This is a genomic window from Saccharopolyspora thermophila (assembly GCF_014646075.1).
Lineage (GTDB): Bacteria > Actinomycetota > Actinomycetes > Mycobacteriales > Pseudonocardiaceae > Saccharopolyspora > Saccharopolyspora thermophila.
Genome location: NZ_BMMT01000002.1, coordinates 457,792 through 514,071, shown reverse-complemented (window position 1 = coordinate 514,071; position 56,280 = coordinate 457,792). Strand labels below are relative to the sequence as shown.

Genomic DNA, 56,280 nt, shown 5'->3' with positions numbered 1-56,280 from the left:
GCACGTCCCGGCGCAGCGGCGGGCGGAGGCCAACGCAGCGTTCAGCGCTGGCGGCTACCTGCCCGCCGGGGCGCTGCCGGTCGCCGTCGGGTACCTCGGCGACGCCGTCGGTCTCCCGCTCAGCATCACCCTTTTTTCGGCGCGTTCATGGTCGCGGTGGTGGTCGCAGGCGGCGTGGGCGTCCCCCGCCGCGCCCGCTGAAATACCGTGGTGGCATGACCGTCCTGCGTTCCGTGGTGCTGTTCGTGCTGGCCGCCATCGCCGAGATCGGCGGCGCCTGGCTGGTGTGGCAGGGGGTCCGGGAGCTCCGCGGCCTACTGTGGATCGGAGCCGGGGTGGTGGCGCTGGGCCTCTACGGGTTCGCCGCCACCCTCCAGCCCGATCCGCACTTCGGCCGCATCCTCGCCGCCTACGGCGGGGTCTTCGTCGCGGGCTCCCTGCTGTGGGGCGTGTTCGTCGACGGCTTCCGGCCGGACCGCTGGGACGTCATCGGGGCGCTGATCTGCCTGCTCGGCGTCGCGGTCATCATGTACGCCCCGCGCACCGGCTGACCGTCGGGAAGTGCGGCAGAAGTGCTTTGCGTGGCGGTGCGGGTGGCGGTGCGAGCTGAGTCCCACACCGCCAGCGGCTGACGCCGCTTGCGAAGCAGTACCTAGTCGGAGATGCCCAGGCGCAGGTGCTGACGGCCTCGTCGAGCAGCTGCGCGACGTGGTTGTCGTACAGGGAGTACACGACGCTGCGGCCGGAGCGGTTGCCGACCACCAGGCCCAGCGAGCGCAGCAGGCGCAGCTGGTGGGAGACCGCGGACTGCTCCATGCCGATGGCGTCGGCCAGTCCGGTCACCGCCATCGGCCGCTGCCGCAGCTCGCTGAGGGATCAGCAGGCGGGACGGGGTGGCGAGGGCCTGGAGCGTCTCCGCGACCGAGGCGGCCGACGTCGCGTCCCACCGCCCGCACCAAGGACTCGGTGCGCAGCCTGCTCGACCTCGCCCCGGAGACCGCGGTGCGGGTCCGCGACGGCGTCGAGGAAACCGTCAGCACCGAACAGCTGCAGGTCGGCGACGTGATCGTGGTCCGGTCCGGCGAGCGGATCGGCGCCGACGGCGAGGTGCTCGACGGCGGCAGCGACGTCGACCAGGCCACCATCACCGGCGAACCGCTGCCGGTCGCCAAGCAGCCCGGCGACGAGGTGTTCGCCGGGACCCTCAACGGCACCGGCGCGCTGCGGGTGCGGGTCACCAGCCCCCCGCGACGGACAGCCCGCGGACCTGGAGGCCGAGAACCACACCGCCGTGGTCGTCACCGTGGACGGCGCGCAGGCCGGGGTGCTCGGCATCGCCGACCGGCTGCGCCCGGACGCCGCCGAGGCGGCGCGGGAGCTGCGCGAACTCACCGGGGCGGAGCCGGTGCTGCTCACCGGCGACAACGAGCGCGCCGCCAAGGAGGTCGCCGCACAGGTCGGCATCACCGACATCCGCGGCGGACTGCTGCCGCCGGACAAGGTGGCGGCCGTGCGGGAGTCTGGGCAGCGCACCATGGTGCTCGGCGACGGCGTCAACGACGCCCCGGCGCTGGCCGCCGCGCACTGCGGTGTCGCGATGGGGCGCGCGGGCGCGGACCTGACGTTGCAGACCGCCGACGTGGTCGTGGTGCGCGACGAACTGGCGGCAGTGCCGAAGGTGGTGGAGCTGTCCCGGCGGGCGCGCCGCCTGGTGAAGCAGAACCTGGTGATCGCGGGCACCTTTATCACGGTCCTGGTGGTGTGGGGCCTGGTCGGCCACCTGCCGCTGCCGCTCGGCGTGGCCGGCCACGAGGGCTCCACCATCATCGTCGGCCTCAACGGGCTGCGGCTGCTCGGCGAAACGTGCCTGGCGGAGCCGCTGACCCGTGCGGTTATCGTGACCGCATGACGAGATGCGGCGGCGGAGCGTGGGATCCGGGTCGAGGCGTGCGTCGCGACCCGGACCTGCGGACCGTCCGGCCGGTGCGGCAGGTGCTGGTCGTCGCCGACAACGTCACGGCGATGACCCGCCTGCTCGACGTGGTGGACCTGTTCGAGGGCGACTTCCGCGTCGGGCTGGAGTTCGCCTGGAACAGCGCCGACCCCACCCCGAACGGGCTCGCCGACCTGTTCGCGGCCAAGGGCGTCTTCCCGCTGCCACCGGAGGAGATCGGCGACAGCCGGTTCGACCTCGCCATCACCGCTGGGCACAGTGGACTGTCGGGCATCAGGGCTCCGATTGTCTCGGTACCGCACGGAATTCGGTACACTAAAGTGGTACCGGAAGCCGGAAGCCGGAAGCCGGAAGCCGGAAGCCGGAAGCCGGAAGCCGGAAGCCGGAAGCCGGAAGCCGGAAGCCTTCGGCCTGTCGCGTGATCTGGTGGTGCACGACGGCGTCCCGATCCCCTCGGCGATCGTGCTGTCCCACCACGAGCAGTGGGCTCGGTTGCGGGCGGCGGCCCCCGAGGCCGCCGACGTCGCACACGTCATCGGCGATCCCTGCTACGACCGGCTGCGCGCCAGCGCCACGTGGCGGCTGCGCTACCGCCGCGCGCTCGGCGCCGACGACGGGGAGACCGTGCTCGCCATCAGCTCCACCTGGCGGGAGGAGTCGCTGCTGGGCGAGGTCTCCGAGCTGTACGAGCGGTTGCTCGCCGAACTGCCCGTCGACGAGTTCCGCCTCGTGGCGATCCTGCACCCGCACATCTGGTACCAGCACGGCCCGGACGCCGTGCACCGCTGGCTGGCGCCGCACGAGCGCTCCGGGCTGCTCGTCGTGCCGCCCGAGCGCGGGTGGCGGGCGGCCCTGGTGGCCGCTGACCAGTTGATCGGCGACCACGGCTCGGTGACCGCGTACGGCGCGGCCATCGGGCTGCCCACCTCGCTGGCCGCGTTCCCGGAGTCCCGGGTGGCTGCCGGGTCCGCGGTGGCGGTGCTCGGTTCCCTCGCCCCCCGGCTCGACCTGGCCCAGCCGCTGCTGCCGCAGTTGCAGAAGGCGGCGGCCGAGCACACCCCGGCGAAAGCCGCCGCCGTGCACGAGATGATCACCTCCTGCCCGGACGAGGCGGCGGACCGCCTGCGGGCGCTGTGCTACTCGATGCTGGAGCTGGACGAACCGCGCACCGAGCCCGGCGTGCCACCGGACACCACGGCCGGGCTCCCCGACGCACCGTGGCCCTGGCGCCCCACGGCCATGTACGTCACCGGATCAGTCCACAGCGGACGCAGCGTGGCGCTGGACCGGTACCCGGCGGAAATGCTGCGGCCCGAGCAGATCCCCTCGCGGAGCCACCTGGTGGTGGCGGCCGACCACCCGGGTCGACGGATGCGCGCGGTCGCGGACATCGCGGTGCTCACCGACGCCACCGCGTGGGGCCGTCATGCTCGAACCTGGTTGTCGGACGCTCTGTCCGCCCAACCGGGCCTGCAACTGGCAGCCGCGGTCGACGGGGGCACCTGCACCGTCCGGACGCGCAGCGGCGAGCAGGTGCGGCTCAGCGGAACCGGCGAGCCCGCGCTGCACGCCTCAGCGGTGTTCGAGTGGCTGGCCGCCGGTCGCGACCTCGCCGACCTCTCCCCCGGCCTGACCGTCAACGGCCACCTGGTGTCGGTCGATCTCCACTGAAATCGCCGCCCCCGCGCAGCAGCGCCCGCGCCCGGCGGTTCCCCAGCACAGTGAGGATCTCTGCGGCCTCCCGCCGCCGCGCGGCGGCACCCTGCTCGTCCCCGTTCCGCGCGCTGAGTTCGGCGAGCAGTTCCAGCGCAGCGGCCTGGTCGGCAGGCATCCGCGCCGCCCGGCACAGGTCGAGCGCCCTGCGCGCCCACATCGACGCGTCCACCTGTTCATGGCGCTGCAACAGTGCTTCAGCCAGCGACAACGCCACTTTCCCGCTGTTCGCCGCTTCTTCGAACTCGGAGAAGGTCTCGAACGCCTCGCGCAGGCGCGGCACTGCCTCCGCGGCACGCCCTGCGCGGGTGAGCACCCGTCCGGAATGCATGCGGTACAACGCCAACGGACGCCGCTGCCGCCCCGGCTCGAAACGGGTTTCGATGATCTCCTTGGAGCCTTCGAAACACGCGAGGGCCGCATCGAGATCGCCGCGCCGCTCGTGGATGAGCCCGCGCCACTCGGTCGCGCTCTGCTGGCCCCAGGCGTCGTCGTTCCGCTCCGCAATCTCGGCGGAACGGTCGAACTGCTGCTCCGCAGCGTCGTACTCGCCGACCGCGAAGTGCGCCGAGCCGTACTGGGAGTGCATGCGCACCAGGGCTCGCTCGTCACCGGCCGCTTCGGCGGCCCTGACCCCGACCTCCTGGATCTCCAGCAGGTCCGCGAAGTGGTTGCGGTCGTTGAGGAACGGGAACAGGGTCTCGCACAGCTGCCAGGCCCGGTCGGGCGCACCCACCTCGACGGCGATGCCCACCAGCGCGATCAGCGCCTCCCGCTCCGCCTCCAACTCGTCGAGCGCCCGCTGCACGGCCCCTTCGCCCCGGTGCGCGGCAACCACCGCCTCGTACCGGGTGCTGAGCCGACGGCGCTTAGACAGCACCACGTCCCGCGCCATCGCGAAGTCGTGGTAGTGCTCGACCAGCCGGCGAAGCGCCGACTGCGCATCGTCGTCAGAGGTCAGCTTCGACCGCGCGTGCTGCCGCAGCAGCGCATGCATGCCGTACCGCCCCGGCGCCGCCGGGACGACGAGGTGCGTCCGGCGCAGAGCCCGCAACAGGTCCTCTGCGTCGTGCACCCGTCGGTCGAGCAGTGCCGCGGCCGCAGCCACGGTGAACTCCGAGCCCGGGTGGCAGCCCAGCAACCGGTAGGCGTGCTGCTGGTCCGCCGACAACGCCCGGTAGCCGACCTCGAAGGCTCCGGCGACGGGGTTCTCCCCGTCGACTTCCAAGCGTCGCAACAGGTCCGGGGCCACACGATCCACATAGGACGAGATGGAGGTCCGGTCGCCGAGTTGCGTAGCCAACACCTGCAACGCCATCGGATGCCGCCCGCACGCCTCGCTCAACTTCCGCAGCGCGTGCTGCTCGGCCGCTGCCCCGTTGCCGAGTGCCTCCGTCAGCAGCTCGACAGCGGCGTCCTCCTCGAAAGGCGCGAGCGGCAGCGACCGGATGCCGCTCGCCAGGAACGTCAGCTCGCGGCGGCTCGTGACCAGCACAGCGCTGGTCGGTGAGGACGGCAGCAGCGCCCGCACCTGCGCGGCGGTCGCCGCGTCGTCGAGGACGACCAGGATTCGGCGGTACGCGGTGATCTCGCGGAACGCCGCACCGCGCTCCTCCTCCGTGGACGGCAGCGCCGGACCGCTCAACCCGAGTCGACCGAGGAACGTGCCGAGCACCTCTGCCGGGGTGCGGGCCCCCGCGGGATCGGAGCCGTGCAGGTCACCGACGAAGATGCCGCCTGGGAACTCCTCGCGCATCCGGTGCGCCCACCGCAGCGCGGTCAACGTCTTGCCAATGCCAGGCATGCCGCTGAGCACCACGACCAGCGGCGCCCCGGCCTGCTCCGCCTCCCGCCACAGCCGGTCGAGCTCGTGCAGCTCCGCGGTCCGGTTGGTGAAACCCAGGTGCCGCGGGTCGAGCGTGAGCATGTCCGGAACCGGTGGCTCGCGGTGGCCGCCGAACTGCATCAGGAGCTGGTCGATGCGACCGGCCTGGATCAGGTTGCCGTCCACGGAACCGCTGTTGCCGTTCTGCCACGCGTCCAACTCCGACCCCCAACACCGGCGCTGTCGATCTCCTCCTCCGGAGACCATACCGGGCGGAGCAACGGACGGTGCCGACATCACCACACGTCGTCAAGCCCCGCTCCCCGGGTGCGGTGGGGCGGGTGGCAGGGTTCCGGGTTGACGTGGGCGGAAGAGAGTTGTCGTGTCGTCGGAGCAGTGGGGTGTGTCCGAGGGCGTCGGCGTCACCGCGTTGATGGTCGCCGCGGCGGGCTCTGGAGAGCCGCCGGGAGGACCGGCTGATCGACGATCCGTACGCCGCGCCGCTGGCGGGGCCGCTATCCGGGTTCGACCCGGCCCGGCCGACCGCGTGGTTGGCCGAGGGGCTGCTCGTCTACCTGCCCGCGGCGGCCGAGGCCGCGCTGCTGCGGGGCGTTCACGACAACTCGGCGCCGGGGAGCCGGATCGCGGTGGAGGACCTGACCACCAACCGGTCGCTGCACCCCGCCCGCGATGACCGGGGGGTGCGCTCCTAGTCGGACAGTCCCGGCTCGGCACCGGACGGTTCGGGGGTGACGGGCGGTTCGGCGTCGGTGAAATCGAGTTCGGCGAAGCGGATCGGAAAGCCCGCACCGTCCGGGGACGCGCACATCGGGCCCGCCTCGGCCGGGACGTCCGGTGGGAAGTAGGCGATTCGCAGGACCGCCTTCGGCGTGCCGCCCTCCGCTGCGTAGCGGATGGTCACCGCGTCGTCGGCCCGCTCCATCTCGATGGTCACCGACTCGACCGGACCGCACACCGCCTCCAGCGGCAGCACGCTCCAGTCCGACACCTCGCGGGTGACCACCGCGCTGAGCATCTGCTCACCGTCGACGTACTCGATCCCGGCCTTGATCCAGTTGCTCTCGTCCAGCCGCAGCAGCAGCCCCGCCTGGTCGTGCTGCTCACGGTAGTCGCCGAAGAACCGGGTGGACAGCCTGAACCTGCCGCCCACCGGGCGTAACAGGGCGTGACCGGTGTCGCGCACGAAGCCGTGGTGCGTCGTCCGCCAGAAGTCGGTGCCGGAATCCGCGGTGACCGTCAGTCCCGCGTAGGACAGCCAGTTCACCGGCTGGTTCAACCAGCGCCAACCACCGAGCCCGAACAGCGTGATGCCCTCGGCCTGCTGCATGCCCACCCGTCTCCATGTGTCCGGCGCTAGGCCGGTTGTCGAAAGTGCTCAGCGGACGACGACCACCGGGCAGCGCGCGTGGTGCACCAGCTTCAGCGCCACCGATCCGACCAGCATGCCGGTGAAGGCGCCGTGGCCCTTGTCGCCCAGCACCAGCAGATCGGCCTGCTCGGACAGCCCGACGATCTCGTCGACCACATGCCCGCGGATGAGCCGGGAACGCAGGTCCACCTCGGGGAACTCGCCGCGCACCGCGTCCACCGCGGTGTCCAGCGCCGTGCGGGCCCGCTGCTCCAGCTCGCTGTCCGGGGTCGGCAGACGATATCCGAACTGCACCGGTTGGTGCCAGACCATGATCGCGTGCACGATCCCGCCGACCTGCCTGACGTGGTCGGCGGCCCAGCGCAGTGCTCGCACCGATTCGTCCGACCCGTCCACTCCGACTGCGACTGTCTGCGGCATGTGCGGACTCCTCTCTGCGAGCTCGCCAGGGATGCTAGGCGGGCCCCACCGTGGCCGCCACCGCCGTCGGTGTACCCCACGATCGGGTGAGGCGCCGGTCAGAGCTGGTTGACGGCCGTGATGCGGAGGACGGCCGCGCCCGCTTCGTCGGAGGCGGCGAGGTCGACCTCGGCGCTGATGCCCCAGTCGTGGTCTCCCTCCGGGTCGTCGAAGATCTGCCGCACCAGCCAGCGGTCGGGCTCCTCGGTGATCATCAGCAGCGCCGGGCCGCGCGCGTCCGGGCCGGTGCCGATCTCGTCGTGCTGGTCGAAGTACTCCTCCAGCGCGTCGGCCCACGCGTCGGCGTCCCACCCGCTGTCGGCATCCAGCGCGCCCAGCTCGTCGTAGCAGCGGCGGGCCGCCAGCTCCACGCGGCGGAACAGGGCGTTGCGCACCTGCACCCGGAAGGCCCGCTGGTTGCGGGTGATCCGCTCGGGCTCCTCGTCGACCGGGGCGGCCGTGGGTTCGGCACCCGGATGGCGCAGCTTCTCCCACTCGTCGAGCAGGCTGGAGTCGACCTGGCGGACCAGTTCGCCGAGCCACTCGATGATGTCGGTGAGCTCCTCGGTCTTGGCGTCATCGGGCACGGTGTGCCGCAGCGCCTTGTACACGTCGGCCAGGTAACGCAGCACCAGACCCTCGGAGCGGGCCAGCCCGTAGTGGTTGACGAACTCGACGAAGTTCATCGCCCGCTCGTACATGTCGCGGGCCACCGACTTCGGCGACAGCTCGTGCTCGCCGACCCACGGGTGGCCCTTGCGGTAGGTCTCGTAGGCGGCTTCCAGCAGGTCGGCCAGCGGACGGGGGTGGGTGATCTCCTCCAGCAGCTCCATCCGCTCGTCGTAGTCGATGCCGTCGGCCTTCATCTGCGCCACCGCCTCGCCGCGGGCCTTGAACTGCTGCTGCGCCAGCACCTGCCGCGGGTCGTCCAACGTGGACTCGATGACGGACAGCACGTCCAGCGGGTAGCTCGGCGACTCGGCGTCCAGCAGCTCGATGGCGGCCAGCGCGAACGGCGACAGCGGCTGGTTGAGTGCGAAGTCGAACTGCAGGTCCACGGTCAACCGCACCCGGCGGCCCTGCTCGTCGGGCTCGTCGAGCTGCTCGACCACCCCGGCGGCCCGCAGCGCGCGGTAGATCGCGATCGCGCGCAGGATGTGGCGTCGCTGCGCCGGCCGGTCCTCGTGGTTGTCGGTGAGCAGGTGCTTCATCGCGGCGAACGCATCGCCGGGGCGGTTGATGACGTTCAGCAGCATCGCGTGGTTGACCGCGAAGCTGGAGCGCAGCGGCTCGGGTTCGGCGGCAACCAGCTTGTCGAAGGTCCTCTCGCTCCAGGACACGAAGCCCTCGGGCGCCTTCTTGCGCACCAGCTTGCGCTTCTTCTTCGGGTCGTCCCCGGCCTTGGCCAGCGCCCGCTCGTTCTCGATCTCGTGCTCCGGCGCCTGCACCACCACGTATCCCGCGGTGTCGTAGCCGGCGCGGCCCGCGCGCCCGGCGATCTGGTGGAACTCGCGGGCCTTCAGGTGCCGGGTGCGGGTCCCGTCGAACTTGGTCAGCGCGGTGAGCAGCACGGTGCGGATCGGCACGTTGATGCCCACGCCGAGGGTGTCGGTGCCGCAGATGACCTTGAGCAGCCCGGCCTGCGCGAGCTGCTCGACCAGCCGACGGTACTTCGGCAGCATCCCGGCGTGGTGCACGCCGATGCCGTGCCGCACCAGCCGCGACAGGGTTTTGCCGAACCCGGCGGTGAACCGGAAGTCGCCGATCGCCTCGGCGATGCGGTCGCGCTGCTCGCGGGTGGCGACCTTGACGCTCATCAGCGCCTGCGCCTGCTCCAGCGCGGACGCCTGGTTGAAGTACACGACGTAGACCGGGGCCTGGTTCCCGGCCAGCAGTTCCTCGATGGTCTCGTGCAGCGGCGTCTTCGCGTAGCGGAAGGTCAGCGGGATCGGCCGCTCCGCCGAGGTGACGACCGCGGTCTCCCGGCCGGTGCGCCGGGTGAGGTCCTTCTGGAAGAAGCTGACGTCGCCGAGGGTGGCCGACATGAGCACGAACTGGGTGCGCGGCAGCTCCAGCAGCGGCACCTGCCAGGCCCAGCCCCGGTCGGGCTCGGAGTAGAAGTGGAACTCGTCCATCACGACCTGGTCGACATCGGCGCGGTCGCCGTCGCGCAGCGCGACGTTGGCCAGGATCTCGGCGGTGCAGCAGATGATCGGCGCGTCGGCGTTGACGCTGCTGTCGCCGGTCATCATGCCGACGTTGTCGGCGCCGAAGACGTCGACCAGGGCGAAGAACTTCTCCGACACCAGGGCCTTGATGGGCGCGGTGTAGAAGCTGCGCTTGCCGGCGGCCAGGGCGGTGAAGTGGGCGCCGGTGGCCACCAGGCTCTTGCCGGACCCGGTCGGGGTGCTCAGGATCAGGTTCGCCCCGGTCACCACCTCCATCAGCGCTTCCTCCTGCGCTGGGTAGAGCTCGATGCCCTGGTCGGTGGTCCAGGTGACGAACGCGTCGAGGATCGCGTCCGGGTCCGGGTCGCCGGTGCCGGGCGCGGGGAGCAGGTCGGTGAGCTTCATCGTGCCTCCGATCGTCCCTGGTCAGCTTCGGCGGTGGCCAGCCGGGGTGGCCCTGCGGGCGCGACGCGGTGGTCACCGGCGGCGACGCCTGCGGTGGGCGGCCACCACCGGCCCAGGCGCTGCGGGCCGACCACCTCTTCGACGGCAGACGCGTCGCGCGCGGTGCTCGACAATGAAGGCATGACGAACCGACACGTGCGCTTCGTGGGCGGGCCGCTGGACGGGCGCGTGCAGGGCCTGCGCGACTCGGAGGCGGTCGCCGGCCGCCTCCTGCGCCACATCTACCTGCACGACGGCCCGAAGATCGAGACCCACTACGAGCTCCACTACACGCCGGAGGCGGGGTGGGTCTACCACCTCTGCGGCCGCGGCCACGAACCGTAGCCGCCCCGGATCGCCGGATCAGACGCCGAGCACACCGCGCGTTTGTGGGATCCCGCCAAATCCGGCGGGCCGGCGGCTCGGGGTCCCAACAACCGGCGGGCCGCTCGCGCGGCCTGCGACGTGCCTCACAGTCGTGATCGGGTTCGGTCCCGGGGCACCGGCCTACCATCACAGCCATGGTGGCGCACTCGACGGCGAGCTGCGGCGGACCGGAACTCGTCCTGGCTGCGGAGTTCCCGGAACCGACCCGCGAGCAGTGGCGGGACCAGGTGCGGACGGTGCTGGCGCGGTCCGGGCTGCTCAGCGAGCAGGCCCCCGGCGAGGCGGTGGAGGACGTGCTCGCCACCACCACCTACGACGGCATCACCGTGCACCCCCTCTACACCGAGGGCCCGACGGAGTCCGGGCTGCCTGGGCTGGCGCCGTTCGTGCGCGGCAGCCGCCCGCAGGGCAGCGTCGCCGACGGCTGGGACGTGCGGCAGCGGCACGAGAACCCCGACGCCGCGGAGACCAACCGGGAGATCTTGGCGGACCTCCACAACGGCGTGTCGTCGCTGTGGCTGCGGCTCGGCGCCGGTGGGCTGGCCGTGGACGACCTCGCGGACGCCCTCGACGGTGTCCACCTCGACATGATCGGCGTGACCCTGGACGCCGGTGCGGATGCCGGCGTCGCGGCGGAGGCGCTGCTCGCGCTGGCCGCCGAGCAGGGGGTGCGCGGCAGCGCGCTGCGCGGCAACCTCGGCGCCGACCCGCTGGCCGAGCAGGCCAGGACCGGCCGCCCCGCGGACGCCGAGGTCGCGGTGTCGCTGGCGCGCCGCTGCGCCGCGGACTTCCCCGAACTCGGGGCGTTGGTCGTCGACGGGCTGCCCTACCACGAGGCGGGTGGCTCCGACGCGCAGGAGCTCGGCTGCTCGCTCGCCGCCGCCACCACCTACCTGCGGTGGCTGACCGAGGCCGGGCTGGACGTGGACACCGCGGCCCGGCTGCTGGAGTTCCGCTACGCCGCGACCGCCGACCAGTTCCTCACCATCGCCAAGCTGCGCGCCGCCCGCCGGCTGTGGGAGCAGGTGACCCGCTCCTGCGGCGTCGCCGAACCGGCGCGGGCGCAGGCGCAGCACGCGGTGACCTCGGCGGCGATGCTGACCCGCCGCGACCCGTGGGTGAACATGCTGCGCACCACCATCGCCACCTTCGCCGCGGGGATGGGCGGCGCGCAGGCGGTGACCACGCTGCCGTTCGACGCCGCCATCGGGCTGCCGGACTCCTTCGCCCGCCGCATCGCGCGCAACACCCAGTCGCTGCTGCTGGAGGAGTCGCACCTGGCGCAGGTGATCGACCCCGCGGGCGGCTCCTGGTACGTGGAAAGCCTGACCGACGAGCTGGCGCGGGCGGCGTGGCGCTGGTTCCAGCGCATCGAAGCGGCCGGGGGGCTGCCCGCCGCGCTGGAGTCCGGGCTGGTCGCCGACGAGCTCGCCGCCACCTGGGAGCGGCGCCGCGAGGCGATCGCGCACCGCCGCGACCCGATCACCGGTGTCAGCGAGTTCCCGAACCTCGACGAGCCGCCGCTGCAGCGCGTGCCGTTGCCGCAACGGCCCGGCGGGGGCCTGCCGGTGCACCGCTACGCCGAGGACTTCGAACGGCTCCGCGACGCCGCCGACGCGCACCTGGCCGCCACCGGCACCCGGCCCGCGGTGTTCCTCGCGACGCTGGGCTCGCTGGCCGCGCACCACGTGCGGGCCTCGTTCGCCCGGAACCTGTTCGCCGCGGGCGGCATCGCAAGCACCGACGCCGGGGCCACGGAGTCCACTGCGGACGTTCTCGCCGCCTACCGCGGGCAACCGGTGGTGTGCCTGTGCTCCAGCGACGAGCTCTACGCCGAACGCGCCGAGGAAACCGCCCGGGCGCTCAGGCAGGCCGGGGCCCGGCACGTGCTGCTGGCCGGGAAACCCGGCACGGCGCGGGCGGACGGGTTCGTCTTCGCCGGATGCGATGCGCTGGCCGTCCTCACCGACGTCCAGGACAGGTTGGGAGTGGGACGATGACGCAGATCCCGAACTTCGCCGAGATCCCCCTGGACACGGCCGCCGCCCCGGCCGATCAGCCGCAGCTGCAGCGGTGGCGGGCCGACGTGCTCGCGGCCACCGGCAAGGAGGCCGACGCCCTGGTGTGGGAGGCCCCGGAGGGCATCGGGATCCGGCCGCTGTACACCGCGGCCGACACCGAGGGGCTGGACTTCCTGCGCACCTACCCGGGGCTGGCGCCGTTCCTGCGTGGCCCGTACCCGACGATGTACGTCACCCAGCCGTGGACCATCCGGCAGTACGCGGGGTTCTCCACCGCCGAGGAGTCCAACGCCTTCTACCGGCGCAACCTCGCCGCCGGGCAGAAGGGCCTGTCGGTGGCCTTCGACCTGGCCACCCACCGCGGCTACGACTCCGACCACCCGCGCGTCGCCGGCGACGTCGGCATGGCCGGGGTGGCCATCGACTCGATCTACGACATGCGGCAGCTCTTCGACGGCATCCCGCTGGAGAAGATGAGCGTGTCGATGACCATGAACGGCGCGGTGCTGCCGGTGATGGCGCTCTACATCGTCGCCGCCGAGGAGCAGGGCGTCCCGCCGGAGAAGCTGGCCGGGACCATCCAGAACGACATCCTCAAGGAGTTCATGGTCCGCAACACCTACATCTACCCGCCTCAGCCGTCGATGCGGATCATCTCCGACATCTTCGCCTTCACCTCGCAGCGGATGCCGAAGTTCAACTCCATCTCGATCTCCGGCTACCACATCCAGGAGGCCGGGGCGACCGCCGACCTGGAGCTGGCCTACACGCTGGCCGACGGGGTGGAGTACCTGCGCGCCGGACTGCAGGCCGGGCTGGACATCGACTCCTTCGCCCCGCGCCTGTCGTTCTTCTGGGGTATCGGGATGAACTTCGCGATGGAGGTCGCGAAGCTGCGCGCCGCCCGCCTGCTGTGGGCGAAGCTGGTCAGGCAGTTTGGGCCGAAGAACCCGAAATCGCTGTCGCTGCGCACCCACTCGCAGACCTCCGGCTGGTCGCTGACCGCCCAGGACGTCTACAACAACGTGGTGCGCACCTGCGTGGAGGCAATGGCCGCCACCCAGGGCCACACCCAGTCGCTGCACACCAACGCGCTCGACGAGGCGCTGGCGCTGCCCACCGACTTCTCCGCGCGCATCGCCCGTAACACGCAGCTGGTGCTCCAGCAGGAGTCCGGCACCACGCGGGTGATCGACCCGTGGGGCGGCAGCTACTACCTGGAGCGGCTGACCCAGGACCTCGCCGAACGCGCCTGGGCGCACCTCACCGAGGTCGAGAACGCCGGTGGCATGGCGCAGGCCATCGACGCGGGCCTGCCGAAGCTGCGCATCGAGGAGGCCGCCGCCCGCACCCAGGCCCGCATCGACTCCGGCCGCCAGCCACTGATCGGTGTCAACAGGTACCGCTACGACGGCGACGAGCAGGTCGATGTGCTCAAAGTGGACAATGCCGTGGTCCGCGCGCAGCAGCTGGAGAAGCTGCGGCGGCTGCGCGAGGAACGCGACCCCCAGGCGTGCGAGGACGCGCTGCGTCGGCTCACCGCCGCGGCCGAGGCCGCGATGTCCGGCGAGCGACCGGACGACCTGGCGCACAACCTGCTGACCCTGGCGGTGGACGCGGCCCGCGCGAAGGCGACCGTCGGGGAGATTTCGGGCGCGCTGGAGAAGGTCTTCGGCCGTCACTCCGGGCAGATCCGTACCATCACCGGCGTGTACCGGGAGGAGTCGGGGCCGTCGGAGCGGCTGGCTGAAGTTCGCCGCCAGGTTGAGGAGTTCGCCGAGGCCGAGGGCCGCCGACCGCGCATTCTGGTCGCCAAGATGGGCCAGGACGGCCACGACCGCGGGCAGAAGGTGATCGCCACCGCCTTCGCCGATCTCGGTTTCGACGTCGACGTGGGGCCGCTGTTCCAGACCCCGGCCGAGGTGGCCCGGCAGGCCGCCGAGTCCGACGTGCACATCGTCGGGGTCTCCAGCCTCGCCGCCGGGCACCTCACGCTGGTGCCCGCGCTGCGCGACGAACTGGCCGAACTGGGGCGCGAGGACATCATGATCGTCGTCGGCGGCGTCATCCCGCCCTCCGACTTCGACGCCCTGCGGCAGGCGGGGGCGAGCGCGATCTTCCCGCCCGGCACCGTGATCGCCGACGCCGCGCTGGGCCTGCTCGACGAACTCCGCACCCGGCTGGAGCACTGAGAGACTGTCCTGTGCAGCGGCGCAGCCGCTTGGCAGAACGAGTTCGACAGACAGGTCTGGTCATGCCCCGCACCATCGACGTCCAGGACTACGCCGAGGGCGTGCTCGCCGGCTCCCGCACCAAGCTGGCGCAGGCGATCACGCTCGTGGAGTCGACCCGCGCCGACCACCGCGCGCGGGCGCAGGAACTGCTCGTCGAGCTGCTGCCGCACAGCGGCGGCGCGCACCGGGTCGGCATCACCGGGGTGCCCGGGGTCGGCAAGTCGACGTTCATCGAGTCGCTGGGCTCGATGCTGACCGCCGCCGGGCACCGCGTGGCGGTGCTCGCGGTCGACCCGTCGTCGACGCGCAGTGGCGGCAGCATCCTGGGCGACAAGACGCGGATGGGGCGGCTGGCGACCGATCCGGCGGCGTTCGTGCGACCGTCGCCGTCGGCCGGCACGCTCGGCGGCGTCGCGCGCGCGACCCGCGAGACGATCGTGCTGATGGAGGCGGCCGGGTTCGACGTGGTGCTGGTGGAGACCGTCGGCGTCGGTCAGTCCGAGGTGGCCGTGGCGGGCATGGTGGACTGCTTCCTGCTGCTCACCCTCGCCCGCACCGGCGACCAGCTGCAGGGCATCAAGAAGGGCGTGCTGGAGCTGGCCGACGTCATCGCGGTCAACAAGGCCGACGGCGATCACGAGGCCGAGGCGCGCAAGGCGGCCCGCGAGCTGCGCGGCGCGCTGCGCCTGCTCACCCCGCTCAGCGCGAACTGGACTCCCCCGGTGCTGACCTGCAGCGGCCTGACCGGAACCGGCCTGGACGCGGTGTGGGAGCAGGTCGTGCGGCACCGGGCGGTACTGGAGGACACCGGCGAGTTGACCGAGAAGCGCAGCCGCCAGCAGGTCGAGTGGACCTGGGCGCTGGTCCGCGACCAGCTGATGTCGGAGCTGACCCGCCACCCGGCGGTGCGGGCGATCGTCGACGACGTGGAGGCCGCGGTGCGCGCCGGGGAGCTCACCGCCAGCCTCGCCGCCGACCGGCTGCTCGACGCCTTCCGGAAGTCCTGACCATTTCAGAGAGTCTCGGAGAGCCATGCGGATCAGTGTTGACAGCACCTCGGACGTCCCGCCCTACGAGCAGGTGCGGTCGGCCATCGCCGAGCAGATCAACAGCGGCGAGCTGCCGGTGGGGGCGAAGCTGCCGACGGTCCGCGCGCTGGCGGCCGACCTGGGCATCGCGGTGAACACCGCGGCCCGGGCGTACCGGGAGCTGGAGCAGGCGGGGCTGCTGGAAACCCGTGGCCGGGCGGGCACGTTCGTCAGCGACGCGGGCGACCAGGCGGCGGCGCGGGCCGCCGAAGCGGCGGCGACGTACGCGCAGATCACCCGGGCCCTGGGCATCCGCCGCGAGGACGCGCTGGCGATCGTGCGCGCCGCACTGGAGGCGTGATCCCGTTGTTTTTCGGGCTACAGCGGCGGCTGCAACCCTGGCAGGATCGCCGCCCCGGGCGGCTCGGTGCTTGCTGAGAGGGGCGCTGCGGAGCGCTAGGCGAGGTTGGTGCCCTCGAGAAAGTCGGGGACGTCGAAGGACAGTAGGGGTTCGCCGAAGAGCGCTCCGGCGCCGATCTCACAGCCGATCTCCCGCCAGACCGCCGCCTGCTCCTCGGAGTCGACCCCGCTGACGCACACCGCCGCGCCGCATGCGTGCACCAGCGGCACCAGGCTGCGGATCGCCTGCACCTCGGGCACTTCCGGGGATTCCGCGGTGCGCACGATGTCGACCAGTGCGTCGTCCAGGCGCACCACGTCGGCCGGCAGGTCGCGCAGCAGCCGCAGTTCCTCGGGCGAGCCGTGGAAGCCGTGCAGGGACGTCCCGATGCCGCGGTTGGCGAGATAGCGGACGTTGTCGCGGGCTTCCTCGTTGTCGCCGCCGACCGCCGCCACCGGCAGGCACAGCCGCAGCCACTGCGGATCGACGTCCCCCGCGTCGAGCGCGCGGTGGATCATCGCGGCCAGGTCGGGATCCTGGCCCTGGTTGCGGCTCAGCATGAGCGTCAACCGCACCCGGTGCCCGGACTCGTGCCACTCGCGCAGTTGCTGCCAGGCCGTCTGGAACATCCAGTCCCGCAGCGACAACGTCACCCCGGACCGCTCGGCCAGCCGCAGGACCTCGGTGTGCTCGAAGGTGCCGTACTGACCGGTCTCCCATCGCAGTTCGGCCCGCAACGTGACCAGCCGACCGGAGTCCAGCCGCGCCAGCGGCCGGTAGACCACGTCGAACTCCCCGAGCTCCAGGCCGCCCGGCATCACCGCCGCCAGCTTGGACTCGACGCGCTCCTCCGGCGCCCGGTCCGGGTCGAACAGCGCCCACTGCCGCTTGCCCGCCGACTCCGCGCGGCGCAACGCGACGTCCGCGGCCCACAGCATGTTCGCCGCGTCCGCTTCGGCCACCACCCGCTGGACCACGCCGACACTGGCCGACGCGGCGATGCCGTGCTCGCCGACGTAGATGGGTTCGGCGAGCATCTCGTTGATCAGCTGGGGCAGCTGCGCGACCGGTGGGGTCGTCGCCTGCTCCCAGATCATGACGGCGAACTCGGTGCCGCCGAAGCGGGCGACGATGGCCTCCTCGTTCTCGACCAGCGCCTCCAGCCGCCGGGCCACCACCTTGATCACCCGGTCGCCGACCTCGTAGCCCAGCCCGTCGTTGATCAGCTCGAAGCCGTCCAGGCTCAGGTGGTACAGCGTCAGCCGGGCGTCCGCGGGCAGCTGCGCGATGGCCGCCTCCAGCCGGGTGTGGAAGAACTGCCGGTTCGGCAACCCGGTCAGCGCGTCGTGCAGCGCCTGGTACTGGAAGCGCTCCTGCAGCATGTGCAGTTCGGTGATGTCCTCGACCATCGTGACGAAGTTGCACGGCGCCCCGTCCGATCCGCGCAGCACCGACACCGCCAGGTACGCCCAGGCTTCCTCGCCGTTGGCGCGCAGCAGGCGTTTCCGCTCGCTGAGCCGCTGGGCGCTGCCGCCCTCGGCCAGTTCGGCGTAGGCGCTGGTCAGGTACTCGGCGTCGTCGGGATGGAACAGGTCGTGGATCGTCATCGACGCCAGGTGCTGCGAGTGGTAGCCGAGGGTGGCCTCCCAGGCCGGGTTGACCTGCACGAACTTGCCGGTCAGGTCGCAGATCGCGACCCCGATCGGGGTGGTGGTGAACACCTCCCCGAACCGCGCCTCGCTGGCCGCCAGTTCCCGGTCGGCCTTCAGCTTCGACCGCAGCAGCGCCTTCTTCAGCGTCTCCTGCTGGATGAACGTGCTCTCGCGGTCGGCCGCGGCGTACCCGGCGGCGATCGCGGCGACGAGGCCCATCATGCCGCGCACCTCGTCGTTGCCGAGCTGGTGGACCAGCGCGTCGCGCAGCACGGCCAGGCTCAGCGTCAGGCTGTCCTCACCGGTGGCGTGGATCTCGACCAGTCGGCTGCCCACGGCGCGGCCGACCTCCTCCACCGCGACCGGATCGTCCAGCGCCTTGACGATGTCGGTGAGCAGGTCCTGCAGGGTGTGCTCGACGGTGTCGCGGGCCAGCGGGATGTAGGAGGCGGTGCTCAGCTGAGCGGCCCACCGGCGGGCCACCTCGGCCCGCCACTCGGCGTCGTACCGCTGCGGGACCAGCACCTCCGGCGTCCCTTCAGGGGCGTCGGCAGTTCCCTCGCTCATCTTGACCGTCCGTCACGCGTTCGCTGGCAATGCCACCTTCCTAACAACATCATCGACGATCTGCGACACGCCCCCCGTGAGCGGCTCACAGCTTGCGTCCCACCCCCGCGTAGATCTGCGAGCCGCCGGGCTCGTCGGCGGCCTGTTCCGGCCGGTCGGGGCGCCACAGCGCGGTGCCCACGATGCCGGGTTCGACGATCTCGAAGCCGGCGAACAGCTCGGTGATCTCCGCGCGGGTGCGGGGGTGGATCGGGTCGGAACTGCGGCGCATGATCTCCACCACACCGGCCATCTCGTCCGGACTGATGTCGGCGGTGAAGTGCGACAGCGCCAGGTAGCTGCCAGGGGCGAGCGCGTCGCGGTAGGCGGCGATGATCGCCGGGGCGTCGGCCTCGTGCGGGACGAAGTGGATGACCCCCGCCATGATCAGCCCGATCGGCTGGGAGAAATCCAGCAGCCGGCGGGTTTCCGGGTGCTGCAGGATGGCGTCCGGCTCCAGCAGGTCGGCCTGCACGATGGTGGCGTTGTCGTTGCCGTCCAGCAGCAGCTGGCTGTGCGCGACGGCGACGGACTCGTGGTCGACGTAGACCACGCGCGCCTGCGGGTCGATGTCGTGGGCGATCTCGTGCACGTTGCCGACCGTCGGGATCCCGGAGCCGACGTCGAGGAACTGCCGGATGCCCTGATCGGCGAGGAACACCACTGCCCGGCGCAGAAAGGCCCGGTTGAGGCGGGCCACGTCCCGCGCGCTGGGCAGGGCGGCAAGGAACTTCTCGGCCAGCGCGCGGTCCGCAGCAAAGTTGTGCGCGCCACCGAGCAGGTAGTCGTAGAGCCGCGCCGCGCTGGGAACCTCCTCGTCGACGTCGTCAGGAACCCACGTCGCCTGTTCGGTCACGGTGGCGCCTCACTCCTTGTGCCAGTGCGTGTCGGCAAGACTACTGGGTGACACCAGCCGGGCCGGTGAGGCGTGACCGTGCCGCGACCATCCGTATCGATCGAGACGACTTTTCGAACAAATTGGACAAAGCTGCGCCTGATCACGTGAGGCCGTTCCGGGTGAAGGGCACCCCCTGACCACCTGGCCGGAGATGCCCTCCACGCAACTCCGAATGATCAGTGGGCTGCTTCGAGGCTTTCGCCCTCCGCGACCAGCGCGTCCAGCGCCGCCACGTCGTCCGCGGTGAGCTCCACCACCGCCGCCGCGGTGTTCTCCTCCAGGTGCGCCACCGACGACGTGCCCGGGATGAGCAGGACGTTCGGCGACCGCCGCAGCAGCCAGGCCAGGGACACCTGGGCCGGTGTCGCGCCGAGCCGCTCCGCGATCGAGCGCAGCACGCCGTCCTCGCGGGCGCGGCTGGCGGAGAACCCGGAGCCCAGCGGGAAGAACGGGACGAAGGCGACACCGACCCGCGCGGTGCGGTCCAGCAGGTCCGCGGAGCTGCGGTTCACCACGTTGTAAAGGTTCTGCACGGCGGCGATCTCGGTGTGCTGCCGCGCCTGCTCGAACTGCTCGGCGGACACGTTGGACAGCCCGATGTTGCGCACCAGCCCCTGCTCACGAAGCTCGACCAGCGCCCCGAGCTGGTCGGCCAGCTCGATGCCGGGCTGGTCGGCGATGTAGCGCAGGTACACCAGGTCCAGCGCCTCGACCCGCAGGCGGCGCAGGTTGTCGTGCACCTGGGCGCGCAGCGCGTCCGGATGGCTCAGCGGCAGCCACGCTCCCTGGTGGTCCCGGTAGGCGCCGATCTTCGTGGCCAGCACGAGGTTGTCGCCGTAGGGATGCAGCGCCTCGGCGATCAGCTCGTTGACCACCCAGGGGCCGTAGAAGTCGCTGGTGTCGATGTGGTCAATGCCCAGCTCAACGGCCCGGCGCAGCACGCGGATCGACCGGTCGCGATCGGTCGGCGGGCCGAACACGCCTGGTCCCGCCAGCTGCATGGCGCCGAAACCGACTCGGTGCACCGTCACGTCCGCGCCCAGCGCGAACTCGCCGCCCAAGACAGTGGAAGAACTTGTCACGCCGCGATGGTGGTGGATGGCGGGCCGACAGGCAACGAGCGCCGTCTCACACCTGCGGCATCAGCAGCAACCAACGCGCGCCCAGCAGCAGCGCCACCACGCCGATCAGGTACCAGCACAGCAGCCACATCGCAGCCGGCACCCCGGTCAACCGGGCCAGCTGGTCGGCGTCGGAGTCCGGCGCGCGGCCCCGGGACCGCTTGCGCCGCAGCTCGCCGATCGGCCGCAGGCCGCCGAAGAGCAGAAACCAGCTGAACAGCGCACAGCACAGGGCCTGCCAGGCGGGGGTGGCCAACCACGACACCGCGACGAGCACACCGCCGGTGACCAGCACGGACAGCACACCGTAGGCGTTGCGGATGGCCAGCAGCATCACGACGAGCAACCCGATGGCGACCCACAGCATCACCTGGGCGAGGTCGGCGGCGACCAGCCACGCGCCGCCGAGTCCCAGCAGCGACACGGCCGGATACCCGGCGAGCAGGGTGAGGACCATGCCGGGTCCGCTCGACCGCCCCGTGGAGACGGTCAGCCCGGAGGTGTCGGAGTGCAGCCGGATGCCGTTGAGCTTGCGGCCGCTGAGCAACGCGACCACCGCGTGCCCGCCCTCGTGCGCGATCGTCACGACGTTGCGCAGCAGCGGCCACGTGCTGCGGTTGAGCACCAGGACCAGCGCGACCGCGCCCACCACGAGGGCGGCGGCGTTGCCCGGGTCGAGCAGCTGCGCGGTCCACTCCCGCACCAATTCATCCACAGTAGACATCTCGTGTTCGGTGACAGGCCGCGTTCCAGCGTAGCGCAGCCGGACGCGCGCACGACGAGCTCCGGTTCGACCGCGGTGCGCCGATCTTCCGTCGCAGATCATGGCTCCGCGGCGGCGGAGTCAGGCGAAGTAGGTGGTGACGTCAAGGGCTCCGCCCGCCGCTTCGAACTCCTCGCGGACCGCCGCGCGCAGCTCCGCGTCCGCCAGAAAGTCCACTGTGGTCAGAGCCAGGCCCACCGCGCCGTCCAGCACCGCCTGGTCCCCCGCTGCGGAGGCCGCCGCGGCGGCGAACTCCTCGGTGTGCAGCGAGAGGTTCGGATCACCCAGGCCGATCATCGGGTGGATCGCGGGCAGCCGGTAGCTGAGGTTGCCCAGGTCCGTCGACCCCGTCAGGTACTCCGGCACCACACCCCGCGGCAGCGACGTGCGGCCCCGGCGCGCCTGGTGCCGCGCCCAGCGGGCCGCCAGCGTGTCGTTGTGCCGGATCGGCAGGTAGGCCGGGCTCTCGTCCCACCTCAGCTCGACGCCGCAGCCGGTCATCGAGGCCGCGCCGTGCGCGATCGCCTCGATGCGCGCGGCCAGGTCCTGCAGCGAACCCGGCTCCGCGGAACGCACGTAGAACAGCGCCGCGGCGCGGTCGGGCACCACGTTCGGGCGCTTGCCGCCGTCGGTGATGATCCCGTGCACCCGGTCCGTCGAGGGGATGTGCTGGCGCAGCGCGGCCACGCCCTGGTAGGTCGCCACCACCGCGTCCAGGGCGTTGCGCCCCATGAACGGCTGCGCGGCGGCGTGCGCGGCCACCCCGTGGAAGACGACCTCCAGCTGGCGGCGCCCCAGGAACGGGTGCGTGGCGATGTCGTGCGAGAACGGGTGCAGCATCACGACCGCGTCGACGTCGTCGAAAACGCCCGCCCTGGCGAGGTGCTCCTTGCCGCCGCCGCCCTCCTCGGCCGGAGTGCCCACCAGGGTCACCCGGCCGCCGGTGACCGCCACGGCCGTGGCCGCGGCGAGAAAACCTCCGACCCCGGCAGCGCAGATGATGTTGTGCCCGCAGCCGTGCCCGATGCCGGGCAGCGCGTCGTACTCGGCCAGCACCGCGACGTGCGGACTCCCGGTGCCGATCCCGGTGCGCAGCGCCGTTTCCAGTCCGCCGACACCGACTTCGGCGTCGAAACCGCGCTGCCGCAGCAGTTCCGCGACCCGCGCGACGGACCGGTGCTCGGCGAACGCCTCCTCGGGGTGCGCGTGCAGGTCGTGGCTCAGCGCCAGCAGGTCCGCGGCGTGGTCGTCCACCCACCGCTCGACGTCGGCTCGCAGCGCCTCGCCGGCACCGGCGAAGTCAGACCGGATCGGCTCGGCCGCGGCCACCGCCCGCTCGGTCGCCGCCGACACCGCGCGCAGGTAGGAGTCATCGGGTCGCCCAGGCTGCGTCACACCCCGACTCTAGGCCGAACGCGGTGCGGCGCGAATCACCGCTGCGCAACGGCACCTCGCCGGGGCGCCGGGCCCAGCACCCGGTGCGCCAGCAGCGTGCCGCCGACCACCGCCGACGGGATCACCACCAGCTGCAGGACCGGGACCAGGCACAGCAGGTAGGTGGGCAGGGCGAAGCCGAACACCACCGCCCGGTGGCGGCGCAGCTCCCGATGGCGGTCGCCGAGCGTGAGGCCGCGCCGCTGGAACACCAGGCCGACCATCTCCAGGGCGAGCACCCACGCGCCGAACAGGGCGCCGAGCACCAGCGCCGCGATCTGCCCGACGACCGGGACGAACCCGATGGCGAACAGCACGACGGCGCCGACCGCCGCGATCCCGACCAGTTTCAGCGAGTCCCGGATGCCGCGGGCGAGCGAGCGCACCAGGCCGGCGCCGTCATCGGAGGTGTCCAGCCCGAGCCGCTCCTCGGCCTGCTCCGCGATGTGCTCGTAGAACGGGCCGCCGACCAGCAACGTCAGCGCGATGAACGACACCGAGGCGAGCACCGCGGCGGCGCCGACGAGCGCCACGCCGAGCAGGATACGCAGGGCGTTGCGGGCGACGTCGCTCCACCCCTCGGCGAACGGGGTCAGCCAGGTGACCACGTCACCGCTGAAGTAGGTCAGGGCGCCGAGGCCGGCGAGCAGCAGCACGGCGCTGATCAGCGCCGGCAACGCACCCAGCAACAGCAGCCGGGGACTGCGCAGGATGATGGCGAATCCGGTGCCGAGCGTGCGGGTTCCGGCGAAGAACGAATTCATCAGGTGTGGTCTCCAGTGCGGTGGCGATCAACGACACCGTATCGGCCGCCCGCCCGGCCGGGGCGGCGGTCCGCCGGATTTCAGCGCACCGCCCGGTGGCGGTCGCGGCGCAGGTGGCGGGTGACGCGGGGGGCGCGCCCGGCGGCGGGTTCGCGCCGGTCCTCACGGCGGTTGGCGTGCAGCTCCAGCAGGACGACGTCGGGGTTCTCGCCCGCGTGGCAGCGCCACAGCATCCTCAGCAGCTCGTCCTCGGCGAGGACCCAACGACGGCCGAACACGTCATCGTCACTCATGGCGACTCCTGCATCCCGCGCCCCGTTGCGCACCGTGAGCGTGTGCTCACGATACCTCGCCGATCTGTGCGAGTGATCCGGCTCACCAGGCGATCGGATTCGGCCGACCGTGCCAGTGAGGTTAGCCTTGCTTGTGTAGATCGACTCCGAGGACGAAGGACCCGTGATGACGCCTCCCCCAGCGACCCGGACCGGCACGTTCGGCCGCCGGGGCTTTGTGCTCGGCGTGACCGGTGTGCTCGCGGCCGGGCTGGCGGCGTGCGGCACCGGCGGGTCCGACGCGACGGGCCGCGCCCCGGCCGGGCCCGGTTTCCCCGTGACCATCCCGAACCGGTACGGCACCGCGCGGATCGAGGCGGCCCCGAAGCGCGTCGTCACCCTCGGCATCACCGACCACGACGTGCTGCTGCCGCTGGGCGTCGTCCCGGCCGGGTTGACCAGGTGGGGACCGTGGGAGAGCGGCGTCGGCCCGTGGGTGCAGCCCCTGCTGGGCGCCGAACGGCCCAAGATCTTCGGCAGCGAGGTCGACGTGGAGGGCGTCATCGCGCTCGCCCCGGACGTGATGATCGCGGTGCAGAGCGCGCTGACCCAGGACCAGTACCACCGGCTGAGCAGCTTCAACCCGGTGGTGGCGCAGCCGCCGAACGCCATCGACTACGGCGTGGACTGGCGGGTGCAGGCCGAGACCATCGGCCGGGTGCTGGGCCGCGAGGCTGACGTCGCCAGGATGGTCGCCGACACCCAGGCGCGCATCGAGCAGACCCGGCGGGCGAACCCGCTGTTCGAGGGCCGCACGCACGTCACGGTCCGCACCGACTCGGCGGGCACCTACGCCGCCTACACCAAGCAGGACGCGCGGACCGCGCTGCTGGAGCAGCTGGGTCTGCGGCTGGCGCCGGGCATCGACAGCCTCGACAGCGACGGCCGGTTCAACGTCAAGATCAGCAAGGAGCAGGTGTCGCTGCTGGACGCCGACGTCGTCATCGTCACCACCGCCAGACCGACCGATGTGGACGCGGTGCGCAACGACCCGCTGCTGAACAACCTGCCCGCGGCCAAGCGCGGCGCGCTGGTCCTGCTCGACGACTACGACCTGACCATGGCGCTCGGCTCGGCAACGGTGTCAAGCATTCCCTTCGCCCTGGACCGCCTGACCCCCAAACTCGCCAACGCCCTCACCTGACAGCATCCCCACCTCCCAACTTCGCCGAAACCCGGTCCCAGGCCGCGGTCGCACCCACACCAGCACGGCATGCGCCTCGAGCGATGTGGGGCGTGAAAAGGCCCCTTCCGCGACGGTCGGGGACGTCGCGGAAGGGGCCAGGCCGAACGCGCGGCGGGACCGGGTGTCGCCACCGGCACAACCACGCCGGTGTCCCGGCGGGCGGAGGAGCACCATGGCCCCTCCGCCCGCTGGTCACGCGATGATGCGGATCGGGTCCTCCAGCAGGCTGGTCAGCTGCTGCAGGAACGCCGCGCCGACCGCGCCGTCCACCGCGCGGTGGTCGGCCGACAGGGTCACCCGCAGGATCTTGCGGGCCACGAACTCGCCGTCGCGCACCTGCACCTCGTCGCGAGCCGCGCCGACCGCCAGAATCGCCGCCTCCGGCGGGTTGATCACCGCGCTGAACTGCTCGATGCCGAACATGCCCAGGTTGGAGATCGAGAAGGTGCCGCCGGACATCTCGTCCAGCTTCAGCTTGCCCTCGCGGGCGCGCCCGGCCAGCTCCCGGCTCTCCACGGCGATCTCCGAGACGCTCTTGCGGTCCGCGTCCTTGATCACCGGGACCACCAGGCCGTTGTCGATCGCCACCGCGACGCCGAGGTTGATCCGCTTGTGCTGCAGCATCGTGTCCCCGGCGAAGGAGACGTTCACCGCGGGATACGCGCGCAGGGCGGTGGCCACCGCCTTCACGATCAGGTCGTTGACGCTGACCTTCGGGCCGCCCGCGGCCTGCAGCCGCTCGTTGAGGTTCGCCCGGAACGCCATCAGGTCGGTGACGTCGATCGCGCTGGTCAGATAGAAGTGCGGCGCCTGCTGCTTGCTCTCCGTCAGCCGCCTGGCGGTCACCTTGCGGATGTTGCTGAGCGGGATCTCCTCGACGTCCGCACTGGCCGCCGGGGCGGCAGCGGCGGCCGGAGCGGCGGGAGCGGCGGCCGGAGCGGCGGGAGCGGCGGCCGGAGCACTCTGCGCCGCGGCGGCGGCCTCGATGTCGGCGCGGATGATCCGCCCGCCCGGGCCGGTGCCCCGCACCGTCGACAGGTCCACACCCTTCTCCTTGGCCACCGCCTTGGCCAGCGGCGACGCCTTCGGCCGGGCACCGGACTCGGCAGCCGGAGCCGGGGCGGCGGCCGGGGCGGCAGGCACCGCCGGAGCCGGAGCCGGCTCGGCCGGGGCGGCGGGCGCCGGGCTGGCAGCGGCCTCCGCGGCCGCACCGGAGCCGTCGCCGAGGATCGCGATCGGCGTGCCGATCGGCACCGTCGCGCCCTCCTCGACGAGGATCTTCTCCAGCACCCCGTCGTCGTATGCCTCCAGTTCCATGACCGCCTTGTCGGTCTCGATCTCGGCGATCACGTCCCCGCGGCTGACCTGGTCGCCGACCTTCTTGCGCCAGGTCGAGATGACGCCCTCCTCCATCGTGTCGGAGAGCCTCGGCATCTGAATCTCAGTCATCGTCTTCCTCGGGTGAGCACAGACTCAGCGGCGGCGGCCGACCGCTTCCAGGGTCTGGTGGACGGCCGTGGTCAAGGATTCCGCGGACGGCAGCGCGGCGCGCTCCAGCGGCTTGGCGTACGGCAGCGGCACCTCCGCCGCCGCAACACGGCGCACCGGGGCGTCCAGGTAGTCGAACGCGCCGTCGGAGATCGACGCCGCGATCTCCGCACCGATGCCGTAGGTCAGCCAGTCGTCCTCGGCGACCACGGCGCAGCCGGTCTTGCGCACGGACTCCACGATGGTGTGCCGGTCCAGCGGGCGCAGGCTCCGCAGGTCGACGACCTCGGCGTTGATGCCCTCCTCGGCGTGCAGCTTCTCCGCCACCTGCTGGGCGATCATCGCCATCCGCGAGTAGCCGATGATGGTGATGTCGGTGCCCTCCCGGGTCACCTTGGCCTTGCCGATCTCGGCCGGCTCGACCACGTCGGGCACCTCGCCCTTGGTGTTGTACAGCGCGAGGTTCTCCAGGAACAGCACCGGGTCGTTGTCCCGGATGGACGCCAGCAGCAGGGCCTTGGCGTCGGCCGGGGTGCTCGGCGCCACGACCTTCAGGCCCGGCACGAACGCGTAGTACAGCTCGATGTTCTGCGAGTGCGTGGCCCCGAGCTGCTGGCCGCCGCCGCCCGGGGTGCGCAGCACCATCGGCACACTGGTCTGGCCGCCGAACATGCCGTAGATCTTGGCCGCGTGGTTGACGATCTGGTCCAGCGCGATCAGCGAGAAGTTGATCGTCATCAGTTCCACGACCGGCCGCAGGCCCAGCATGGCGGCGCCGACCGCGGCGCCGACGAAGCCCTCCTCGGCGATCGGGGTGTCGCGGACCCGCTTCTCGCCGAACTCCTTCAGCAGCCCTGCGGTGATCTTGTAGGAGCCCTCGAAGACCCCGATTTCCTCGCCGATGAGGAAGACGTCCTCATCGCGCAGCATTTCCTCGCGAAGCGTGTCGTGCAACGCTTGGCGATACGAGATGACGGCCAAGGTTGTTACTCCTGCACAAAAAGCATTTGGTGTACCGCGGGCCTTCCGCAGTGGCGTGCGAAAGGCCCGCGGTGGAACGTGGCGGGGTGTCGCAAATACCGCGACGGTTCGGCTGACCCGGAAGTGGCGTCAGAACACCGGGTCGGCGGGGAGCCGTCGCGAATCGTTGGCCACCGGGGTGGCGTAGGTGTAGTCGAACAGCGTCGACGGGTCCGGGTGCGGGCTGTCGTCGGCGAACGCGACCGCCGCGTCGGCCTCGGCCTGCGCCTTGCGTTCGATCTCGGCGGCGCCGTCCTCGTCGAGGACACCGGCCTCGATGAGCTGGGCCCGGAAGTTGGCGACCGGGTCGGCCTGGCGAGCCTTCTCCACCGCCTCCTCGCTGCGGTACTTGGCCGGGTCGACCACCGAGTGGCCCTTCAGCCGCTCGCTGACGGCCTCCAGCAGGGCCGGGCCGCCGCCGGAGCGGGCCCGCTCGACGAGCCGGGTCGCCGCGTCGCGCACGGCCAGCACGTCGGTGCCGTCCACCCGCTCGCCGTGCATCCGGTAGGCCGCGGCGCGCTTGTACAGCTCCGACTCCGCCGAGGACCGCTCCACCGTGGTGCCCATGCCGAGCTGGTTGTTGATCACCACGAAGACCACCGGCAGTTTCCACAGGGCGGCGATGTTCAGCGCCTCGTGGAAGGCACCGATGTTGGTGGTGCCGTCGCCCATCTGGCACATCACGACCTGGTCGCCGCCGCGGTAGTCGATGGCCAGCGCGGCACCGGTGGCCAGCGGGATCTGGCCGCCGACGATGCCGTAGCCACCGAGCAGCCCGGCCTCGACGTCGAACATGTGCATCGAGCCGCCCCAGCCCTTGGAGGTGCCGGTGGTGCGGCCGTACAGCTCGGCCATCACGCGACCGGGCTCGATGCCCTTGGCGATGGCGTAGCCGTGCTCGCGGTAGTTGGTGAACAGCAGGTCGGTCTTGCGCAGGGCGCGCATCAGGCCGACGACGGTGGCCTCCTCGCCGAGGTTGAGGTGGCAGTACCCGCCGATCTTGGCCTGGGTGTAGCCCTGGGCCGCGCGCTCCTCGAAGCGGCGGATCAGGGTCATCTCGTGGAAGTAGTCCCGCAGCAGCTCCGGCGACTCCCCGGCGAACGCACCGCCGCCGGAGCCGCGTACCGCGCTGCCGCGGCGCGACTTGGCAGCACCTCGGGTGGACGGTTTGCTGCGCGTGGCCGTCTGTGCCATGACGGATCCCCTTTCGGAAAAAGGCTCTGCCTTCAGCGCTTCTTCGGCGGTGCGATGTGGACCGGCAGACCCAGCGCGGCCATCGCGGCCTCCATGCCGATCTCCCCCAGGGTGGGGTGCGCGTGGATGGTCTCGGCGAGCTCGTCGAGGGTGGCTTCCAGCGCCATGGCCAGCGCGCCCTCGGTGATCAGGTCGCTGGCGGAGTGGCCGATGATGTGCACGCCGAGGACCTCGCCGTACTTCTTGCCGGCCACGATCTTGAGGAAGCCCTCGGTGTCGCCGTAGCTCTGCGCGCGGCCCAGCGCGGCGAACGGGAACCTGGCGGTCACGACCTCGTGCCCGGCCTCGACGGCCTGCGCCTCGGTGAGGCCGACGCTGGCGATCTCCGGGTGCGTGAAGGTGGCGGCCGGGATCACGTTGTAGTCGATCGAGGCGTGGTGCCCGGCGATCGTCTCGGCGGCGACCACACCCTGGTGGGACGCGACGTGCGCCAGCAGCGCCTTGCCGGTCACGTCGCCGATGGCGTAGACGTGCTCGACGTTGGTGCGTAGCTTGTCGTCGACGACGATGAACCCGCGCTCGGTGGTGGCCACCCCGGTCCGGTCCAGGTCGAGGTGGGCGGTGTTGGGCTTGCGGCCAACCCCCACCAGCACCACGTCGGCGTCGATCTTCTGCGGCTTCGCGCCGTCCACGGTGACCTCGAGACCGTCGGCGCCCTGGTCGATGCGGGACACGGTGGCCTCGGTGAGGACCTTGATGCCGCGCTTGGTGAAGGAGCGGCCCAGGGCCTTGCCGATCTCGGCGTCCTCGGCGGGCACCAGGGTCTTCTGCATCTCGATGATGCTGACCTCGCTGCCGAGGGTGGCGAAGAGGGTGGCCCACTCGGCGCCGACCGCGCTGCCGCCGATGATGGCGATGCGGCGGGGCACCTCGGTCAGACCGAAGGCGCCGTCGGAGGTGATGACGCCGGGCAGGTCGGCGCCGGGCAGCGGCAGCTGCACGGGGACCGAGCCGGTGGCGATGATGACGTCGCGGGCCGAGACCTGCTCGATCGGCTGCGCGCCGGCCGGTTCGGCGGCGTAGCGCGGGCCGTCGGCGCCCAGCGGCGAGTCCCCGGTGGCGTAGACGTCCACGGTGGTCGGTCCGGTGAACCGGGCGTGGCCGTTGATGACGGTGACGCCGTTGCTCTTCAGCAGGCCCGCCACGCCGTCGGTGAGGCCCTTGACGACGCTGCTCTTGCGGCGCCGGATCGCGTCGTAGTCGACGCTGACGTTCTCGACGTTGACGCCGAAGTCAGCCGCGTGCAGGACGGTCTCGTAGACCTCGGCCGAGCGCAGCATCGCCTTGGTGGGGATGCAGCCCCAGTTCAGGCAGACCCCGCCGGGCCGTTCCTTTTCCACCACACCGACCGAGAGACCGCGCTGTGCGGCCCGGATCGCGGCGACGTAACCACCCGGGCCGCCGCCCACCACGAGAAGGTCGAACTCCTGCACTTCGCTGTGCTCCTTTGACTGCACGCGCTGGTTACGGAAAGCCCGGATCGAGCGGGCAATTCTCACCGTGAGTGTCGTGAGCGCGACCACGTGCGCGCTATGCCCGGTTGCCCAGACTTACCCCCCGGCCAAATGTGCACTCCGCACATTTCCCCACGTGACGAACACAACATGTAACACGACAGTTACGGCTCGTGTCGGCGATGAACCTGGACACGCTCGCTCACACTGGTCGTTACGTGAGGTGTTCGATACACTGCGCACAGTTACAACATCCGACGAGTGAGCCGCAGCCAGGGGGCCGAGAACTGCGTTGAGGTCGGTCGCATCAGTGGTGGCGCCGCGGTGCGCGACACGAAGAACCGCGACGCCGGCAACTTCACGGCGACCGGCAGGCAGTGGGCCGCGTTCATCGACGCGATCAAGGGTGGCCGGTTCGACCGCTGAGCCGCGCAGCGACAAGCCCGCCCGGTGATCGTCGAACCGGGCGGGTTTTCGTTCGGGGCTGTCAACCCCGCCGGCTCAGCCGCGCAGGCCGTCGCGGAGGCGCAGGGCGGACAGCGCGAGCGACAGGGACACGTAGGCCGTGCGGCCGTAGAGCGGCTGGCCGATCAGCGACGTGATGCGGTGGAGGCGGTTGAGCACGGTGTTGCGGTGGCAGTGCAGGCGGACCGCCGCGTTGGCCGTGGAGCAGTTCTCCTCCAGCCACGCCGTGAGCGTGTCCAGCAGCATGTCGCGCTCCCGCACCGGCAGTTCCAGCACCGGACCCAGCTGCGTCTCCAGCAGGCGTTGCGCCAGGTCGGGCGACTGCACCAGCAGCGCCTCCGGGAACCGCTCCTCCAGCGTCACCAGCTCCGCGGCCCCGTGTGAGGAGGTGCCCAGCGTGGTCAGCGCGAGCTGGTGGGCGAGGCCCACCTCGGCCAGCCCGCGCACCACCGGCGACGCCGCCACGCGCCCGCGGGCCAGCGGCCGCAGCGCGTCCAGCGCGAGATCCTTGCCGCGCTGCTCCAAAGCGATCAGTCCCACCAGCGAGTCGGCGCGCACCTGCCACACCGACCGGAAGTGCAGCGCGCTCAGCGCGTCCTGGTGGCCGCGCAGGGCGAAACCGCCGTCGTGGGTCATCTCCGCGACGACCACCAGGTACGACCCGCCGGTGGGCAGGTCCAGCTCCTTGGCGGTGCGCTGCGCGAACGCGATGTCCCGCGCCCGGCCGGCGAGCAGGTCCTCCACCAGCGCGTGGCGCCGCTGGTCGTCGCGGCGCACCCGCTCCATCTCGGTGTTGCGGTACGACGTCGACAGCGTCGAGGACAGCCCGTCGATGACCGTCCAGATCGAGGTGGCCACCCCGAGCATCGAGTCCGGGTCGGCGCCGTCCTGGTGCGCCTGGTCGACCAGCGCCTCCCACACGATCCGCCCACCGAGCCGGAAGGTCCGCAGCATGACCTCCAAGGGCACGCCCTGCTCGGCGCGGCGGCGGCCGATCGCGGCCGCGACGTCGTCGCCGTCCGGGCCGCCCACCTCACCGCTGAGGATCTCCAGGATGCGCCCGAGGTACTGGCGGCAGCCCTCCCAGAGGTCCTCCTTGGGCACCGGGCTGTAGTCGGTCCACTCCGGGTTGTCGGTGAAGATGGCGGCCATCAGCCGCTCGGTGAGCGCCGGCACGTCGGCGAGCCGCGCCCGGGCCAGCGCGTGCGTCACTTCGGTGGCGGAGTCGGCAGGATCAGCTACCACGTTCTGGACGATACCGGCCGCCCGGCCCCGTTCGGACCCGTCGGCGGAGGCGCCTGAGGCACCGCCGCCCCTCCTGCGCGACGGTGGCGACCTGGCGGGCCGGAACGGTCGAAGACGGTGCCGCGTCCAAGCACCCGGCCGCCCGCGACAACCGGGCAGTCCGGTCGTAAGCCACTCGTCGGCGCGGAGGACGTCGTGACACCACATCGCGTGATCCAGGCTGGCCAGCTGCACGCCCTCGGCGTGCCGGTCGAGGCCGTGCACCAGCGTCATGTGCGGCAGGGGGTCGTCGGACAGCCGGTGGTCGCGCGGTGACCCCCACGGCGATGCGCACGAACGCCCCGAGACTGCCCGACGCGCTTGCCGCCCGGCTACGGGACCGGATCATGGCCGGGGACCTGCGGCCGGGCGACCACCTGCATCTGGAGCGGCTCGCCGAGGAACTCGGCGTGAGCGTCACTCCCGTGCGCGAGGCGCTGCTGGCGCTGCGCGGCGACGGCTTCGTCACCCTCGAACCCCGCCGCGGCTTCACCGTCGCGCCGCTGGACTGCCAGGACTTCGAGGATGCCCACCGGCTGCAGGCCGTCATCGGCGGCGAGCTGGCCGCCCGCGCGGCCAGCCGGATCAGCGCCGCGCAGCTCGCCGAACTCGCGGCCCTGCACGAGGAAATGCAGTTGTCCAGCCCGTTCGTGCTGGTGGACGTGGGCGAGCTGGTGACCCGCTTTCACACCACCGTCTCCCGGGTCGCCGAGTCGCCCAAGCTGGCGTGGTTCCTCGACGTCGCCCGGCGCTACACGCCGCACACCGTGCTCAGCGACCTGCCGGACTGGCGGGAGATCGCGGTGGCCGACCACCACGCCGTGCTTTCCGCGCTGCAGCACCGTGATCCCGTCGCCGCACGGGTGGGCATGCAGCGGCACGTCGTCCGCACCGGAGAGTTGCTGATCCGCCACCTGCAGCAACGGGGGCTCTGGCCCGAGCCCGAAAACCCGCCCCTACCAGGGCGTTCCGCGTCACACCCGGAACAACGGGGAGGTCGTTAACGTTGTGCCCGTCAGCGGCGACACCCCTGTTAGGGGACGTCCGCCGCCGCCTGCCTCCCATCCGAGAATCCCTACGCGAGAAAGCCGGGGCACCCAGCATGCAGAGCAGCAGCCGCACGATCGTGTCGGTTGTCGGAACGGTACTGATGGTCGTCACGACTGTTCTTCTCGCCGCGTGGAGCCCTCCGCAGACTCCGGTCCAGCCCACCGCCAACCAGGTGCCGATCGTCGGGCGCTGAGCGCTCACCCCTCGCGCACCACGTCCGACGGGCGTTTGTCCTCGCGCAGCCCGGAAAAACGCGGATGCCGCAGCCTGCCGTCGGCGGTCCACTCGGTGAAGCCGACCTGCGCCACCAGTTCCGGCGCCACCCAGTGCGCACCGGGTTCGGTGACCGGGTCGGCGAACGGTGGGTCCGCGACGGTCAGTTCGTCCAGCCGGGCGCGCAGGTCGCGCAGCGTCCGCTCGTCGTAGCCGGTGCCGACCTTGCCCGCGTAGCGCAGCCGGGACTGCTGGTAGTAGCCAACCAGCAGGGCGCCGAAGCCGACCCGGGATCCCTTGGGCTCGGTGAAGCCACCGATCACGAACTCCTGGTCGTTGACGCACTTGAACTTCAGCCAGTCCCGGCTGCGTCCCGCGCGGTAGGGCCGGTCGGCGCGCTTGGCGATCAGCCCCTCCCAGCCCTGCGCGCACGCCTCTCGGAAGTACTGCTCGCCGGTGCCCGAGCGGTGCGCGCTGAAGCGCAGCGGATCGGCGAACTCGAAGCACTCGCGCAACAACCGTTTCCGGGTCCGCAGCGCCAGGCGGGTGAGGTCCACGCCGCCGAACGCGATCAGGTCGAAGACGTAGTAGTAGACCGGGACACCCGTGCGCCGGGCGGCGCGCGGGTCGGTCAGGTGGATCCGCTTCTGCAACCGGGCGAAGCTGGTCTGGTTGCCCTCGAAGGCGACCACCTCGCCGTCGATCACGAACCGCTCCGCGCCCTGTGCGCTGAGCGCGTCGAGGAGCTCGGGGTAGGCGGCGTCGACCCGCTTGCGGTTGCGGGACCACAGCTGCGGCTGCGCCCCGTCGCACCCGGCGATCACCCGCACCCCGTCCAGTTTGCGCTCGAAGATCCACCTTTGGTCGGAGAACCGCTGGTGGGTCAGCGTCGCCAGCTGCGGCTCGTGCCAGGTGCCGCCCGGCCACGGCCGCAGGCTGGCCTGCTCGGCGGGGTCGAGCAGCGGGAACGGATCGTTCATCGGAAAACGGCTACCCGGACGCCGCGGGTGGGAAAACCGGTAAGGCTGAGAAGGGTCTGAAAACGCGCTGTGAGTTGCCCCCGCTGAAAAACCTGATCGAGTGAATGCGGGAAACTGGGCCTGTTGTGCTCCGGAGTGGACCCGAGGGTGATAGCGCACCATGCCGAAGAACCAGAACCCGGTGACCCGCGGTGGCGGGCTGTCCGTGAACGTCGTGCTCACCATCGTCGTGGTGGTCGTCGCCGTCGTCGTGATCGGCGGGATCCTGTTGTTCAACCGCGGCGGTGGCTCGGGCGACAGCGCCGCCCCCGCCCCGGCCGTCCCGGCCGAGGTGCTGCGCAAACCGGACAGCCACGCGCTGATCGACTCGCCGGACAACAAGGTCACCGTCGTGGAGTTCCTCGACTACCAGTGCCCGGCCTGCCACAGCTACTACACCGCGCTGACCAAGCAGATCGAGAAGGACTACGCGGGCCGGATCACCTTCGTCACGCGCAACTTCCCGCTGCAGGGCCACCCGCTGGCGCGCTCGGCGGCGCAGGCCGCCGAGGCCGCCGGGCTGCAGGGCAAGTACAAGGAGATGTACCACGCCCTCTACGACAACTACGAAGCCTGGGCGCTGGCTCCCGACGGCGCGAACGTCAGCAGTGACACGGCGAAGGCCAGCGCACTGTTCGAGCAGTACGCCCAGCAGATCGGCCTGGATGTGGCGAAGTTCCGGCAGGACGTGAACTCGCCGCAGGTCAACGCCAAGATCGACGCCGACGTCGCCGACGGCAACCTCGCCGGGGTGAGGGGCACCCCGAGCCTGTTCATCAACGGTCGGAAGTACCAGCCCGGCGACGACGTGCAGACCTTCCGGCAGCTGGCCGACGACTTCCTCGGCAAGCTGAACGCGGAGCTCGCGAAGTGACCACGGGCATCGACATCGAACGCGCCGAGGCCGAGCAGCCGGCTCCGGCCGCGCCGCGCGGGCTGGCCTGGCTGTACGTCGTGGGGGGCCTCGTCGGCCTGGTGGCCTCGTTCGCCCTGACCGTCGAGAAGCTGCAGAAGCTGGCCAACCCGGACTACGTGCCGACGTGCAGCATCAACCCGATCCTGTCCTGCGGCACGGTGATGGACACCCCGCAGGCGGCGCTGCTGGGCTTCCCCAACCCGCTGATGGGGGTGGCCGCGTTCCCGGTGATCGTCACCGCCGGGGCCGCGCTGCTGGCCGGGTTCCGGCCGCCGCGCTGGTTCTGGCTGGGCATGCAGGCCGGGACCACGCTGGCCGTGCTGTTCATCCACTGGCTGGTGGTCCAGAGCCTCTACACGATCGGCGCGCTGTGCCCGTACTGCATGGTCGTGTGGGCCACGACGATCCCGCTGTTCTGGTACACGACGTTGCGCAATCTCACCAGCGGCGACCTCGGTGGCCGACCGGGCACCGGCGCGGCGCTGGCCCGGTTCCACAGCACGGTGCTCGTGGTGTGGTATCTGGTGATCGTGGTCCTGGTCCTGCAGGCGTTCTGGGAGTACTGGATCACCCTTTTGTAGCCCGAGCCGCCCGTTTGTTCGGTGCAGGGCTCGGGTACCAGGTGACTGTGAGTAAGGTGTGCGCGGCACGCACCGAACTGAGACGAGGTGCCGGAATGAGCGTGGAGCGGGAGCTCGCTTCTGTGGAGCCGGAGAAGTCCGCGACGAACCTCGTCGAGGTGCGGATCGCAGCGGAGCCCGCCCAGCTGGCGGTGATGCGGGCGGTGGTCGGGGACCTTGCCATGCGCGCGGACTACGACGTCGACTCCATCGCGGACCTGCGGCTGGCGGTGGACGAGGCGTGTTCGACGCTGATCCGGCTCGCAGCCCCGGCAGCGACCCTGGTGTGCCGGTTCCGCTCCGATGACCACGGGCTGTCGGTGACGGCGGAGGTGTCCAGCGACGACGCGTTCGGTCCGCGTAAGGACACCTTCAGCTGGCGCGTGCTCAGCGCGCTCGCCGATGATGTGTCAACCTCGGTCGAGTCGGACCCGACTGCCAACGGCAGTCACCTGGTCCGGATCGAGTTGACCAAGGGACGGACGGCCCACGGGTGAAGCGAGCGGAAACCGAGCCGACTGCACACTCCCGCAACGAGCGCTACGACCGACTGGCGCCGCTGTTCGTCGAGCTCGCGGAGCTCGACGAGCACGATCCGCGTCGCGCCGAGTTGCGCGACACCCTGGTGACCGAGCACCTGCCGGTCGCCGAGCACATCGCCCGTCGGTTCAGCCATCGCGGCGAGTCGCAGGAGGACCTCGCGCAGGTGGCGACGCTCGGTCTGATCAACGCGGTGGACCGGTTCGACCCGAACCGCGGCGTGGACTTCTTGTCCTACGCGGTGCCGACGATCATGGGCGAGGTCCGGCGGCACTTCCGCGACACCGGGTGGGCGGTGCGGATGCCGCGTCGGCTGCAGGAGCTGCACCTGTCGGTGTCGGCGGCGATCGCCCGCCTGTCGCAGGAGCTGGGGCGCGCGCCGACGCCGAGCGAGCTCGCCAGGAACCTGGGGATCAGCACCGACGACGTCTACCGCGGGCTGGAGGCGGGCAACGCCTACCGCAGCGCCTCGCTGGACGAGCTGCTGACCGACACCGACGAGATCCCGCTCGGCGACGCCATCGGCTCCGACGACGCCGAGCTGGCCGAGGTGGAGAACCGGGAGATGGTGCGCCCGCTGCTGGCGGAGCTGCCGGAGCGGGAGCGGCGCATCCTGGTGATGCGGTTCTTCCGCGGCATGACCCAGACGCAGATCGCCGAACAGATCGGCATCTCCCAGATGCACGTCTCCCGCCTGCTGGCCCGCACGCTCGCGTGGTTACGCCAGCGCCTGGAGGAGGACCGCCCCACCGAGGCGGTCAGCGACTGACCGGCGCCGCGCACCGAAGGTGGCGGCATGCGAGGCGATCAGATGTGACGCCGCCCGGAACCCGTCGGGGGATTTCGGGTCCCGGGCGGCAGCTGGGGGGCGCGTCACTGCACGGAGATGCCGCGCGCGCTCAACCAGGGCAGCGGGTTGATCTTCTTGCCGTTCTGGATCACCTCGAAGTGCAGGTGCGGCCCGGTGGACTGGCCGCGGTTGCCCATCGTGGCGATCTGCTCGCCGGCGCCGACCCGCTGGCCGACGCTGACCTCGATCGTGTTGACGTGGCCGTAGACGGTGATCGTGCCGTCGTCGTGCTGGACCCGCACCCACAGTCCGAAGCCGCTGGCCGGACCAGCGTTGATCACCTTCCCGGCCGCCACCGAGCGGATCGGCGTGCCGATGCTGTTGGCGATGTCGATGCCGTAGTGGCTGGTGCCCCACCGGGCACCGAAGCCGGAGGTGAACGTGCCTTCGGCGGGCTTGACGTAGTCCGAGGCCTTGCGGGCCGCTTCCTCCTCGGCCGCGCGCCTGGCGGCCGCAGCCGCTTCCTCGCGGGCGATGCGGGCCTGCTCGATGGCCTGGCTCTTGTCGATCTTCTGCGACTCGACGCGCGAGTCGACGGGGCGCTGGGCCGCGAGCAGCCTGACCGCGGCCGGGGTCTGCTCGGTGCCGGTGAGCGCCAGTCTCAGGTCGTGGTTGCCGGCCACCTGCGTGGGTCGCTCGACCGGACCGGGTTCGGCGTCGGCCAGCGGCTGGCCGACGGCTGCCAAGGCGCCACCGGCGACGAGCACGGCAGCCACCTTGTTGCGGACCAGGGAGGCGGTCTTCGGGGGATGGCCGCCCTCCTTGCGGTGCTTGCCCATCTTGACCTTCCGTCTCGGGGGGATCCGGTCCCTTCCCGCCGGGGGAGCGCGGGAGCACCTCTCGGGGGCGAGGCGCGTGACGTGACCGAACCGTGACTTGCGAGCGCCGAACGTAGCGGAGCGTTACCGATACATGCAATCGTTCACCCGTTTGAGGAGATCAAAGCGCACTGGCACTGCCCAACTGATTACTCTTCGAAATCAAAGAAGATGACCTTCTGATAACGGCGAGGTCTGCCGCACGCGTGTTCGTGCGCGGCTGCGACAGGACCGCAACCCCAGCTGCCCAACCAGCGCCGAAATCGGCGTTTTCGCAGGTCTGGCGTGAATCGATCACGCCAGGACGAACCCGGTTGCGACCACCGCGCACCGCATCCGGCCGGCGGCGAGTCCACACCGGACAGATCAGGCGGCGGTCGGTGGAACACTGCTCACGAGATCGAGTACCGCCGAAAGTGGTCTTGGGCACACACCGCGGTCATCCCTCCCGCAGTCTGGGAGCCGGTGCCACACGACGGCCTGATCTGATTCACTGTCCCGCATGACGCCTGGTGATCAGTGGCGGCTGCTGGTGCAGCGCCTCCACGTAGACCTGCGCCGCGTCACCTCCGCAGGGTGTCGGTGCACGCGGTAGGCCCCGCTTCCACCTCTGCTCGACTTCCCTCTCATCACGGCAGGCGCTGCTCGCGCCCGTTCCGCCGCGCGCCCGTCCAGGCACCCCGCACCTAACGGAGACATCGTGCAAGCATTCCTGATCTTCGCGATCGGTGGTTTCGTCGCGCAGTTGGTCGACGGCTCCCTCGGCATGGCCTACGGGGTGACCTCGACGACGATCCTGCTCACCGCAGGGCTCAGCCCCGCGCTCGCGTCGGCGTCCGTGCACCTCGCGGAGCTCGGCACGTCGGTGGCATCGGGCCTGTCGCACTGGCGGTTCGGCAATGTGGACTGGAAGGTGGTGCTGACCCTCGGCGTGCCGGGCGCGGTCGGCGCCTTCCTCGGCGCCACCGTGCTGAGCAACCTCTCCACCGAGGCCGCCGAGCCGTGGATGTCCACGATCCTGCTGGTGCTCGGGATCTACGTGCTGCTGAAGTTCGCCGTCCGCCCGCTGCGCCGCCGGCAGCTCACCGGCGTGAGCCCCAAGCTGCTCGCACCGCTCGGCCTGGTCGCCGGGTTCGTCGACGCCACCGGTGGTGGCGGCTGGGGCCCGGTGGCGACGCCGACGCTGCTGAGCACCGGCAAGGTGGAACCACGCAAGGTCATCGGCTCGGTCGACACCAGCGAGTTTCTGATCGCGTTCGCGGCCAGCCTGGGCTTTCTGACCTCGCTGGCGCACCAGGAGCTGTCCTGGACCATGGTGGGCGCGCTGCTGCTCGGCGGGGTCATCGCGGCGCCGCTGGCGGCGTACCTGGTACGGATCGTGCCGATGCGGCTGATCGGCGTCGGCGCGGGCGGGCTGATCGTGCTGACCAACGCCCGGACGCTGATCAAGAACATCGACCTGCCCGCCCCGTCGTCGACGATCATCTACGCCGCGATCGTGGTGGCCTGGGTGGCCGCGATTGCCTACACGGTCCGGGTGGTGCTGGCCGAGCGGCGCGAGTTCGACGAGGTCGAGGAGACCGGCGAACCGGTCCGCAACTGACGCGGCACACGACTCGGGACGGGGACCGACCGCCAAGTTTGCCTGCACCTGGGAGCCTTCGCCGGGGACCAACCGCGCGCTGCTCACCGGCCAACCGGGTGACGGGCGCCGTCACGCGGAAGTAGGTCGGTCCCCGCAACAAATTACCCACGTGCCGTATCGCAGCGGCCGTCCGAACGAGTTACTGTTCAGTAGACCGTGTGGAAGCCCCCCGACACACGGTAGGCGCCCCGGGAGGCGGAGCCACTGCTCCGCGCCCGGGGCACCGCTCCCCGTACCACGGCCCTTGGACGCGACCGCAACGTGTGCAGCCCAGTGTGCCCCGACTGGGTGGCATATTCCAGCCCCCAGTCGGCCGTGTCGTAGGTCCGGTTGGCGCAGCAGCCCGGGCCACGCAGTCAGCCAGCCCCCTCCGGAACGGCTGAGGGGTGTCAGCGCGGCGCGCGCAGCGGGTTGGCGGCCTGCCGCCAGTTGACCGTGGGCCGCATCGCGGCGAGGTCCACCCGCTCCTTGTACTTGTCCGCCACCCGGAACAGCGACTCGATGAGCGTGTTCGACAGCAGATGCGGCTGCAGACCCAGCTCGATCAGGCCAGTGTGCTTGACGTTGTAGTAGTGCTCGCCCTGCTCGACCCGCGGGTTGTCCAGGTACTCGATCTCGACCGGTCCCGCATAGCTGTTGGCCACGATCTTGGCGATCTCGCCGACCGAGTACGCCTCGGTCATCTGGTTGAACACCCGAAACTCGCCGCGGTCGGCCGGATTCTCCGCCGCCAGCCGGATGCACTCCACGGTGTCGCGGATGTCGATCAGACCGCGGGTCTGCCCGCCGGTGCCATAGACCGTCAGCGGGTGCCCGAGCACGGCCTGGATGACGAACCGGTTGAGCACGGTGCCGAAGATCGCGTCGTAGTCGAACCGCGTGGCCAGCCGCTGGTCCCGCGCGGTCTGCGGGGTCTCCTGGCCGTACACCACACCCTGGTTGAGGTCGGTGGCGCGCAGACCCCAGATCCGGCAGGCGAACTCGATGTTGTGGCTGTCGTGCACCTTGCTCAGGTGGTAGAAGGAGCCCGGCTTCTTCGGGTACAGCACCCGGTCGGTGCGACCGTTGTGCGTGACCTCCAGCCAGCCCTCCTCGATGTCGATGTTGGGCGTGCCGTACTCGCCCATCGTGCCCAGCTTGACCAGGTGGATCTCCGGGTCCACCTGCTGGATCGCGAACAGCACGTTGAGGGTGCCGACCACGTTGTTGTACTGGGTGTACACCGCGTGCTTGCGGTCGATCATCGAGTACGGCGCGGCGCGCTGCTCGGCGAAGTGCACGATGGCGTCCGGGCGGAAGTCGGCGACCATCTCGACGGTGAACTCGCCGTCGACGAGGTCGCCGTAGTAGGACCGGATGGTCCTGCCCGAGACCTCGCGCCAGGCGTCGAGGCGGACCTGCATCGGCTCGATCGGGACGAGGCTGTCCACCCCCATCTCATGGTCGTAGCCACGTCGCGCGTAGTTGTCGGCGACGGCGACCTCATGGCCGCAGTCGGACAGGTGCAGGGCGGTCGGCCACCCGAGGTAGCCGTCCCCCCCGAGGACGAGGATTCGCACGCCTTGATCTCCTCCATGTCGCGCCGCTGCGCGGCTTCACCCGATGGATACAACATCGGGCATGTTCTCATCTCGTGACCTTCGCCCGAAGGGCTGCCCGTTTCCCGGCTCAAGCTGGGAATCAGCTGGGAATGCCGACTGGGTATGGTGCCACCGGAGCAACCGCCCGCCCGAGAGGAGCCACCGTGGCGCAGACCGCCGAGCGCCCCGCCGCACGACGGTACTGGCGGTTGCTGAGCCGCTTCGCCGCGGCCTCGGTCGTGGCGACCGGCATCAGCCAGCTCGTTTTCCTGCTGTCCTACTCGTTGGGTGCGGCGCCGGTGGTGGCCACGGTGCTGGCCTGGCTGGGTGGGGCCGTCCCGAACTTCACCCTCAACCGGCGCACCTGGGGTGGGGGCGGCCGGGAGGCGCTGCGCGGCGAGATCGTGCGCTACGCGGTGATCTCGGTGGGCACCGCACTGCTGGCCGCGCTGGCCACGCACCACGCCGAGTCGCTGGCGCACGTGCTGTTCCCGCAGTCCCGGCCCGGCCAGGTCGCCGTCGTGTGGGGCGCCTTCGTGGGCACCTACGCGGTGATGTTCGTGGTCAAGTTCGTGCTGGTGGACCGGTTGGTGTTCACCGCTCGCCCACCGCAGCGGGCTCGCTGACCCGCTCCTGCTCGCCCGCGGTGTGGCGGGTGCGGCGCTCCCGCCACCAGGTGCCCAGCACGACCCGCGCGTAGCGGTAGCCGTAGAGCAGGTCGTTGCCCTTCTTGCTCCGCCCGGCGACGCGCGGCCGCATCCGCATCGGCTGCTCCAGCACCCGGTAGCCGTGGCTGAGCACGCCGACCAGCAGCTCCGAGGACTGGTACTGCGGCTGCTCCAGGGTCACCGAGTTCGGCACCTCGACGCGCATCCCGCGGAACCCGAAGGACGTGTCGGTGATGCGCTGCCCGGTCAGCGCGCTGACCAGCCAGGCGAACACGTGGGTGCCGATTCGGCGGATCAGCGCGGGACGCTCGTTGCTGCCCAGCCGCCGCGAGCCGGTGACGAAGTCGGCGCGGCCGTCGAGAAGCGGGCGCAGCAGCATCGGCAGCTCGGTGATGTCGTACTGGCCGTCCGCGTCGGTGGTGATGACGTAGCGCGCGCCGCGCTCGGCCGCCAGCCGGTAGCCGAGCCGCAGCGCCGCGCCCTGCCCGCGGTTGGTCGGCGCGACGCAGGTCCAGGCACCGTGCTTGATCGCGACCTCGGCGGTGCGGTCGGTGGCGCCGTCGACCACCACGAGCTTGTCGACGTCCAGGTCGCAGCAGCGGGCCGGAATCGAGTCCAGCACCTCGCCGAGCGACTCCTCCTCGTTGTAGGCGGCGATCAGCACGACCACCGGCGCGAACCGGTGGTCGCCGCAGCGCGCGGCGTAGTCCTCCAGCGCTGCCTGGTCGACCTCGTCGGGGAAGCTGGGCATCTGACTCTCCTTGTGCAATACGGTCGGGGCCGGTGATTCGGGGCGGCGGTGGCCGGTCAGCGCCGTGACACCGAGCGCCCCGGCGAGTGGGATCAGCAGCAGACCGGGCAGCTGGTAGCGCCACGAGAACTCCATGGCGGCCGCGGTGGCCAGCACGGTCGTCGCCAGGCCCGCCGGGAGCAGGCAGACCGCGCGCAGCCCGGAACGGCGCGCCCGGCCCACGCCGAGCACGGCCAGCGCGGCGAGGAGGAGCGCGCCGCCCAGCGCGGTGCCGGGCGTGTAACCGCCGCCGAGCTGGTAGGCGCGCAGGAACCCGGCCAGGTCCGAATCGACCGACAGCTGCCCGTCGTCGTAGAGCTCGGCCCACTCGGTGACGTACCAGTCCGGCGCGTACATCGGGTACCGGACCTGGAACTGCCAGCGATCCAGCGGCACGTCGCCGGGCGTCTGGGTGCGGGTGGGGGCGAACCCCTTGCCGAAGTCCTCGACCATCCCGCCGACCATGTCCAGCGGCTGGTGCAGCAGCACCTTACGGGTGAACGAGCCCTGCGCGGTGGCGACGTCCATGTCCTCCGGCAGGAACTGCTCGACGTTGTCGTGGACGTGCCAGAAGTGGATGTAGAAGTCGATGCCGTTGCGCTGGCGCTGCTCGAACGGCTCGGCCGGGCAGACCAGCCGCTCCTCGGGGGTGAGGTCGAGGTGTTCGCAGTCGGCGACCACCGCGGCCCGCCCGTAGAGCGCCCCGCCGTGGGAACCGCCGATGCCCAGCGCTCCGGTGCAGGCCAGGTGGTACAGCGCGTAGCCGAACACGCCCGCGACGAACGCGCCGCCGAGCGCCGCGGTGGCGACCAGCCGTCGCCGCCAGCCGTCGCGCGGTCGCCGCCCGGCGGCCAGCAGCACGAACAACGCGGCCGGGATGACCAGGGTGACGCCGACGAGGCGCACCACCACGGCGGCGGCCAGCACCACCCCGGCCAGCGCGGCGAGTTTCGGGCCGGGCGGGCCCCACCACGTCAGCACCCCGATCGCGGCCAGCAGCAGGACCTGGAACAGCAGGTCCGACATGATGTTGTGCTCGATCTGCAGCTGGTAGGCGTCCAGCAGCACCGGGGCCGCGGCCACCGCGGCGATCCAGGACCGCACACCCAGCCGCTGCAGCAGCGCGTAGCTGCCCACCCCCAGGCCGAGACCGAGCAGGTGCTGCACGGCGACCACCAGGGTCAGGTTGCCGACGGCCAGCAGCGGCCACAGGAAGACCTCGTAGCCGACCGGGTTGAGGCCGCCCGGGAAGAACGCCCCGACGTCGTCGAGGTAGCGGAACGAGTCGATGTAGAGCAGCGCGGGCCGGTAGGCCAGCTGCACCACGACCCGCAGGGCCAGGCCGGCCAGCACGAGCAGCGCCAGCAGCCAGTGCCGCCGCAGGACCCGCGCGAGCGCTCCCGTCATGGCATCCCGCGGCGGAAGTCCGCCCAGACGGTGCGCAGCCCGTCGGTCAGTTCGACGTCCGGTGCGTAGCCGAGCTCCCGCTGCGCCCTGGTGATGTCCACGATCACCGCGGGCATCTCGCCGTTCTTGGCGGGCACGTGGGTGACCGGCAGCGGCTCGCCGGTGGCGGCGCGGACCGCGTCGATGAGCTCCAGCACCGTGATGGACCGGCCGGAGCCGATGATCGCCGTGCCGGTGTACTGCTTGTCCCACGCGGCGAGCACGCCCTGCACGACGTCGTTGAGGTGCACGAAGTCGCGGCGCTGGGCCCCGTCGCCGTACACCTCGACGCCGGTGTTCGCCAGCGCGGCCCGCATCAGGCGGGGGATGAAGCTGTCCTTGTGGCCCATGCCCGGGCCGTAGATGTTGGTGAAGCGCAGCGCGCAGGTCGCCATGCCGTAGGCCCCCGCGTAGCCGGACAGCAGCATCTCGCAGGCGGCCTTGGTGGCGCCGTAGGGCGTGAGCGGGCGCAGCGGCAGCGTCTCGGTGATCGTGCCGTGGCCGATGTCGCCGACGACGGCGTTGGTGGAGGCCAGCACGAAGCGGCCGACCCCGCGCTGCCGGGCCAGTTCCAGCAGTTCCTGGGTGACCTCGACATTGTTGGCGTAGGTCTCGACGGGCCGGTCCACCGAGCGCAGCACGGAGGTGATCGCGGCCAGGTGGATGATCCCGGCGGCGCCCTCCGGCACCGCTGCGTCGCGCACCGCGGCGTTTCGCAGGTCGCCGGGCACGTGGGTCAGCAGCTCGTGACGCAGCTCGGCGGGTGGCTCGTGCAGGTCGACGACGGTGACCGGGGTGCCGCGCTCCAGGAAGGCGCGCACCACGGCTCGGCCGACGAAACCGGATCCTCCGGTGACGACGACCCGGTCGGCCTGGGCGGTGTCCGCGGCGGGGTGGGTGACGCTGCTTGGCACGCGCCAGACTCTAGGACCCCCGCCGCGCGCCCGTTCCGCACGGGGTACGCCCCACCATCACCCAGCCGAGCGAAGGGGGCTGACGGATGCGGGGCCCCGTTGCCCGACCTGCCTGGTCAGGGGCGCCCGTCACGCGTCACCAACACCCCACACGCCCGTGTTCGGGTTGCGGAGGTGGTTGCGCAGGGCGGTCAACCCGGTCCGATAGACGTCCGTGGCGAACGTCCGGTCGAGTTGGTCCTCGTCGGCCGCGTCCGCGTCGTAGTGCGCGTACCACTCCACGAAGCTGTGTCCGGTGTCGGTGATCGGGCGCACGCGAATGGTGGCGCGGTAGCTGCGCACCGGAAACGGGCTCTCGACGATGTCGTAGGTGTAGCTGCGGTCGGCGTCGTCCAGCGACACCAGCTGCTCGCGGACCACCCCGCCGTCGGCCAACGTCAGGTGCCGGACGCAGCCCACCGTGTCGGCCGCCGCGCCGTCCTCGATCTCGCTGGCGGTGATCGCCGGATGCCACCTCGGCAGTCCGTCGAAGTCGCGCACTACCTGCCACACCTGCTCGGCCGGGGCCTCGATCACCGCGCTCGCGTAGGACTTCGCCACCGCTACCTCCACCAGCTCACTTCGTCAGGTTCCGAAACGCCCGGGTCTGCTCGGTCAGCGCCCGCTCGGTGGGCAGCCGCTCCATGCTGCTGGCCCCGTAGAAGCCGTGGCAGCGCTTGGTCCGCGACAGCACGTAGGCCGCGTCCTCCGGCATCGAGATCGGCCCGCCGTGGCAGAGCACCAGCACGTCCTCGCGCACCTCGGTCGCCGCCGCTGACCACTCGTCGATCAGCGCCACGCAGTCGTCGAGGGACCTGGCCGTCTGGGCGCCGATCGCACCGCCGGTGGTCAACCCCAGGTGGCAGACGACGATGTCCGCGCCCGCCTCGGTCATCGCCCGCGCGTCGTCGCTGGAGAACACGTACGGCGTGGTGAGCAGGTCGGCCTCGTGCGCGGCGGCGACCAGCTCCACCTCCAGCCCGTAGCCCATGCCGGTCTCCTCCAGGTTGGCCCGGAAGACGCCGTCGATGAGCCCGACGGTCGGGAAGTTCTGGATGCCGGCGAAGCCGAGGTCGCGCAGCTCGGCCAGGAACCGGTCGCGCAGCAGGAACGGGTCGGTGCCGTTGACCCCGGCCAGCACCGGGGTGTGCCGCACCACCGGCAGCACCTCGCGGGCCATCTCCAGCACGATCTCGTTGGCGTTGCCGTAGGCCAGCAGCCCGGCCAGCGACCCGCGCCCGGCCATCCGGTAGCGGCCCGAGTTGTAGATGACGATCACATCGATGCCGCCGGCTTCCTCGCACTTCGCCGACAGCCCGGTGCCCGCCCCGCCGCCGACGATCGGCTCGCCGCGCGCCACCTTGGCGCGCAACCGCCGCATCAGCTCGGCGCGGTCGAATCGGCTCATCGTGCCTCCTGGAAAGCGATGTCGCGGAAGGCCGCGACGAGTGCCGCGGCGAACTCGGGATCGTTGATGTGGTGCGGCAACCGCCGCAGCCGGCGGTCGGTGGTCTGCTGCAACCGCTCCTCGATCGTGTCGAACAGCACCGCGTCGGCCCCGGGGTCGTGGAACGGCTGCCCCGGAGCGTCCAACATGGACACCCCGCCCTCCGGCAGCAGGAACCGCACCGGTCCATGGCAGGCGTTGAGCTTGGCGGCGATGAACTCCCCGATCCGGCGGCACTCGTCGGCGGTGGTGCGCATCAACGTCACCTGCGGGTTGTGCACGTGCAGGGTGCGGTTCCGGTACCGGGCCGGAACCGTGTCCAGCGCGCCGAAGTTCACCATGTCGAGGGCTCCGCAGGAGCCGACGTAGGGCACACGGGTGCGGGCGATGGCGTCCAGCCGCTGCTCGCCCGCGCTCATCACTCCCCCGGCGATCAGGTCGCACACCTCGGTGGTGCTGATGTCCAGCACCGCGCACACCAGGCCGTCGTCGACGAGTTTCTCCATGGCCCGGCCGCCGGTGCCGGTCGCGTGGAACACCAGCGGGTCGTGGTCGGCGGCCAGTTCCCGGGCCACCGCGGTCACGCATGGTGTGGTGACCCCGAACATGGTGAGCGCGACGGCCGGTTTGCCCTCGTGCGGCGGCACGGGGTGGGTCAGTGCGCCCAGCAGCGCGTGCGCGGCGTTGCCCAGCACGCGGCGGGAGATGTGGTTCAGTCCGGCCACGTCGGTGACGGACGGGAACATCGCGATGTCCGTTGCGTCCACATAGGGCGAGACGTCGCCGGAAGCCACAGTGGACACCAGGATCTTGGGCACGCCGATCGGCAGGGCGCGCATCGCCGGTGCGATCAGCGCCGTGCCACCCGAGCCGCCGAGGCCGATGATGCCGTCGATGTCCCGGCCCACCACGAACCGCTCGAACGCCGCGGCCATCGACGCCACAGCCGTGCCGCGCTCACCGGTGAACACCGCTTCGGCCCCGTCCGGGTGATGCGCGGCGACCGCCGCAGCCGGAACGTCGGCATCGGAGGCGGCACCGCTGGTGGACAGGTCCACGGTGACCACGGAGTGCCCGCGCGCCAGGAGTCCGGCGACGTAGCGCAGTTCGGTGCCCTTGGTGTCGAACGTCCCGACCACGTACGCGCTGCCCATCGCACCCTCCGCGGCTCTTCGCTGGGCACCCGGCGCGACTCTACTGTCGATCGCGCCGCCGCACAGCCGATGATCAGGCGATCTACGGCATGCCCCCGGCGTGGTGCCGGGGGCATGGCGCAGGAGAGTCAGTGGCTCTTGCCACCCTTGCCGAAGAGCTTGTGCACGACCTGGTCGATCTTCTCCTTGTTCTTCGGGTCGGAGGCGTACTTCTTGGCCTGGTCGAGCACCTTCCTGCCCTGCGGGCTGTGGGCGAACTCGGTGACCTTCTTCAACAGCGACATCGTTCCTCCCGGCGGGTCGCGGTCACGGCTACCACCAGGCTACCGACGAAACGGTCATGCTTCAGCGCGCCGGAACCGCCCGGGCCCTACCCGAGGACGCCGCCGAGGGAGGCGTGGCCGTTGAGCACGTTGCGGGCGATGGTGCGGCGCTGGATCTCGTCGGTTCCTTCGAAGATGCGTAGCAGGCGCAGGTCGCGGTACCAGCGCTCGATGGGCAGTTCCTTGGTGTAGCCCATGCCGCCGTGGATCTGCAGGATGCGGTCGACGATCTCGTTGGCGCGGGTGCCGCCGTAGAGCTTGGCGATGGACTGCGCGTGCCGCGAGTCCATGCCCTGGTCGACCTGCCAGGCGGCCTGCAGCACCAGCCAGCGCAGCGCCTCGATCTCCACCGCCGAGTCGGCGATCATCCACTGGATGGCCTGCCGCTCGGCAAGCGGCTTGCCGAAGGTCTCGCGGGTTTTGGCGTATTCCACACCCATCTCGACCAGCCGTTCGCACGCGCCGAGGGCGCGGGCGGGCAGCAGGTAGCGGCCGCGGCCGATCCACTGCATGGCGAGTGCGAAGCCGTGGCCGACCTCGCCGAGTACGTTGCTGCGCGGCACGCGCACGTTGTCGAACACCAGGGCGGCGGGCTGGCGCTCCCACGGGCCCATGATGTCGATCGGCTCGGACTTCCAGCCCATGTCCCGGTCGACCAGGAAGCAGGTGACGCCGCCGTTGGCGCCCCTGTCCCGGTCGGTGACGGCGAAGACCATCACGAAGTCGGCGTCGATGCCACCGGTGATGAAGGTCTTCTCGCCGTTGATCACCCACTCGTCGCCGTCCCGGACCGCGGTGGTGCGCAGGTTCTTGGCGTCCGATCCGGCGCCGGGCTCGGTGATCGCGAAGCAGGACGTGCGCTCGCCCTCGATGGTGGGGATGAGGTAGCGCTGCTTCTGCTCCTCGTTGGCGTGGTAGAGGATGTTGTCGGCGTAGCCGCCGAACCGGAACGGCACGAAGGTGCGGCCGAGTTCGACCTCGATCAGCGCGGTCATCACCGCGGACAGACCCATGCCGCCGTACTCCTCGGGGGTCTGCACGCCCCAGAACCCGGCCTGCCTCGCCTTGTCCTGGAGGGCCCGCTGCTCCTCCCTGGTCAGGCCGCGCTCACCCGCCCGTTCCCGACGCAGCACCTCGGGCTCCAGCGGCACCAGCTCGCGCCGGACGAAGTTGCGGACCCAGTCGCGGATGTCGCGCTCGGTGTCGGACAGCGAGAAGTCGACCATCGCCGGAGTTCCTTTCCCACGACCACCTAACTAACGACGTTAGTTTTATGGCAGCCTAAAACCGTCCCGGCGAGCACCGCAAGGGATTGGTGAGGAGGAGGACCGTGCCCAGACCGAGCACCCCCCTGCTGTCCCCGGAACGCATCCGGCGCGTCGGGCTGGAGATCATCGACGCCGAGGGCCTGGAGGCGCTGTCCATGCGGCGGCTGGCCGACCGGCTCGGGGTGCGCGCGGCATCGCTGTACAACCACGTGGCGACCAAGGACCAGCTGCTGCACGAGATCGCCGACGACGTGATGGCCGCGGTGGACGTCTCGGGGTTCGAGCAGGACTGGACGACGGGCCTGCGCACCTGGGCCCGCTCCTACCGGGCGGCCCTGGTGGCGCACCCGAACCTGGTCCCGTTTCTGGCCTCGGGCCCGGCCCGCCGGGAGAACGCGCTGCGCCGGGCGGACGCGGTGCACGGTGGCCTGACCAGGGCGGGCTGGCCGCAGCGCTACGCGACGATGATCGGCGCCTCGACGAAGTACCTGGTGGTGGGCTCGGCCCTGGGTTCGTTCAGCAGCGGCTTCCCGGCGGACGCGGCCCTCTACGACGAGCGCTTCCCGCACCTGAACAAGGCCCACCTGCTGCGCGAGCACGCGGCGGAGATCGACGAGGGCAGCTTCGAGCTGGCCCTCGAAGCCCTCATCGACGGCCTCCAGAAGCAGTACCGCGACCTGACCACCACGAGCGGAACACCGCGGGAGTGACCGTCGCCCGCGGGCCCCGGTCGGTTGACTTCGGTCCGCCCCCGTCCGTAGGTTCAGATCGCACAACTGAAGACCGCGCCGATGACGTCGTGCGGGAGAGACCTCGCTGCGGGCGGGGCGCCGAAGGAGCAACACTCCCCAGCAAACTCTCAGGCACCGTCACCGCACGGCACCAGGCGAACACGGAGAAAAGCAGAAGCACGCGCTTCTCGCCCACGGTGCAAGCCACCCGTCGCGAGTGGTGAAACTCTCAGGCCAATGACTCCGGGGAGACCGCCCGACCAGCGCCAACCCGCGCAGGTCGGGGTCGAGGTGCCCCCGATAAGGTTGGGCGCAGTGAGCTGACCGGCCCTCGACTGCCGACCGGCGCCCACCCAGGAGGAGTCTCAATGTCGTCGCCACGACGGACGCCGTTGCACCACGTGCACGAGGCACTCGGTGCCACGTTCACCGAGTTCGCCGGTTGGCAGATGCCGCTGCGCTACCGCGGGGACACCGCGGAGCACAACGCGGTGCGCACCGCCGCCGGACTGTTCGACCTGAGCCACATGGGCGAGATCCGGATCACCGGGCCGCAGGCCGCCGAGGCGCTGGACTACGCGCTGGTCGCCCACGCGTCCGCGATCCGGCCGGGCCGCGCCCGCTACACGATGATCTGCAACGCCGAGGGCGGCGTGCTCGACGACCTGATCGTGTACCGGCTCGAGGAACAGGAGTTCCTGGTGGTGGCGAACGCGGCCAACGCCGCCGTGGTCTCCGCCCAGCTGGCCGAGCGGGTGGCCGGGTTCGACGCCCAGCACCAGGACGTCTCCGACTCCTACGCGCTCATCGCGGTGCAGGGCCCCCACGCGGTCGCCATCCTTGCCCCGCTGACCAGCACGAACCTCGACGAGGTCAGGTACTACGCGGGCTACCGCAGCCAGGTCGCGGGCCGGGACGTGCTGCTGGCCCGCACCGGTTACACCGGCGAGGACGGCTTCGAGCTGTTCACCGCACCCGGCGACGCCGAGGCCGTCTGGCAGGCGCTGACCGAGTCCGGCGCCGCGCACGACCTGCAGCCGGCCGGACTGTCCTGCCGCGACACGCTGCGGCTGGAGGCGGGCATGCCGCTGTACGGCAACGAGCTGTCCGCCGACCTCACGCCCTACCACGCCAACCTGGGCCGGGTCGTCAAGCTCGACAAACCGGGCGATTTCGTCGGCAGGGCGGCGCTGGCCGCGGCGGCGGAGAAGCCCACCGACCGCACCCTGGTGGGGCTGACCACCGACCAGCGGCGCGCGCCCCGCCACGGCTACCGCGTGCTGGACGCCGACGGGGCCGAGATCGGCGTGGTCACCAGTGGTGCGCCGTCGCCGACTCTGGGGCACCCGATCGCCATGGCCTACGTGGACCGCGACCACGCCGAACCCGGCAGCCAGCTGCAGGTGGACCTGCGCGGCAAGCCCGTTGCGGTGCGGGTGGTCGAGCTGCCCTTCTACCGCCGCAACGCCTGACGAGACACCTGGAGGCAACACCATGTCGACACCCGACCTGTTCAACGACAAGCTGGCCGCGGTCGACCCCGAGGTGGCGGCGGCGATCGGCGCCGAGCTGAGCCGCCAGCAGACCACGCTGGAGATGATCGCCTCGGAGAACTTCGCGCCCGAGGCCGTGCTGGAGGCGCAGGGTTCGGTACTGACCAACAAGTACGCCGAGGGGTATCCGGGTCGGCGCTACTACGGCGGCTGCGAGCACGTCGACGTCATCGAGCAGCTGGCCATCGACCGGGTCAAGAAGCTGTTCGGGGCCTCGTTTGCCAACGTGCAGCCGCACTCGGGGGCGCAGGCGAACGCGGCGGCGATGTTCGCGCTGCTCAAGCCGGGTGACACGATCATGGGTCTGGACCTGGCGCACGGCGGTCACCTGACGCACGGCATGCGGATCAACTTCTCCGGCAAGCTCTACACCGTGGTGCCCTACCACGTCAGCGACACCGATCACCGGGTCGACATGGACGAGGTGGCCCGGCTGGCGCGCGAGCACCGGCCGCAGCTGATCATCGCCGGGTGGTCGGCCTACCCGCGGCAGCTGGACTTCGCGCGGTTCCGGGAGATCGCCGACGAGGTCGGCGCCTACCTGATGGTGGACATGGCGCACTTCGCCGGGCTGGTCGCGGCCGGACTGCACCCCAACCCGGTGCCGCACGCGCACGTGGTCACCACCACCACGCACAAGACGCTGGGCGGTCCGCGCGGTGGGGTGATCCTGTCCTCCGACGAAGGGTTCACCAAGAAGTTCAACTCCGCGGTGTTCCCCGGCCAGCAGGGCGGTCCGCTGGAGCACGTGATCGCCGGCAAGGCGGTGGCGTTCAAGATCGCCGCCGGTGAGGAGTTCGCCGACCGGCAGCGGCGCACCCTGGAGGGCGCGCGGATCCTGGCCGAGCGGCTGCTGGCCGCCGACGCGGCCGAGGCCGGGGTGCAGCTGGTCTCCGGCGGCACCGACGTGCACCTGGTGCTGGTGGACCTGCGCAACAGCGAGCTGGACGGCAAGCAGGCCGAGGACCGGCTGCACTCGATCGGCATCACGGTCAACCGCAACGCGGTGCCCAACGACCCGCGCCCGCCGATGGTGACCTCCGGGCTGCGCATCGGCACCCCGGCGCTGGCCACCCGCGGTTTCGGCAAGGACGAGTTCACCGAGGTCGCCGACATCATCGCCGAAGCCCTCAAGCCCGGCTACGACGAAGCCAAGCTGCGGGCCCGCGTCGAGGCGCTGGCCGCGAAGCACCCGCTGTACCCGAACCGCTGATCCGGTGACCGGCGAACTGAACATGTGAGGCGACGCGGCAGCGCGTCACGGCATTCCGGACAATCTGGTCCGGAGTGCCGTGGCGCGCTCCCTTTTTGTCCTAAGTGGACTACCCGATGGGGAAAAAGGGGTTACAACAGCGGCGAAAACTCTTGCTTCCACTCGTCGGATGTCCGAGTATCTCCGCAGTTTCAGCACAACATGCTGGCAGTGAGGAGTTCACTCGATGAGCCAACCAGTCGCCGAGGAATACCGGAAGGACCTGAGTACCCGGCACATCAACATGATCGCCATCGGCGGTGCGATCGGTGTCGGGTTGTTCCTCGGTTCGGGCAAGGCGCTCCACCAGGTCGGTCCGGGCCTCATCCTGGTCTACGCGATCGGCGGCCTGATCATCTATTTCGTCATGCGGGCGCTCGGCGAACTGCTGATGTACCGCCCGGTCAGCGGCTCCTTCGCCGAATACGCGGGCGAGTTCGTCGGCCCGTGGGCCAGGTTCGCCGTCGGCTGGGGCTACTGGCTGGTGTGGATCGTCACCGGGATGGCGGAGATCACCGCGGTCGGCGAGTACTTCCAGTTCTGGTTCCCGCACGTCCCGCAGTGGATCCCCGCGCTCGGCGCGCTCATCGTGCTCAGCGGGGTGAACCTGATCGCGGTGAAACTGTTCGGCGAGTTCGAGTTCTGGTTCGCGCTGATCAAGGTGCTGGCCATCATCGGCCTGATCGTGCTCGCCGCGGCGATCCTGGCGTTCGGCTTCAGCGACCTCGGCGACACCGCGTCACTGAGCAACATCTGGGCTCACGGCGGACTCTTCCCGAACGGGGCGGCCTCGTCGCTGCTGGCGTTCCAGATCGTCATGTTCGCGTTCGTCGGCGTCGAGATGGTGGGGCAGACCGCCAGCGAGAGCACCAACCCGCAGAAGGTGCTGCCGCGGGCGGTCAACTCGGTGATCTGGCGAATCCTGATCTTCTACGTGGGCGCGCTGATCGCGCTGACCGCGCTGGTGCCGTGGAACCAGTTCCCGGTCAGCGGCAGCCCGTTCGTGCACGCATTCACCCTGATCGGCATCCCGGCCGCCGCGGGCGTGATCAACTTCGTGGTCACCACCGCGGCGCTTTCGTCGTGCAACAGCGGCATCTACTCCACGGCGCGGATGCTGCGCACGCTGTCCGAGGACGGCCAGGCCCCGCGCGCGGTCGGGCGGCTGAGCACCCGTGCCGTGCCCGCGCGGGCGATCGGCGTGACGTTCTGCGCGATGCTGATCGGCGTGGTGCTCAACTACGTCGTCCCGGAGCAGGCGTTCACCTACATCACCAGCGCGAGCACGGTCGGCGCCATCTTCACCTGGGCGATGATCGTCATCTCGCACCTCGGCTACCGCCGGAAGGTGGCCCGCGGCGAGCTCGAGGCGAGCCCGTTCCGGATGCCGCTCGCGCCGCTGTCGAACTACGTCGTCCTGGCGTTCCTGGCGTTCGTCGTGGTGCTGCTGGCCTTCGACGCGGAGACCCGGATCGCGCTCTACATCACGCCGCCGCTGGCGATCGCCGTCGCGGTCGGCTACCTCGCGGTGCGCCGCAGGCAGCCGGAGCGGGAACCCGCCCGCGACTGAACATCGCTGGTTCTTCCCGACATCCCCAACCACGCCGACAAGGCGCTGGTGCGGATCTTGTAGGAACGCGACGTTGTTGGCCCGGCCGTGGGTCGGCGAGGCTCTCGGCATGACGATCTCGCTGGACGAGCTGGTCGCCAAGGCACTCCGCCGGGGTGCGCCGACCCACGACGAGGCACTCGCCCTGCTCACCGACGAACTCGACGTGCTGGACGTGGTGGCCGCGGCCGGGCGGGTCCGGCGGCACTTCTTCGGCCGCCGGGTCAAGCTCAACACCATCATCAACGTCAGGAGCGGGCTGTGCCCGGAGGACTGCAGCTACTGCTCGCAGCGGCTGGGGTCCACTTCGGACATCCTCACATACTCCTGGATCAGTCCGGCGGAGGCGGCCGAGGCCGCCGACCGGGCGGCACAGGCCGGTGCGAAGCGGATCTGCCTGGTGGCCAGCGGGCGCGGCCCGGGGCAGCGCGACATCGGCCGGGTCGCCGAGATGATCGAGGCGATCCGGGCGCGGCAGCCGGGCGTGGAGATCTGCGCCTGCCTGGGCCTGCTCAAGCCGGGGCAGGCAGACCGGCTGCGCGAGGCCGGGGTGGACGCCTACAGCCACAACCTCAACACCAACGAAACCCGTTACGCCGACATCTGCTCCACGCACGCGTTCGCCGACCGGGTGGACACCGTACGGCAGGCCACCGGGGCGGGCCTGTCGCCGTGCTCGGGGGCCATCTTCGGCATGGGCGAGTCCGATGAGGACGTCGTGGACATGGCGTTCCAACTGCGTGAACTCCACCCGGACTCGGTGCCGATCAACTTCCTGATCCCGATGCAGGGCACCCCGCTGGAGGCCGACTGGCACCTGACGCCGGTGCGCTGCCTGCGGATTCTGGCGCTGTTCCGGTTCTGCTTCCCGGACGTCGAGGTGCGCCTGGCGGGCGGCCGGGAGATCCACCTGCGCAGTCTGCAACCGCTGGCGCTGCAGGTGACGAACTCGATCTTCCTGGGCGACTACCTGACCAGCGAGGGGCAGCCGGGGGCCGACGACCGGCAGATGATCGCCGACGCCGGTTTCACCATCGAGGGCACCGACGAGCAGACCCTGCCGCAGGCACGGCACGACCTGGTGGCGATCCGCCGCCGCGGAGTCGGCACCGACCAACCCGCGAACGCCTGACCGAAAAACCGCCGCTGGGTCAGGCCGCGGACTCGACGTCGTCGCGGGCCTCGGCCGCGATCTCCTCGGCGGGTTCGCGGTTGGCCCGGCGGCGGCGCCACACCCGGATGCCCACGCCCACGGCGATCATCGCCACCACCAGGACCCAACTGGTCCGGCCGAGCAGCTCCTCGACGTACTTCGCCGAGGCCCCGGCCGCCCAGCCGATCCCGACGTGCAAACCCGACCACGCGACCGCACCGACCAGCGACGACACGAAGAAGCGCAGGTAGCTCATGCCGCTCGCGCCGGCCGCCGCGGGAATCAGCGTGCGCACCACCGGCAGGAAGCGGGCCACCAGCACCGCGCCCATCCCCCACCGGCACAGCAGCCGCCCCGCGCGGTCCCAGTGGTGCTGGCCGAGCTTGCGCACCACCTTCGTCTCGCGCATCTTCAACCGGTAGCGGCGCCCGAGCCAGAACCCGATGTTGTCGCCGACCGCGGCGCACAGCGCGACGATCCCGGCCAGCGTCAGGAAGAACCCGAGGTCGGTCACCGCGGCCGAGGCGACCAGCAGCCCGGTCTCACCGGGCACCAGGAAGCCGAGCCCGATGGTGCACTCGCCCAGCACCAGAGCGCCGGTCACCAGGACCAGCAACGGCCTCGGCAGTCCGGCCACCAGGGCCAGCATGTCACTGATGAACGTCACTTCACCGGGCTCCTCGGCTGTGCGCGGGCAACGAACTGGCGTCACGCTACCGGCGCACCCGCGGCGCGGTCTCCGGGATCCCCCGAATCGTCCCGAGACCGTATCGCACATCAGCTGGTTGGCCTCAGTTTCCCGTTTTTCCCAGGTGCATTCAGCACGCTTTGACCCACGAGCACTCCAGCGCGCTCTCGTCGACCGAGGTGGCCGGATCGTCCTGGAGAACGCGAGCCCGCGGCACCCGCACCCGGCCCCGCGGTTGGTCCGCGGCACC

51 protein-coding genes, 3 pseudogenes and 2 riboswitches (1 of these 56 only partly in view) are annotated in these 56,280 nt (G+C 71.1%); of the genes and pseudogenes, 25 read left to right on the top strand and 29 right to left on the bottom strand.

The window, feature by feature from the left end:
* Nucleotides 1-215: 215 nt before the first annotated feature.
* Nucleotides 216-551 (top strand): YnfA family protein, encoded by a 336-nt coding sequence (locus IEY17_RS05795; protein ID WP_188986192.1) that lies wholly within the window; start codon nt 216-218, stop codon nt 549-551.
* A gap of 130 nt (nt 552-681) precedes the next feature.
* Here IEY17_RS05795 and IEY17_RS25215 read toward each other — a convergent pair.
* Nucleotides 682-943: pseudogene (locus tag IEY17_RS25215) on the bottom strand (ArsR/SmtB family transcription factor); the annotation flags it as partial.
* A gap of 23 nt (nt 944-966) precedes the next feature.
* Here IEY17_RS25215 and IEY17_RS25940 point away from each other — a divergent pair.
* The 4 genes and pseudogenes from IEY17_RS25940 to IEY17_RS05780 form a co-directional block, all read left to right on the top strand.
* A pseudogene (locus IEY17_RS25940) lies at nt 967-1,197 on the top strand (P-type ATPase actuator domain-containing protein); the annotation flags it as partial.
* Nucleotides 1,198-1,291: 94 nt separating this feature from the next.
* Complete coding sequence (locus tag IEY17_RS25935) at nt 1,292-1,909, top strand: HAD-IC family P-type ATPase (RefSeq protein WP_308423951.1); 618 nt, start codon at nt 1,292-1,294, stop codon at nt 1,907-1,909.
* Complete coding sequence (locus tag IEY17_RS05785) at nt 1,906-2,376, top strand: hypothetical protein (RefSeq protein ID WP_188986191.1); 471 nt, start codon at nt 1,906-1,908, stop codon at nt 2,374-2,376. Before IEY17_RS25935 ends, IEY17_RS05785 begins: the two co-directional genes overlap by 4 nt.
* Before the next feature lie 4 nt (nt 2,377-2,380).
* The gene (locus IEY17_RS05780) at nt 2,381-3,625 is read left to right on the top strand and encodes a hypothetical protein (protein WP_229679859.1); all 1,245 of its coding nucleotides are present in this window, start codon (nt 2,381-2,383) and stop codon (nt 3,623-3,625) included.
* On the opposite strand, the gene IEY17_RS05775 is transcribed toward IEY17_RS05780, so the two are convergent.
* On the bottom strand, nt 3,591-5,711 hold the full coding sequence (locus IEY17_RS05775) for a tetratricopeptide repeat protein (protein WP_188986189.1): 2,121 nt from the start codon (nt 5,709-5,711) through the stop codon (nt 3,591-3,593). The two genes, IEY17_RS05780 and IEY17_RS05775, sit on opposite strands and share 35 nt — an antisense overlap.
* A gap of 214 nt (nt 5,712-5,925) precedes the next feature.
* Here IEY17_RS05775 and IEY17_RS05770 point away from each other — a divergent pair.
* Nucleotides 5,926-6,166, top strand: a pseudogene (locus tag IEY17_RS05770) (class I SAM-dependent methyltransferase); the annotation flags it as partial.
* 35 nt (nt 6,167-6,201) lie between these two features.
* On the opposite strand, the gene IEY17_RS05765 reads toward IEY17_RS05770, so the two are convergent.
* The 3 genes from IEY17_RS05765 to IEY17_RS05755 all read right to left on the bottom strand — a co-directional run bounded on the left by IEY17_RS05765 (nt 6,202) and on the right by IEY17_RS05755 (nt 9,914).
* Nucleotides 6,202-6,840 (bottom strand): DUF1349 domain-containing protein, encoded by a 639-nt coding sequence (locus IEY17_RS05765; protein WP_188986305.1) that lies wholly within the window; start codon nt 6,838-6,840, stop codon nt 6,202-6,204.
* A gap of 48 nt (nt 6,841-6,888) precedes the next feature.
* The gene (locus IEY17_RS05760; RefSeq protein WP_188986188.1) at nt 6,889-7,302 is read right to left on the bottom strand and encodes a universal stress protein; all 414 of its coding nucleotides are present in this window, start codon (nt 7,300-7,302) and stop codon (nt 6,889-6,891) included.
* Between the two features lie 98 nt (nt 7,303-7,400).
* A complete protein-coding gene (locus IEY17_RS05755; protein WP_188986187.1) occupies nt 7,401-9,914 on the bottom strand; it encodes a DEAD/DEAH box helicase in 2,514 nt (837 codons plus the stop codon).
* A gap of 180 nt (nt 9,915-10,094) precedes the next feature.
* On the opposite strand from IEY17_RS05755, the gene IEY17_RS05750 reads away from it, so the two are divergent.
* The 5 genes from IEY17_RS05750 to IEY17_RS05730 all read left to right on the top strand — a co-directional run bounded on the left by IEY17_RS05750 (nt 10,095) and on the right by IEY17_RS05730 (nt 15,984).
* The gene (locus tag IEY17_RS05750) at nt 10,095-10,298 is read left to right on the top strand and encodes a hypothetical protein (RefSeq protein WP_188986186.1); all 204 of its coding nucleotides are present in this window, start codon (nt 10,095-10,097) and stop codon (nt 10,296-10,298) included.
* 176 nt (nt 10,299-10,474) lie between these two features.
* Nucleotides 10,475-12,340, top strand: a complete 1,866-nt coding sequence (locus IEY17_RS05745) for a methylmalonyl-CoA mutase family protein (RefSeq protein ID WP_188986185.1) — start codon at nt 10,475-10,477, stop codon at nt 12,338-12,340.
* On the top strand, nt 12,337-14,553 hold the full coding sequence (gene scpA / locus IEY17_RS05740; RefSeq protein WP_188986184.1) for a methylmalonyl-CoA mutase: 2,217 nt from the start codon (nt 12,337-12,339) through the stop codon (nt 14,551-14,553). Before IEY17_RS05745 ends, scpA begins: the two co-directional genes overlap by 4 nt.
* Nucleotides 14,554-14,615: 62 nt before the next feature.
* The gene (gene meaB / locus IEY17_RS05735) at nt 14,616-15,602 is read left to right on the top strand and encodes a methylmalonyl Co-A mutase-associated GTPase MeaB (RefSeq protein ID WP_188986182.1); all 987 of its coding nucleotides are present in this window, start codon (nt 14,616-14,618) and stop codon (nt 15,600-15,602) included.
* Nucleotides 15,603-15,627: 25 nt separating this feature from the next.
* A complete protein-coding gene (locus tag IEY17_RS05730) occupies nt 15,628-15,984 on the top strand; it encodes a GntR family transcriptional regulator (RefSeq protein ID WP_188986180.1) in 357 nt (118 codons plus the stop codon).
* 95 nt (nt 15,985-16,079) lie between these two features.
* On the opposite strand, the gene IEY17_RS05725 is transcribed toward IEY17_RS05730, so the two are convergent.
* From IEY17_RS05725 to IEY17_RS05695, 7 genes are all read right to left on the bottom strand, one after another.
* On the bottom strand, nt 16,080-18,242 hold the full coding sequence (locus tag IEY17_RS05725; RefSeq protein WP_188986178.1) for a putative bifunctional diguanylate cyclase/phosphodiesterase: 2,163 nt from the start codon (nt 18,240-18,242) through the stop codon (nt 16,080-16,082).
* Between the two features lie 85 nt (nt 18,243-18,327).
* Complete coding sequence (locus tag IEY17_RS05720; protein ID WP_188986176.1) at nt 18,328-19,137, bottom strand: SAM-dependent methyltransferase; 810 nt, start codon at nt 19,135-19,137, stop codon at nt 18,328-18,330.
* A 218-nt stretch (nt 19,138-19,355) separates the two neighbouring features.
* The gene (locus IEY17_RS05715; RefSeq protein ID WP_188986174.1) at nt 19,356-20,261 is read right to left on the bottom strand and encodes an oxidoreductase; all 906 of its coding nucleotides are present in this window, start codon (nt 20,259-20,261) and stop codon (nt 19,356-19,358) included.
* A 46-nt stretch (nt 20,262-20,307) separates the two neighbouring features.
* Nucleotides 20,308-21,024 (bottom strand): M50 family metallopeptidase, encoded by a 717-nt coding sequence (locus IEY17_RS05710; RefSeq protein WP_188986172.1) that lies wholly within the window; start codon nt 21,022-21,024, stop codon nt 20,308-20,310.
* 120 nt (nt 21,025-21,144) lie between these two features.
* A complete protein-coding gene (locus IEY17_RS05705) occupies nt 21,145-22,458 on the bottom strand; it encodes a M20 family metallopeptidase (protein ID WP_188986170.1) in 1,314 nt (437 codons plus the stop codon).
* A gap of 35 nt (nt 22,459-22,493) precedes the next feature.
* On the bottom strand, nt 22,494-23,261 hold the full coding sequence (locus tag IEY17_RS05700) for an EI24 domain-containing protein (RefSeq protein ID WP_188986169.1): 768 nt from the start codon (nt 23,259-23,261) through the stop codon (nt 22,494-22,496).
* Between the two features lie 80 nt (nt 23,262-23,341).
* Complete coding sequence (locus tag IEY17_RS05695; RefSeq protein ID WP_188986315.1) at nt 23,342-23,554, bottom strand: hypothetical protein; 213 nt, start codon at nt 23,552-23,554, stop codon at nt 23,342-23,344.
* Between the two features lie 166 nt (nt 23,555-23,720).
* Between IEY17_RS05695 and IEY17_RS05690 the strand changes: the two genes are divergently transcribed.
* Nucleotides 23,721-24,737 (top strand): iron-siderophore ABC transporter substrate-binding protein, encoded by a 1,017-nt coding sequence (locus IEY17_RS05690; RefSeq protein ID WP_188986168.1) that lies wholly within the window; start codon nt 23,721-23,723, stop codon nt 24,735-24,737.
* Nucleotides 24,738-24,971: 234 nt separating this feature from the next.
* Here IEY17_RS05690 and IEY17_RS05685 read toward each other — a convergent pair whose 3' ends face one another.
* The 4 genes from IEY17_RS05685 to lpdA all read right to left on the bottom strand — a co-directional run bounded on the left by IEY17_RS05685 (nt 24,972) and on the right by lpdA (nt 29,974).
* Entirely contained in the window at nt 24,972-26,228 is a 1,257-nt protein-coding gene (locus IEY17_RS05685) for a pyruvate dehydrogenase complex dihydrolipoamide acetyltransferase (protein ID WP_188986167.1), read from the bottom strand.
* Nucleotides 26,229-26,252: 24 nt separating this feature from the next.
* Nucleotides 26,253-27,248 (bottom strand): alpha-ketoacid dehydrogenase subunit beta, encoded by a 996-nt coding sequence (locus IEY17_RS05680; protein ID WP_188986166.1) that lies wholly within the window; start codon nt 27,246-27,248, stop codon nt 26,253-26,255.
* Nucleotides 27,249-27,377: 129 nt separating this feature from the next.
* Complete coding sequence (gene pdhA, locus IEY17_RS05675; RefSeq protein ID WP_188986165.1) at nt 27,378-28,481, bottom strand: pyruvate dehydrogenase (acetyl-transferring) E1 component subunit alpha; 1,104 nt, start codon at nt 28,479-28,481, stop codon at nt 27,378-27,380.
* A gap of 32 nt (nt 28,482-28,513) precedes the next feature.
* The gene (lpdA, locus tag IEY17_RS05670; RefSeq protein WP_188986164.1) at nt 28,514-29,974 is read right to left on the bottom strand and encodes a dihydrolipoyl dehydrogenase; all 1,461 of its coding nucleotides are present in this window, start codon (nt 29,972-29,974) and stop codon (nt 28,514-28,516) included.
* 282 nt (nt 29,975-30,256) lie between these two features.
* Between lpdA and IEY17_RS05665 the strand changes: the two genes are divergently transcribed.
* The gene (locus IEY17_RS05665) at nt 30,257-30,421 is read left to right on the top strand and encodes a DUF397 domain-containing protein (protein WP_308423950.1); all 165 of its coding nucleotides are present in this window, start codon (nt 30,257-30,259) and stop codon (nt 30,419-30,421) included.
* A 75-nt stretch (nt 30,422-30,496) separates the two neighbouring features.
* Here IEY17_RS05665 and IEY17_RS05660 read toward each other — a convergent pair whose 3' ends face one another.
* Nucleotides 30,497-31,705 (bottom strand): PucR family transcriptional regulator, encoded by a 1,209-nt coding sequence (locus IEY17_RS05660; protein WP_188986163.1) that lies wholly within the window; start codon nt 31,703-31,705, stop codon nt 30,497-30,499.
* 326 nt (nt 31,706-32,031) lie between these two features.
* Here IEY17_RS05660 and IEY17_RS05655 point away from each other — a divergent pair, with 326 nt between their 5' ends.
* On the top strand, nt 32,032-32,748 hold the full coding sequence (locus IEY17_RS05655) for a GntR family transcriptional regulator (protein ID WP_188986161.1): 717 nt from the start codon (nt 32,032-32,034) through the stop codon (nt 32,746-32,748).
* A 243-nt stretch (nt 32,749-32,991) separates the two neighbouring features.
* Here IEY17_RS05655 and ligD read toward each other — a convergent pair whose 3' ends face one another.
* Nucleotides 32,992-33,987: a non-homologous end-joining DNA ligase gene (gene ligD / locus IEY17_RS05650; RefSeq protein WP_188986159.1), complete on the bottom strand. Its 996-nt coding sequence runs from the start codon at nt 33,985-33,987 to the stop codon at nt 32,992-32,994.
* A 160-nt stretch (nt 33,988-34,147) separates the two neighbouring features.
* Between ligD and IEY17_RS05645 the strand changes: the two genes are divergently transcribed.
* From IEY17_RS05645 to IEY17_RS05630, 4 genes are all read left to right on the top strand, one after another.
* A complete protein-coding gene (locus IEY17_RS05645) occupies nt 34,148-34,900 on the top strand; it encodes a DsbA family protein (protein ID WP_188986157.1) in 753 nt (250 codons plus the stop codon).
* On the top strand, nt 34,897-35,523 hold the full coding sequence (locus IEY17_RS05640; RefSeq protein ID WP_188986155.1) for a vitamin K epoxide reductase family protein: 627 nt from the start codon (nt 34,897-34,899) through the stop codon (nt 35,521-35,523). Before IEY17_RS05645 ends, IEY17_RS05640 begins: the two co-directional genes overlap by 4 nt.
* A gap of 95 nt (nt 35,524-35,618) precedes the next feature.
* On the top strand, nt 35,619-36,059 hold the full coding sequence (locus tag IEY17_RS05635) for an ATP-binding protein (RefSeq protein ID WP_188986153.1): 441 nt from the start codon (nt 35,619-35,621) through the stop codon (nt 36,057-36,059).
* Nucleotides 36,056-36,871, top strand: a complete 816-nt coding sequence (locus IEY17_RS05630; protein WP_188986152.1) for an RNA polymerase sigma factor SigF — start codon at nt 36,056-36,058, stop codon at nt 36,869-36,871. Before IEY17_RS05635 ends, IEY17_RS05630 begins: the two co-directional genes overlap by 4 nt.
* 104 nt (nt 36,872-36,975) lie before the next feature.
* On the opposite strand, the gene IEY17_RS05625 is transcribed toward IEY17_RS05630, so the two are convergent.
* Nucleotides 36,976-37,731 carry a M23 family metallopeptidase gene (locus IEY17_RS05625; RefSeq protein ID WP_188986150.1) on the bottom strand — a complete coding sequence of 252 codons (756 nt, stop codon included), beginning with the start codon at nt 37,729-37,731 and terminating at the stop codon, nt 36,976-36,978.
* A 739-nt stretch (nt 37,732-38,470) separates the two neighbouring features.
* Between IEY17_RS05625 and IEY17_RS05620 the strand changes: the two genes are divergently transcribed.
* The gene (locus IEY17_RS05620; protein ID WP_188986148.1) at nt 38,471-39,373 is read left to right on the top strand and encodes a sulfite exporter TauE/SafE family protein; all 903 of its coding nucleotides are present in this window, start codon (nt 38,471-38,473) and stop codon (nt 39,371-39,373) included.
* Between the two features lie 431 nt (nt 39,374-39,804).
* On the opposite strand, the gene IEY17_RS05615 is transcribed toward IEY17_RS05620, so the two are convergent.
* Nucleotides 39,805-40,974 (bottom strand): NAD-dependent epimerase/dehydratase family protein, encoded by a 1,170-nt coding sequence (locus IEY17_RS05615; protein ID WP_188986145.1) that lies wholly within the window; start codon nt 40,972-40,974, stop codon nt 39,805-39,807.
* 185 nt (nt 40,975-41,159) lie between these two features.
* On the opposite strand from IEY17_RS05615, the gene IEY17_RS05610 reads away from it, so the two are divergent.
* The gene (locus IEY17_RS05610; RefSeq protein ID WP_188986143.1) at nt 41,160-41,621 is read left to right on the top strand and encodes a GtrA family protein; all 462 of its coding nucleotides are present in this window, start codon (nt 41,160-41,162) and stop codon (nt 41,619-41,621) included.
* Here IEY17_RS05610 and IEY17_RS05605 read toward each other — a convergent pair.
* The 7 genes from IEY17_RS05605 to IEY17_RS05575 form a co-directional block, all read right to left on the bottom strand.
* Nucleotides 41,590-43,860: a glycosyltransferase family 2 protein gene (locus tag IEY17_RS05605; RefSeq protein ID WP_188986141.1), complete on the bottom strand. Its 2,271-nt coding sequence runs from the start codon at nt 43,858-43,860 to the stop codon at nt 41,590-41,592. The two genes, IEY17_RS05610 and IEY17_RS05605, sit on opposite strands and share 32 nt — an antisense overlap.
* Nucleotides 43,857-44,813 carry an NAD-dependent epimerase/dehydratase family protein gene (locus IEY17_RS05600; RefSeq protein ID WP_188986139.1) on the bottom strand — a complete coding sequence of 319 codons (957 nt, stop codon included), beginning with the start codon at nt 44,811-44,813 and terminating at the stop codon, nt 43,857-43,859. The genes IEY17_RS05605 and IEY17_RS05600 overlap by 4 nt, the downstream gene beginning before the upstream one ends.
* Before the next feature lie 129 nt (nt 44,814-44,942).
* Nucleotides 44,943-45,413, bottom strand: coding sequence for an SRPBCC family protein (locus IEY17_RS05595; RefSeq protein ID WP_188986137.1), 471 nt, complete (start codon nt 45,411-45,413; stop codon nt 44,943-44,945).
* Between the two features lie 16 nt (nt 45,414-45,429).
* Nucleotides 45,430-46,260: a phosphoenolpyruvate hydrolase family protein gene (locus IEY17_RS05590; RefSeq protein WP_188986135.1), complete on the bottom strand. Its 831-nt coding sequence runs from the start codon at nt 46,258-46,260 to the stop codon at nt 45,430-45,432.
* Nucleotides 46,257-47,453, bottom strand: a complete 1,197-nt coding sequence (locus tag IEY17_RS05585) for a Tm-1-like ATP-binding domain-containing protein (RefSeq protein ID WP_188986134.1) — start codon at nt 47,451-47,453, stop codon at nt 46,257-46,259. Before IEY17_RS05585 ends, IEY17_RS05590 begins: the two co-directional genes overlap by 4 nt.
* Nucleotides 47,454-47,581: 128 nt before the next feature.
* Nucleotides 47,582-47,737: a hypothetical protein gene (locus tag IEY17_RS05580; RefSeq protein WP_188986132.1), complete on the bottom strand. Its 156-nt coding sequence runs from the start codon at nt 47,735-47,737 to the stop codon at nt 47,582-47,584.
* Between the two features lie 86 nt (nt 47,738-47,823).
* Nucleotides 47,824-49,002 (bottom strand): acyl-CoA dehydrogenase family protein, encoded by a 1,179-nt coding sequence (locus tag IEY17_RS05575; RefSeq protein ID WP_188986130.1) that lies wholly within the window; start codon nt 49,000-49,002, stop codon nt 47,824-47,826.
* A gap of 104 nt (nt 49,003-49,106) precedes the next feature.
* Between IEY17_RS05575 and IEY17_RS05570 the strand changes: the two genes are divergently transcribed.
* From IEY17_RS05570 to bioB, 5 genes are all read left to right on the top strand, one after another.
* A complete protein-coding gene (locus tag IEY17_RS05570) occupies nt 49,107-49,754 on the top strand; it encodes a TetR/AcrR family transcriptional regulator (protein ID WP_188986128.1) in 648 nt (215 codons plus the stop codon).
* Between the two features lie 82 nt (nt 49,755-49,836).
* Nucleotides 49,837-49,929, top strand: a riboswitch (glycine riboswitch).
* Nucleotides 49,930-50,029, top strand: a riboswitch (glycine riboswitch).
* Nucleotides 50,030-50,143: 114 nt separating this feature from the next.
* Nucleotides 50,144-51,247 carry a glycine cleavage system aminomethyltransferase GcvT gene (gene gcvT / locus IEY17_RS05565; protein WP_188986126.1) on the top strand — a complete coding sequence of 368 codons (1,104 nt, stop codon included), beginning with the start codon at nt 50,144-50,146 and terminating at the stop codon, nt 51,245-51,247.
* Between the two features lie 22 nt (nt 51,248-51,269).
* Nucleotides 51,270-52,541 (top strand): serine hydroxymethyltransferase, encoded by a 1,272-nt coding sequence (glyA, locus tag IEY17_RS05560; RefSeq protein ID WP_188986124.1) that lies wholly within the window; start codon nt 51,270-51,272, stop codon nt 52,539-52,541.
* Between the two features lie 226 nt (nt 52,542-52,767).
* Nucleotides 52,768-54,150, top strand: a complete 1,383-nt coding sequence (locus tag IEY17_RS05555) for an amino acid permease (RefSeq protein WP_188986122.1) — start codon at nt 52,768-52,770, stop codon at nt 54,148-54,150.
* Nucleotides 54,151-54,259: 109 nt separating this feature from the next.
* Nucleotides 54,260-55,321 (top strand): biotin synthase BioB, encoded by a 1,062-nt coding sequence (gene bioB / locus IEY17_RS05550; RefSeq protein WP_188986120.1) that lies wholly within the window; start codon nt 54,260-54,262, stop codon nt 55,319-55,321.
* A gap of 19 nt (nt 55,322-55,340) precedes the next feature.
* Here the strand turns inward: bioB and IEY17_RS05545 are convergent, their stop codons facing one another.
* Complete coding sequence (locus IEY17_RS05545) at nt 55,341-56,009, bottom strand: DedA family protein (RefSeq protein ID WP_188986118.1); 669 nt, start codon at nt 56,007-56,009, stop codon at nt 55,341-55,343.
* 151 nt (nt 56,010-56,160) lie between these two features.
* Nucleotides 56,161-56,280: the 3' end of a D-alanyl-D-alanine carboxypeptidase/D-alanyl-D-alanine endopeptidase gene (gene dacB, locus IEY17_RS05540; protein WP_188986116.1), read on the bottom strand. 1,452 nt of this gene lie beyond the right edge of the window; the window shows 120 of its 1,572 coding nt (coding positions 1,453-1,572); its start codon lies off the right edge, out of view; the stop codon is at nt 56,161-56,163.

Excerpts from the sequence above, each read along its gene's own strand:
- IEY17_RS05795 (WP_188986192.1), top strand. The coding sequence starts at position 216 with ATGACCGTCCTGCGTTCCGTGGTGCTGTTCGTGCTGGCCGCCATCGCC.
- IEY17_RS05635 (WP_188986153.1), top strand. The coding sequence starts at position 35,619 with ATGAGCGTGGAGCGGGAGCTCGCTTCTGTGGAGCCGGAGAAGTCCGCG.
- glyA (WP_188986124.1), top strand. The coding sequence starts at position 51,270 with ATGTCGACACCCGACCTGTTCAACGACAAGCTGGCCGCGGTCGACCCC.
- IEY17_RS05745 (WP_188986185.1), top strand. The coding sequence starts at position 10,475 with ATGGTGGCGCACTCGACGGCGAGCTGCGGCGGACCGGAACTCGTCCTG.
- IEY17_RS05685 (WP_188986167.1), bottom strand. The coding sequence starts at position 26,228 with ATGACTGAGATTCAGATGCCGAGGCTCTCCGACACGATGGAGGAGGGC.
- IEY17_RS05555 (WP_188986122.1), top strand. The coding sequence starts at position 52,768 with ATGAGCCAACCAGTCGCCGAGGAATACCGGAAGGACCTGAGTACCCGG.
- IEY17_RS05580 (WP_188986132.1), bottom strand. The coding sequence starts at position 47,737 with ATGTCGCTGTTGAAGAAGGTCACCGAGTTCGCCCACAGCCCGCAGGGC.
- IEY17_RS05765 (WP_188986305.1), bottom strand. The coding sequence starts at position 6,840 with ATGCAGCAGGCCGAGGGCATCACGCTGTTCGGGCTCGGTGGTTGGCGC.
- IEY17_RS05690 (WP_188986168.1), top strand. The coding sequence starts at position 23,721 with ATGACGCCTCCCCCAGCGACCCGGACCGGCACGTTCGGCCGCCGGGGC.
- IEY17_RS05755 (WP_188986187.1), bottom strand. The coding sequence starts at position 9,914 with ATGAAGCTCACCGACCTGCTCCCCGCGCCCGGCACCGGCGACCCGGAC.
- meaB (WP_188986182.1), top strand. The coding sequence starts at position 14,616 with ATGCCCCGCACCATCGACGTCCAGGACTACGCCGAGGGCGTGCTCGCC.
- IEY17_RS05710 (WP_188986172.1), bottom strand. The coding sequence starts at position 21,024 with ATGTCTACTGTGGATGAATTGGTGCGGGAGTGGACCGCGCAGCTGCTC.
- IEY17_RS05605 (WP_188986141.1), bottom strand. The coding sequence starts at position 43,860 with ATGACGGGAGCGCTCGCGCGGGTCCTGCGGCGGCACTGGCTGCTGGCG.
- IEY17_RS05590 (WP_188986135.1), bottom strand. The coding sequence starts at position 46,260 with ATGAGCCGATTCGACCGCGCCGAGCTGATGCGGCGGTTGCGCGCCAAG.
- IEY17_RS05575 (WP_188986130.1), bottom strand. The coding sequence starts at position 49,002 with ATGGTCGACTTCTCGCTGTCCGACACCGAGCGCGACATCCGCGACTGG.
- IEY17_RS05625 (WP_188986150.1), bottom strand. The coding sequence starts at position 37,731 with ATGGGCAAGCACCGCAAGGAGGGCGGCCATCCCCCGAAGACCGCCTCC.
- scpA (WP_188986184.1), top strand. The coding sequence starts at position 12,337 with ATGACGCAGATCCCGAACTTCGCCGAGATCCCCCTGGACACGGCCGCC.
- IEY17_RS05725 (WP_188986178.1), bottom strand. The coding sequence starts at position 18,242 with ATGAGCGAGGGAACTGCCGACGCCCCTGAAGGGACGCCGGAGGTGCTG.
- gcvT (WP_188986126.1), top strand. The coding sequence starts at position 50,144 with ATGTCGTCGCCACGACGGACGCCGTTGCACCACGTGCACGAGGCACTC.
- IEY17_RS05730 (WP_188986180.1), top strand. The coding sequence starts at position 15,628 with ATGCGGATCAGTGTTGACAGCACCTCGGACGTCCCGCCCTACGAGCAG.
- ligD (WP_188986159.1), bottom strand. The coding sequence starts at position 33,987 with ATGAACGATCCGTTCCCGCTGCTCGACCCCGCCGAGCAGGCCAGCCTG.
- IEY17_RS05785 (WP_188986191.1), top strand. The coding sequence starts at position 1,906 with ATGACGAGATGCGGCGGCGGAGCGTGGGATCCGGGTCGAGGCGTGCGT.
- IEY17_RS05700 (WP_188986169.1), bottom strand. The coding sequence starts at position 23,261 with ATGAATTCGTTCTTCGCCGGAACCCGCACGCTCGGCACCGGATTCGCC.
- IEY17_RS05585 (WP_188986134.1), bottom strand. The coding sequence starts at position 47,453 with ATGGGCAGCGCGTACGTGGTCGGGACGTTCGACACCAAGGGCACCGAA.
- IEY17_RS05760 (WP_188986188.1), bottom strand. The coding sequence starts at position 7,302 with ATGCCGCAGACAGTCGCAGTCGGAGTGGACGGGTCGGACGAATCGGTG.
- bioB (WP_188986120.1), top strand. The coding sequence starts at position 54,260 with ATGACGATCTCGCTGGACGAGCTGGTCGCCAAGGCACTCCGCCGGGGT.
- IEY17_RS05645 (WP_188986157.1), top strand. The coding sequence starts at position 34,148 with ATGCCGAAGAACCAGAACCCGGTGACCCGCGGTGGCGGGCTGTCCGTG.
- IEY17_RS05750 (WP_188986186.1), top strand. The coding sequence starts at position 10,095 with ATGACGAACCGACACGTGCGCTTCGTGGGCGGGCCGCTGGACGGGCGC.
- IEY17_RS05695 (WP_188986315.1), bottom strand. The coding sequence starts at position 23,554 with ATGAGTGACGATGACGTGTTCGGCCGTCGTTGGGTCCTCGCCGAGGAC.
- pdhA (WP_188986165.1), bottom strand. The coding sequence starts at position 28,481 with ATGGCACAGACGGCCACGCGCAGCAAACCGTCCACCCGAGGTGCTGCC.
- IEY17_RS05655 (WP_188986161.1), top strand. The coding sequence starts at position 32,032 with ATGCGCACGAACGCCCCGAGACTGCCCGACGCGCTTGCCGCCCGGCTA.